Source organism: Methylobacterium mesophilicum (assembly GCF_022179445.1).
Lineage (GTDB): Bacteria > Pseudomonadota > Alphaproteobacteria > Rhizobiales > Beijerinckiaceae > Methylobacterium > Methylobacterium mesophilicum.
This window is the reverse complement of record NZ_BPQU01000004.1, coordinates 54,696-110,657: the sequence shown is the minus strand read 5'-3', so window position 1 is coordinate 110,657 and position 55,962 is coordinate 54,696. Positions and strand designations below refer to the sequence as shown.

Sequence of the window (55,962 nt, the reverse complement as noted above, 5' to 3'; positions counted from 1 at the left end):
CGAACAGGTTGCTGGCGGTCGGGTTGCCGGAAGGGCCCAGCATGCGCATCAGGCTCTTCGAGGTCGAGCCCGTCTCCTGCGCCAAGCGCTCGAACCCGACGGTGGCATTGACGCAGTCACGCAGAAGCGCCTTCCCTGTGTCCACCTCCCCCGCCAGGAAGAGTTCGACCGCCTCCGTCAGGAGTGCGGCACGGAAGGCGGGGTCGCGCTGGGCTCGGGCCTTCACCGTCTCCTTGAAGCTGCGCGTCAGGGCCATCATCCCTCCTTCTTGCGCCGTTTGTATACGGCCCAATGTGCACGGGCCTCGCTGATATCCTGTTGCTGCCGTTGCTTGCTTCCACCGCAGAGCAGGAGGATCAAGGCGCCTCCGTCCCGTCCGAAATAGAGTCGGTATCCCGGTCCCCAGTCGATCCTGTACTCTTCGACGCCGCCGCCCACCGACTTGGCGTTGGACAGGTTGCCCTGCTCCATCCGCAAGAGCGCAACCGTCACCTTGGCAGCCGCCTGATCGTCGAGAGCGTCGAACCATTGGGCGAAGGGACTCCGCCCACGATGATCGATGAACTCCCGGACCCTCATCCAAATAGTACCATATACGTGACCTTTTGCGCCAGCGGATCCCGATCCGACTCACGCGTGGTCACCACAAAAGTGCACCAACGAACCCTTGCAGGCGTGACAGTTCCAAGGCAGTGGCGAACGGATAGGCGACAACACTGGGTACGGGAGACGCGGGCGGATGGCGACGACACGGATCGCGCAGCCCGAGGGAAGCATCCTGGACCCCGGCGCCATCCTGGCCCGCCTCGACCGGTTGCCGCCGACGCGCACGGTCTGGCGCCTCGTGGCTTTGCTCGGCCTCGGCTTCTTCTTCGAACTCTACGACCTGCTGTTCACCGGCTACGTCGCCCCGGGCCTCGTGAAGGCCGGGATCCTGACGCCGACCACCCCCGGGCTGTTCGGCGCGAGCGGCGTCGCGAGCTTCGTGGCGGCCCTGTTCACCGGGCTGTTCATCGGCACCCTGGTCTGCGGCTGGCTGGCCGACCGGTTCGGCCGCCGGGCGATCTTTACGTGGTCGCTCCTGTCCTACACGGCCGCCAACGTGGTGATGGCCTGTCAGACCGAGGCGTTCGGGCTCAATCTCTGGCGGTTGATCGCCGGGATCGGCCTGGGCCTCGAGATGGTGACCATCGGCAGCTACCTCTCGGAGCTGGTGCCGAAGGGGATCCGCGGCCGCGCCTTCGCCCTGTGCCAGGGCATCGGCTTCACCGCCGTGCCGGTGGTGGCGTTCCTGTCCTACCTGCTGATCCCGACGGCGCCGCTGGGGATCGACGGCTGGCGCTGGGTGGTGCTGATCGGCGCCACCGCGGCGATCGGGGTCTGGTGGCTGCGCGCGGGCCTTCCGGAGAGCCCGCGCTGGCTGGTCGAGCGCGGGCGGCTCGCGGAGGCCGACGCGGTCCTGCGGCGCCTGGAAGGCCAGGTCGCCGCCGAGTATGGCCGCCCCCTGCCGCCGCCCGCTCCACCGGAGCCGATCCAGAGGCGGGGCGCGTTCGGCGATCTTTGGGTGCCGCCGTACCGGCGCCGGGCATTGATGATGGCCGGCTTCAACGTGTTCCAGACGGTGGGCTTCTACGGTTTCGCCAACTGGGTGCCGACGCTGCTGGTGGCGCAGGGCATCACCATCACGTCGAGCCTCGCCTACACGGCGCTGATCGCGCTGGCCGCCCCGGTCGGGCCGCTGATCGGGCTCGCCATCGCCGACCGGTTCGAGCGCAAGCACGTCATCGTGGCCGCCGCGCTGGTCTACATCGCCTGCGGGCTGACCTTCGCGCAGACCCGGGATGTCCCGACGATCGTCGCGCTCGGGATCGGCCTGACGCTGGCCTCCAACGTGATGTCCTACAGCTTCCACGCCTACCAGGCCGAGCTGTTCCCCACCGGCATCCGCGCCCGGGCCGTGGGCTTCGTCTATTCCTGGAGCCGCTTCTCGGCGATCTTTACGGGGTTCGTCATCGCCTTCGTGCTGCGCGAGGCCGGCACCCCGGGGGTTTTCCTGTTCATCTCCGCGGCGATGCTGGCGGCTGGGTCGCTGGTCGGGCTGCTGGGGCCGCGCACCCGCGACGTGGCGTTGGAGAAGATCGCGGGGTGAGGCTCGCCTCGGTGCGGTAGCGAATCGTGATACCTTAAAGCCATGATCGCGCAGCCGAAGCCCCGGATGAATGTCGACGAGTTCTTGGTCTGGGCCGAGGACCAGCCGGGACGCTACGAGCTGGTCGAAGGCCAGGTTGTCGCGATGTCGCCGGAGCGGGTTCGGCATGCGGAGGTCAAGGCCTCGGCTTATCTCGCCCTCCGATCCGCCCTGAACCGGACGCAGCTCCCCTGTCGCGCATTGCCGGACGGGATGAGCGTGCGCATCGACGACACGACGGTCTTCGAGCCCGACGCCCTCGTCTATTGCGGCGCGCGTGCGGACCCGGACGCGATCGAGATCCCCAATCCGATCCTCGTGGTCGAGGTGCTGTCGCCCAGCACGGTTACAGTCGATTCCGGCAGCAAGCTATCCGGCTATTACAGCATCGCCAGCGTCGCGCATTATCTGATGATCGACCCGGTCAAGCGCCTGGTCATCCACCATGCGCGCGGCGCCGAAGGGCTGATCGCGACCCGGATCGCCACCGAGGGCACCCTCGACCTGACCCCGCCCGGCCTGAGCCTGTCCGTCGCCGAGCTGTTCGCCGATCTCCCGCCCCCCGCAGAGCCCGCGGCTTGATCCGATCCGAGGTGGATGTCACAGCGGCGCAAACGCGAATCAGGACGCCCGGATGACCACACCCCTCGATCTCCTCGTGCTCGGCAACGCCATCGTCGACGTGATCGCCCGCACGGACGACGCCTTCCTGGACGCCCAGGGGGTGACCAAGGGCGCGATGCAGCTGATCGACGAGGAGCGCGCGGAGGCCCTGTTCGCCGCGATGGGCCCGGCCACGATCGTCTCGGGCGGCTCGGGGGCCAACACCGCGGTGGGCGCGGCCCTGCTCGGCGCCAAGACCGGCTTCGTCGGCAAAGTTCGGAACGATGAGCTCGGCGGCCTGTTCGGCCACGACCTCAAGGCCACGGGCGTCGGCTTCACGGTTCCGCCGGCGACCGAGGGGCCGGCCACGGCCCGCTGCTTCGTGCTGGTGACGCCCGACGGCGAGCGCACGATGAGCACCTATCTCGGCGCCTGCCAGGGGCTGAAGCCCGAGGACGTGGACCGGGCGCTCGTTGCCTCGGCCCGGGTGGTCTACCTCGAAGGCTACCTGTGGGACCCGCCCGCCGCCAAGGATGCGTTCCGCAAGGCGGTCCAGATCGCCCACCAGGCCGGCAACGCGGTGGCGCTGACCCTCTCGGACGCATTCTGCGTCGGCCGCTACCGGGACGAGTTCCTGGGCCTCGTGCGCGACGGCAGCATCGACATCCTGTTCGCCAATATCGGCGAACTCCAGAGCCTCTACCAGACCGACGATCCCGAGGCCGCCGTGGCCGCCCTGCGCGACGAGCGCAACGCCCGCGGCCGACACCTGCTCGGCCTGGTCACCCGCTCGTCGGACGGCGCCCTGGTGGTGCAGGGCGGCGAGGTCCGGTCCGTCGAGGCGAGCCCGGTCCGCGAGGTTCTGGACACGACCGGGGCCGGCGACCTGTTCGCGGCCGGGTTCCTGGCGGGCCATGCCCGCGGCCTCGACAACGTCGCCAGCGCCCGCCTCGGCACGCTGGCGGCCGCCGAGGTGATCCAGCATATCGGCGCGCGCCCCCAGGCCGACCTGATCGGCCTCGCCAAGGCGCGCGGCCTGCTCTGATCCGAATCTTCAGGCGGCCCGCACCGTCGCGAGGAAGCGTGTCACCTCGCTCCGGAGATGCTCGAACCGGAGCGACAGCTCGGACGCCGAGCTGAGCACCTGGTCCGCCGCCGTCCCGGTCTGGTTGGCGGCGTCCGCGACGCCGGAGATGCTGCTCGTCATCTCGCCGGCGCTCGACGCCGCTTCGGTGACGTTGCGGGCGATCTCCCGGGTCGCGGCCCCCTGCTCCTCTACCGCGGCCGCGATCAGGGTCGCGACGGCGCTGATCTCCTGGATCCGCCCGCCAATGCGGCCAATGGCCGAGACCGCGTCCTCGGTCGAAGCCTGGATCCGCCCGATATGACCGCTGATCTCGTCCGTGGCCCGGGCGGTCTGGCTCGCCAGCTCCTTCACCTCGGCAGCGACCACGGCGAAGCCGCGCCCGGCCTCGCCGGCGCGAGCCGCCTCGATGGTCGCGTTGAGCGCCAGCAGGTTGGTCTGTCCGGCGATGCTGGTGATCATCGTGACCACGTCGCCGATCCGGGCGGCGGCACCGCTCAGCTCCTGCACCAGATGAGCCGTTGACGCGGCGTCCTCGACGGCGGCCTGGGTCAAAGCCGCGGCGCTCGACACCTGACGGCCGATCTCCTGGACGGAGCTTTCGAGTTCCTCCGCCGCGGAGGCCGCGGTGTTGACGTTGGCGGCAGCCAGTTCGGCCGCGCTCGCCACCCGCAGGGATTGGCTGGCGGTGCCGGAGGCCGTGCTGGTCATGGTGGCGGCAGTGGCCTGCAGCGCCGCGGACGCCCCCGAAACCGTCCCGATGATACCGCCGACGGACCCCTCGAAGGCGTCGGCGATGTGGCGCATGCCCGTCTTGCGCTGCTCCTCGGCGTCCGCCCGGGCGCGCGCGGTTTCCGCCTCCAGCGCCTGGGCCCGGATCAGGCCATCCTTGAACACCTGCACGGAGGCCGCCATCGCGCCGATCTCGTCACGCCGCCCGGCATGGGGCACGGCGACGGACAGGTCCTGCGCCGCCAGCCGGGCCATGATCCCGGTCATCGACCGGATCGGGCGGGCGACGCCCAGCAGGATCAGCCAGAGGGCTCCAGCCGTGGCGACCAAGCCGGCGATCAGCAGGGCGGCCGTGACGGTCCAGGCGGTCGCGTAGGCCTCCTCGGCCCGCCGCGTCGCGGCCTGCGTGCCCGCGGCGTTGACCTTGGCGAGGTCCGCCAGCGCCCCGAAGGCGTTCACCAGGGGCGTGCGGGCCGGCGCGATGGCGTCGCGGGCCGCGTTGCGGTCGCCGCGCTTGAGCGCCGCCATGATCGCGTCTCGCGACGCGAGATAGGCCTGCCACCGCGCCTCGAACCTGTTCCACAAGGCGGTCTCATCGGACGCCCCGATATGCGACCGGTATTGCTTGAACATCTCCGGGATTGCCGCGTCCATCTCGATGAACTCAGCATCCAGGTCGCGGTTTTCGGCACTGTCGTCGGCGATCACCTTACGGATCGTCGTCGTGTGATACCGCAGCGCCAGGAACTGGAGATTGTCCAGCTCGTGGTTTTTCGCGTTCCAGATATCCCGCATCTCCCGGGCCGAGTCGTTGACGGCTTTGATACTCATGATACTGGAGAAGGAATTGACACTCAGAAGCACAAAACCGAGCAGTGATACTAAAATAAATCGAGTTGTGATACTTCTAGACCGCTGCATGCCGACCTCCATCCCGGACCAACGAACGGAACGATATCGCAGGAGCGTAACAAGAAGTGCTTAAAGATCGACACTCCATTGCGTCGGTCCACCGGATCGAGCCGGTTCACCGCATGAATGCTTTGTCACGGATCGCCTTTTAGCCGAAACCAGCCCAATCATCTATGAGTGGAAGTTGAGCACGCCGTGCGGCGCGGTCACGGCCGCAGCAGCACCTTGCCCACGGCTGCCCGGCGGGTCAGCAACCCGAAGGCCTCCGGAAACTCGTCCAAGGGGTAGGTGCCGTGAACCTGCGCGGTGAGCTTACCCTCGGCGACCCAGGCCAGCAGCCGGCGCTGGTCGGCCCGGTGCGCTTCCGGCTCGCGGTCGAGGAAGGCGCCCCAGTGCACGCCCTGCACATCGAGTTCCTTCAGGAGCATCAGGTTGAGCGGCAGCCGCGGGATGCCGCCGGCGGCGAAGCCGATGACGAGGTAGCGCCCGCGCCAGGCCAGGGCCCGCAGGGCCGGCTCGGCGTAGTCGCCGCCGACCGCATCGTAGACCACGTCGACCCCGCCGCCGCTGATGCGGCGCAACTCGTCCTTGAGGGTGGCGGGGTCGTAGACCAGCGTCGCCTCGGCGCCGTGGGCGCGGGCGACCGCGAGTTTTTCCTCCGAGGAGGCGCAAGCGATCACCCGGGCACCCATCAGCCGACCGAGTTCCACCGCGGCGAGGCCGACGCCCCCGGAGGCGCCGAGCACAGCGAGCCACTCGCCCGGCTGGATGCGCGCCCGGTTGGCCAGCGCGTGCAGCGAGGTGCCGTACGTGATGGTGAGCCCCGCGGCCTGCGCGTCCGGCACGGCCTCCGGCACCGGCGTGAGCTTGGCGGTGTCGATGGCGATCAGCTCCGCGCAGCAGCCGTGGCCGGCATGGACGATGACCCGGTCGCCGATCGCGACGCCCGCGGCCCCCTCCCCCAGCGCCTCGACCACGCCGACGCCCTCGCCCCCCGGCGAGAACGGCAGCGGCGGCTTCACCTGGTAGCGGCCGGCCACGATCAGCGTGTCGAAGAAGTTGAGGGCGGCGAGCCGGATCCGCACCAGGGCCTGCCCGGGGCCCGGCACCGGATCGGGGCGCTCCACGATCTCCAGCTGCTCCGGCCCGTCGAGCCTCGTGCACAGCAGAGCCCGCATCCTGTCCTCCCGGTTGGTGTCTTTCGCTCTGTGAAGGCCCGGACCGGCGGCGCGGTCAAGCCGTTCCGATCATCTCGCGAATGCGGGCGCCCAGAACTTCGACCCCGAACGGCTTGGTGATCACCTGCATGCCGGGGGCGAGCGGGCCGTTGCCCAGCACGGCGTGCTCGGCGTAGCCGGTGATGAACAGCACCTTGAGGCCCGGGCGCGTCACCCGGCCGGCCTCGGCCATCTGCCGCCCGTTCAGGCCGCCGGGCAGACCGACATCGCTGACCAGCAGGTCGATGCGCACGTCCGATTGCAGCACCTTCAGGCCGGCGACGCTGTCGGCCGCCTCGATCGCCGTGTAGCCGAGATCCTCCAGCACCTCGGTGACCAGCATGCGCACGGTCGGCTCGTCGTCGACCACCAGCACGGTCTCCCCCGGCGCCGCCCGGGCCGGCGCGCCGAATGCGGCGTGCGGATCCTCCTCCGCCACGGCGCCCCGGTGGCGGGGCAGGTAGAGGCAGACATCGGTGCCGCGGCCGACCTCCGAGACGATCCGCACCTCGCCACCCGATTGCTGGACGAAGCCGTAGATCATCGACAGGCCGAGGCCGGTGCCCTGGCCGATCGGTTTCGTGGTGAAGAACGGCTCGAACACCTTCGCGACGATCTCCGGCGGCATGCCGGTGCCGGTATCGGTCACGCGCAGCACGAGATACGGCCCCGGCGGCATGTCCAGGCGGCGGGCTTCGCGCGCGTGGAGGGTGGCATTGGCGGTCGCGATGGTGATCCGGCCGCCCTCCGGCATGGCGTCCCGGGCGTTGATGCACAGGTTGAGCAGCGCGTTCTCGAGCTGCGGCGGGTCGACCAGGGCCGGCCACAGGTCCGGGGCGGCCGTCACCGTCACGGCCACGGCGGGGCCGACCGTACGCCGGATCATCTCCTCCAGGCCGGCCACCAGACGGTTCACGTCGGTGGGCTTCGGGTCGAGGGTCTGCCGACGCGAGAAGGCGAGGAGGCGGTGCGTCAGGGCGGCGGCGCGCTTGGACGCGCCCTGGGCGGCGTTGATGTAGCGGTCCACATCCATGAGGCGCCCTTGGGCCAGCCGGGTCTGGATCAGCTCCAGCGAGCCGGAGATGCCGGCGAGCAGGTTGTTGAAGTCGTGGGCGATGCCGCCGGTGAGCTGGCCGACCGCCTCCATCTTCTGCGATTGCCGCAGGGCCTCCTCGGCGGCGGCGAGCGCGTCGGCGCGCTCGCGCTCCGCGGTGAAGTCGCGCCCGACCGCGTTGATCACCCCGTCGCCGGGCCGGGCCGCCCAGGTGATCCAGCGGTAGCTGCCGTCCCGGTGGCGGTAGCGGTTGTCGAAGCGGGCCTGGCTGCGCCCCTCGGCCAGCTGCTGTCCGCCCGCGGCGGTGCGGTCCAGGTCGTCCGGGTGGACGAAACCGATCAGGTTGGTGCCAACCAGTTCGTCGGCCCGCCAGCCCAGCACCTCCGTCCAGGCCGGGTTCACCGCGGTGATCGTCCCGTCGAACAGGCAGCGCAGCATCATGTCGGACGAGAGGGTCCACAGGGCGTTGCGGTCGGCGGTGCGTTCCTCGACTTGCAGGGCCAGGGAGGCGTTGAGGTCGCGCAGCTCCGCGAGCGCCGTCTCCAGCCGGCCCCGGCTCTCCGTGAGGGCGGCGTCGGCCAGCACCCGGCCGGTGGTCTCGTTGGTGAGGATGAACAGGCCCGCGACCTTGCCGTCCGCGTCGAGCACCCGCGAATACGAGAAGGTCCACCACGTGTCCTGCGCGCCCCGGTCGGTGTCGAGCCGCCACGGCAGGTCGATGAACCGCTCGGGCCGACCCTCCATGGCAGCCTCGATGATCGGCTTGGCCTGCGCCCAGCCATCGGCCCAGACCTCGTCGAACCGCGCCCCCATGGCCCAGGGCAGCCGCGGCCCGAGCAGGGGAAAATACGTGTCGTTGAAGAAGAAATGGAGATCCGGCCCCCAGGCCAGGATCATCGATTCCGGCGAGTTGAGCACCAGCGACAGGGCGGCGCGAAACTCCGCCGGCCAGGCTTTTGGGGGGCCGAGGGGATGGCCGGACCAGTCCCGCGCAAGAATCAGCCGCGCGGCCTCGCCGCCGCCGGAGAGGAAGGCCAGGGGGTCGGTCACGGGGCGGCGGTGATCTGCATCATGGGTGATGCCGCGTATGGCCGTCTTCGGCCATACTTCCAAGGCTGCCCGGCTCAATTCGATGATCGACCGAATGACCGACGTTCAGCGCTTCCGTCTGATCGAAGACGCCGACGCGGCCCGCGCAGTCGCGGAGCGGTTGTTCGCAGTCATCAGGCAGACCCTCGAACCGGTCCTGCCGCCCGCGACGGAGATCCTACATGTGGGCGCCACCGCCGTGCCCGGCTGCGTAACCAAAGGGGATCTCGACATCGCGGTGCGCGTCGAGAGGCAGGACTTCGCCGCCGTTGAACGCTGCCTCGCGGCACGCTTCACACGCAACGACGGTTCAATCCGAACCGATGACTTCGCGGCATTCGCAGATGCCGGCCAAACGCCACATCTCGGTATCCAGCTCACCGTCAAAGGCGGCCCGCTCGATGTCTTCCACCGTTTCGCCGCGGTCCTGCGCACCGATCCCGAACGGGTGGCCCGCTACAATGCGCTGAAGCGCGCCCACCACGATCACCCGATGACGCTGTACCGCGCCGCCAAGGACGCGTTCATCGCCGACGTCCTGCGATCCTGCCCGCCGCCTTCGTCGCACGACGTTGCTTAGACCGCCGGGATGGCGTGGGCCGACGATTCAATGCGCCTCCTGCCAGTTCCCCGCCGCGTTGGCCTCCACCACCAGCGGCACCCGCAGCGTCAGGGCCGGCGCCGGCGCCTCCTCCATCACGCCGCGGATGATCGGGATCGCGCGCTCGACCTCGTCCTCGGCGGCCTCGAAAACCAGTTCGTCGTGCACCTGCAGCAGCATGCTGACCTTGAGCTTTTGGGCGGTGAGCGCCCCCTCGATCCGGGTCATGGCCCGGCGGATGATGTCGGCGGCCGAGCCCTGGATCGGGGCGTTGATCGCCTGGCGCTCGACGCTGGCGCGCTCGGAGGGGTTGTTGGAGCGGATCTGTGGATAGTGGCAGACCCGGCCGAACAGCGTCGTGACGTAGCCCTTGTCCCGGCAGATCTTTTTGGTGGTGTCGATGTAGTCGCGGATGCCCGGGAACTGCTCGAAATACTGCTTGATGAACGCCGACGCCTCCTCCCGGCCGATGCCGAGCCGGTCGGCCAGCCCGAAGGCCGAGATGCCGTAGATGATGCCGAAATTGATGGTCTTGGCCCGGCGCCGCAGGTCCGGGGTCATGTCCTTAAGTGCCACGCCGAACATCGCCGAGGCGGTCGCCGCATGGATGTCGATACCGTCCGCGAACGCTTTGCGCAGCTCGGGGATGTCGGCCATGTGGGCCAGCAGCCGCAACTCGATCTGCGAGTAATCCGCCGAGATCAGCCGGTTGCCCGGCGCCGCCACGAAGGCGCGGCGGATGCGGCGGCCCTCCTCGGTGCGGATCGGGATGTTCTGGAGGTTCGGCTCGGAGGAGGACAGGCGGCCCGTCGTCGTCGCCGCCAGCGAGAACGAGGTGTGGACCCGCGCCGTCTCCCGATCGGCATGGGTCTGGAGCGAATCCGTATAGGTGGATTTCAGCTTCGAGAGCTGGCGCCACTCCAGGATCTTCTTCGGCAATTCATGCCCGGCCTGGGCCATTTCTTCGAGCAGGGTCGCGGGCGTCGCCCACTGGCCGGAGGGCGTCTTCTTCGCCCCCGGCAGGCCCATTTTCCCGAACAGGATGTCGCCGATCTGCTTGGGCGAGCCGACGGAAAATTTCTCGCCGGCATCCTCCTGGATCTCCTCCTCCAGGCGGACCAGGATCTGCGAGAAGTCGCCGGACAGCCGGCTCAGCATCTCGCGGTCGACCCGGATGCCCCGCTGCTCCATCCGGGCGATCACCGGCAGGAGCGGCCGCTCCAGGGTCTCGTAGACCGCCACGCGCCGCTCGGCGACGAGGCGCGGCTTCATCATCCGCCACAGGCGCAGGGTGACGTCCGCGTCCTCGGCCGCGTAGGCCGTGGCCTTGTCGATGGCGACCCGGTCGAAGCTGACCTTGTTCCGGCCCGTACCGGCCACATCGGAGAACGTGATCGGCTGGTGGCCGAGATGGCGGCGGGCCAGCTCGTCCATGCCGTGCCCGCCCTTGCCGGCGTCGAGCACGTAGGAGATCAGCATCGTGTCGTCGAACGGCGCGATCTCGATGCCGTAGCGGGCGAGTACGGCCCAATCGTATTTCAGGTTCTGGCCGACCTTCAGCACCCCGGGATTCTCGAGGAGCGGCTTCAGCCGGGCGATGGCCGCGTCGAGCGGAATCTGGCCGGGCACCGGCTCGGCCACGTCGGAGGCCGCGGCACCCTCGCCGAACAGGTCGGTGGCATCGGCCTGCACCTTGGCGGCCTGGACATGGGCCAGCGGGATGTAGCAGGCCCGGCCGGTGGCGGTGGCCAGGGAAACGCCGACGAGCCCGGCCTTGTGCGCGTCGAGCGCGTCGGTCTCGGTATCGACCGCGACCACCCCGGCCTCCTCGGCCTCGGCGATCCAGGCGTCGAGCTGCTCCAGGGACGCGACGGTCTCGTAGGCGGCGGTGTCGAACGGCGCCACCGCCTCGGCAGCGCGGGCGGCGACCACGTTGCCGGGCGTCGCCTCGATCGGCGCGCGGGGCTTCGCTGGTGCGTCAGGCAGGTCGAGATCGGCGAAGGGATCGACCTCGCCACCCTCGGGCGGGGCGGCGCCCGGCGGCCGGTCGGCGCCGGCCGCCGCAGTCTCCGGGTCCGGCGGGACGGAATCGCCGAAGAACGGCACCGCGTCGCTGCCGCCGGCGCCGTTGCCGGAACCGTGGGGCTTGGCGCCCGGCAGCAGCGCCGGATCGGGCTTCACCGCCTCGGGGTCGACATGCAGCATCTGGGCGATGCGGCGGGTGAGGGTGTTGAACTCCATCGCCTTGAGGAATCCGACGAGCTTTTGCGGGTCGGGCTCGGGGACGCGCAGATCGTCCAGGTCGACTGGGACCGCCACATCCTCCACCAGAGCCACCAGCTTGCGCGACAGCTTGGCCTGCTCGACATTTGCGAGCAGCGTTTCGCGGCGCTTGGGCTGCTTGATCTCGCCCGCCCGCTCCAAGAGCGCCTCGAGGCTGCCGAACTCCTTGATCAGGGCCGCGGCGGTCTTCAGGCCGATGCCGGGCACGCCGGGGACGTTGTCGGAGGTGTCGCCGATCAGTGCCAGCGCGTCGCCGATCTGGTTGGGCTGCAGCCCCTCCCACTTGGCGATGATCGCCTCGACGTCGAGGTTGCGCTCGGGCCGATAGCCGGCCTTGCCCTTGGCGCCGGATTCGAAATCGTAGAACCGGACCAGCGGCCCGACGAGCTGCATCAAATCCTTGTCGGACGAGACGATGATGACGCCCGCGCCCCGTGCCTCCGCCTGCCGCGTGTAGGTGGCGATCAGGTCGTCCGCCTCGTAGCGCACCAGTTCCACCGCGTGCAGGCCGAAGGCCCGCACGGCGTCGCGCATCAGCGGCATCTGACGCTTGAGGTCATCCGGCGCGTCGGGGCGGTGGCCCTTGTAGTCCGGGAACATCTCCTTGCGGAACGAGCCCTCGGACTTGTCGAAGATGATGCCGAGATGGGTCGGCATGATGCCGGCCGCGCCCTCCTGCAGGAACTGGGCGATCTTCGTGCAGAACAGCCGCACGGCGCCGGTGGGCAGCCCGTCCGAGGGACGCGAATTGTACTTCTGGTCCTGGTTGATCGACTGGAAATAGGCCCGGAAGATGAACGACGAGCCGTCGACCAGGATCACCTGATCGCCCGGGCCGACTTTTTTGGGACTTGCGGCGGCGGTCTCGACGGTCATGGGCGCAGGCGTCTCGGGGCGATCAGGGCTCGGGCACGCGGTCCAGCTCGGCACGGCAGGCCGCGACGAGAACGGGCCATTCGTCGTGGACGGTGAGCCGGACGATGTCCAGGGTCACGCTGTCGTAGCCGTGGCGGTCGACGTTGCCAGCCCCGGCGATCTGACGCCACGGCACGTGGGGATGCTGGTCAGGCGGCGCGGTCGCGCTCAGAAGGCGACAAGGGCATCGCGCTCGGCCCGCTCCCGGATCCGATCTTTCAGGCCGTCGCGGTTGGCGACATCGACGCGGATCGGAAACAGGTCGGCGATGAACCCGGTGACACCGACATAGTCGTACACGTCACGGACGACCTCGGTGTCGATATCGATCATCACATCGAGATCGCTTCCCGAATGCCCCTCCCCCCGGGCGATCGAGCCGAACAGGGCAGCATGTCGAACGCCGCGGCTTCGCAACGCGGCCTCGTTGGCGCGCAAGATCGCAATGGCGGCCTGACTGTCCATCCAGCAATGTTAATCCGGAACGCCCGCGCGCTGAAGGCCGAGCCAGCGCCAAAAAGAGAGGAGCGCAACTCTCAACAGGATGCCGATCACGCGGCCAATTCGCGCCCGATCTCCTCCACCCGGCGCAGGTCGTCCACGAACGCCGCGTAGGCTTCCGCCTTGGCCTCGTCGGGCAGGCGCAGCAGGTAGGACGGGTGGACCGTAATGAAGCCCTGGAAGCGGTTGTCGAAGCGGTCGAACCGGAACGGTCCGCGCGCCCGCGTGATCGGCACCGCCTTGCCGGTGAGCGCCAGCACCGCGGTGGCGCCGAGCGCGACCACGAGCTTCGGGGCCACGAAGTCGAGTTCCCGGTCGAGCCACCAGCGGTAATGGCTGACCTCCCCGGCCGTGGGCTTCTGGTGGATGCGGCGCTTGCCGCGCTCCTCGAACTTGAAGTGCTTGACCGCGTTCGTGAGGTAGCTCGCCCCCCGGTCGAGCCCGGCCTCCGCCATGGCCCGCGAGAGCAGCTGCCCCGCCGGCCCCACGAAGGGGCGGCCCTGCCGGTCCTCCTGGTCGCCCGGCTGCTCGCCCACGAAGGCGATGGTCGCGCCGACCGACCCTTCGCCGAGGACCGCCTGCGTGGCGCCCAGGACCAGCGGCTCGGTGCGCTTGATGATCGCGTTCAGTTCGTCGAGCGTCTTCGGGTCCTGGTCGGCCATGGCGGCGACGGCGCGGGCGGGTTCGCGGCGTGTGGGCACGGTCGGCTCCCTCTCGATCATGGCTTCGGTCCGGCCCGCCGCCGCCCGGACGAGAGCGGGGATCGCGGCGGTCTCGGGCATGTTGCGCCAGTACTTCTTGGGCATCTCCGCCCGCATCGCCTTCAGGTTGGTCCGGGCCGGGTTGAACGTGCTCTCGTAATAGGTCTGCCAGCCGGCCTCGAAGCCGTCGCCCTCGGGCAGCGCGGTCCGGTCCCCGGGTGGGCCGTAGGTCAAGGTGTCCGTATCCCAATGCGCCGAGCCGTCGGGCGTCAGGATCGACCAGCGCATGCCGCGAAAGCGCGCGACGAAGAACGGCGCGGCCGCCTCCAGGATGTGATGGTCGGGCTCGAACCACGCCACGAAATGCTCGCCGCCCGAATCCTCGGCGCGGCGGAAGCGCAGGAAGGCGTGCATCTTGTGCAGGTCACGCCCGATCGCCTTCGCCATCCGGTGCAGGCGGTGGACCAGGGGATCGCTGCCGACCTCCATCAGGTGCCGCTCGCCCTGGCAGACCCGCCAGATCAGGGCGTAGAGCAGGCCGTAGCGCTCGGGATCACGGTGCGGGATCACCTGGGGGATCAACCCGGCGACGGCCTTGGGCAGGGCGAGCGGCGCGCTTGCAGCCTGAACCGGCTCGGCGCCGAACAGGCCGGGCGAATCCGTCACCGACCACGTCACTGCCTCGGGCGGGACGCTCTGCGCGACGAGGCGGCGCGCGGCATCGCGAAAGCCGGTGAGATCGGCACCCGGACGCAGGAGGATGCTTTGCGACCGACGCGCATCCCCTCCCCCCTCTGCGGGGGAGGGTGGCCCCCGGAGGGGGGCGGGAGAGGGGAGCGTCGCATCCGGAGGAGTCGCGACGACCGCGCCATCCCGCATCGTCCCGCTGCCCCTCTCCCGACCCGGCCTGACGGCCGGCCCACCCTCCCCCGCAGAGGGGGGAGGGAAAGTCGCGCTTCCGGCCTTCATCAAAACAAGCTCAGCTGCCGGGCCGGCTCGACCAGCCTTTCGCGCAGGTCGAGCCGGTCGGTGAGCCCGACCGGGCGGTGGTCGGCGGCGATCAGGAACGGGCGCGCCCGCTTCAGCCCCGATGTCAGGCGGGCGACGTCGTCGAGGCGCAGGGTCGCGTGGCGGCGCGCCTTCACGATCTTGTCCACGGCCTTCGCGCCGAGGCCGGGCACGCGCAGCAGCCACTCCCGGTCGGCCTTGTTGACGTCCACGGGAAACTTTTCGCGGTGCTTGAGCGCCCAGGCCAGCTTGGGGTCGATGTCGAGGGCGAGCATGCCGCCCTCGGAGGCGTCCGCCACCTCGTCGGGGGTGAACTCGTAGTACCGCAGCAGCCAGTCGGCCTGGTACAGCCGGTGCTCGCGCTGAAGGGGCGGCGGCTTCGGCGGCAGGATCGCCGACCCGTCCGGGATCGGGCTGAACGCCGAGTAGTAGACCCGCTTCAGGCCGACGCTGCCGTAGAGATGCGCGCTCTTGCGGATCAGGGCCTCGTCGGTGGTGGCGTCCGCGCCGACGATCACCTGGGTCGAGTGCCCGGCCGGGGAGAAGCGCCGCTTCTCGGCCTTGGCCTCGACGATACGCTCGCCGATCTGCGCCATCGCGTTCTGGATCGCGGCGCCGTCCTTCTCGGGGGCCAGGCGCTGCAGGCTCGCTTCGGTGGGCAATTCCACGTTGATGGAGAGCCGGTCGGCGTAGAGGCCGGCCTCCTCGATCAGCCAGGGGCTCGCCTCCGGGATCGACTTGAGGTGGATGTAGCCGGCAAAGCCATGGTCGCGCCGGAGCGACTTCGCCACCCGGGTGAGCAGTTCCATCGTATGGTCGGGCGACTTGATGATGCCCGACGACAGGAACAGGCCCTCGATGTAGTTGCGCCGGTAGAAGTTCAGGGTGAGGCTCACGACCTCCTCCACGGTGAACTTCGCCCGCCTCACGTTCGAAGAGCGCCGGTTGATGCAGTACGCGCAGTCGAACAGGCACCAGTTGGTCAGCAGGATCTTCAGCAGCGAGACGCAGCGCCCGTCCGGCGTGTAGGCGTGGCAGATGCCGGCCCCGGTGGTGGAGCCGAGCCCATCCTTCCCGGCCGCGCGCTTCGGCGCCGCCGAGGAGGCGCAGGAGGCATCGTACTTGGCGGCATCGGCCAGGATGCGCAGTTTCTTGGCCAGGGTTTCGTCCATCGAACAGACAATGAACGAGAGGCCTTAAGAGGCAAGGCCGACCGGTGCCCGGCCCCCGTCCGCGATGCCGCACCCTGCGCACAGGCAATACCTCAGTGTGCGCTCCTGCCGAGGAGGCACTCATGTGCGACACACCGCACGCGCCGGATCATCCGGAACACCGCGCTGTCGGTCGGTGCCGACGGGAGCCAGTACTTTAGCGGTGGCGAGCAAATCTCTCCTAGCGCATCGTCTTTTTCCGAAAGCCGGAAACCACCTTTCAGGACGATGCTCTAGATCCGAGCCCTGATCCAGGCGGCCATCGCCGCTTCATCCATCTCGCCGGAGGCAAGCGCCAGCCAAGTGGCGACGATCTCAGCATTCATGGCGGTCAGCTGCCGGCCGTTCAGTTCGATGAACGTTTCGGTCACGACCATCGAGACCCGCTTGTTCCCGTCAATGAACGGATGGTTCTTCGCGAGGCCGAAGGCGTAGGCCGCCGCCAGATCGGCGAGATCGGGCGGAGGGTCGCCGTAGGCTTCCAGGTTCTCCGGCCGGCCGAGCGCGGAATCGAGCATCCCCTCGTCGCGGATGCCCGGCGAGCCGCCGTGCTCAGCCAGCTGCTCGTCGTGCAGAGCGCATACGACGTCCTTGCGGACCCAGACTCTCATGGCGGAGCCTTACTTCGCGAGTTCGCGAAGAGCCTCGCGACGACGCTTCATGACCGCCTGCGCGACGACCATCTGGCTCTCGAAGTCCGGGTTGTAGGGCGTGAGCCTGTAGCTCCCGTCCGGCGCTTCGGTCAGATGGACGACATCGCCCTTCTCGACCTTGAGCCGGGTGGAGGCCTCCTTCGGCAGTGTCAGGCTGAGGGAGTTGCCGTTCTGGGTCACCTTGAGCGAGATCATGCCTATCTCCGCGGCGTCATGACATTTGTCATAACGTAGACGCTCGTTTGCATCCCTGCAAGTGGGTTACAGGACGACGAACACCTTCTGCTCGGCACTCAACAGCCTCGCTTGGCGGCTGGGATGCGGTCTCCGACAATCCCAGGATGACCGACGCGGAACTGGCCGAACTGCAGCCGGCGAGCGCGGTGCCGGAGGTCTTCCGTCTGCTACCGAAGCGCGGACGGCCGAGCGCCGAAGCGGCCGAAGGCTCGGGCCTGATCGATCACTCCACCTCGTCCAGCTCGGCATCGACCACCCGGCGGGCGAGGTCATAGGAAAAGCCGGCCCGGGCCAGGGCGCCCAAGTCGCGGTCGCGGTGGAGCGCCCGCGTGTCGGGCCGGCGATGCGTGCCGAGGCGGCGCCGCTTGGCGTAGGCGCGGGCGGCCCGCAACTCGATATCGGCGGCCTCCGCCTCGGGGATCGCCTCGCGCTCGGCCCGCATCGTGGCCTCGACCACGTCGCGGGGCACCCCCTTGGCGGCGAGCTTCGCCGCGGCGCCCCGGCTCGACGTGCCGCGCCGGCGCAGCGTGGCAAGCCGGGTATCGGCGAAGCGGACATCGTCCACCAGGCCGGCCGAGACCGCCCGCGCCACGGTGGCGGCGATCATCTCGGCGAAGGCGGACGGGTCCTCGCCGCGCAGACGAGCGCGCTTGTCGACCCGCCGCGCCAGGGTCCGGCGCAGCATCTCGGTCGAGGCGCTGTAGCGCTCCAGGTAGTAGAGCGCGACGCGCTGCAGCCAGGCCGCGCTGACCGGGCCGGGCGGCCGACGCTCCGTAGTGCGGGTTCCTGGCCCGGATTCTGCAACGTTTGTTGGTTTCACCGGTTCTTCACGATCTCGACAGGTTTGCGTTCCATGACGTGGGGATGGAACGCGCGCAACGCGACAGGCTCGGCCATGGTCCGCAGCAAAGTCCTTCGCCCGATCTCACCCACGGCCCGTGGCGGCGACGCCTGCGCGCCGCGGCGACGATCCTGATGCGCCGCGAGTGGCTCCTCGTTCTGGTAGCCCTCGGGCTGGCCGCGGTCGCGGCCGGCATCGTCTATCTGTCCCGTCCGACCACGCTGACGGTGGCGGTCGGCCCCCAGGACGGGGCCGAGGCCGCGCTGATCGAGGCCTACGCGAACGCCCTCGACCGGAGCCGCGAGGACGTGCGCCTCAAGGTCGTCCGCTTCTCGGACGTGCGCGACAGCGCCCTGGCGCTCCAGCGCAACCGGGCCGACCTCGCGGTGGTTCGGCCGGACGTGTTCCTGCCCGAGAACGGCCTGACCCTGGCGATCCTGCACGACGAGGCCCTGGTGATCGCCGCGCCCGAGGGGGCCGAGATCGAGGACGTTCCGGCGCTGGCGCGCAAGCGTCTCGGGATCGTCGTGCGCCACAGTGCCGACCTGCCGTTCCTGACCAACCTGCTCTCCTTCTACGACCTCCTGCCCGACAGCCCCGGGGCGGATGCGCCGGAGGCCGAGCCCGCGGCCGAGATCGCATCCGGCCACGTTCAGGTGGTGCCGCTGAAGCTCGGCGAGGTCGCGACGGCACTCTCCGAGAAGCGCGTCGACGCGGTGGCGGTGATCGCGAGCCCCGCCTCGAAGATCGCGGGCGCGGTGATGCGGGCCATCGAGATGGGGTCCCCCGACCGGAAGATCGGGTTCGTGTCGATCCCGGACGGAGACGCGATCCTGCAGCGCTTCCCCGAATTGCAGTCCCTGACGATCCCGGCCGGGACCTTCGGCGGACGTCCCAAGCGCCCGGACGAGGAGGTCCGCACCGTCGGCGCCTCCTATCGCCTGATGGCGCGGGGCTCGGTCAGCCGGGTCGCGATCGCCTCGGCGACGCAGCACCTGTTCGAGTGGCGCTCGCGGCTCGCCGCGGCGGCCCCGGCCGCCAAGCTGATGAAGGCGCCGGATTTCGACACGACGGTCGCGGCGACTTCGGCGCGCCTGCCGAACCATCCCGGCGCCGTCGACTATTTCGAGCGCGAGCAGCAGACCTTCCTCGATCGCTACGAGGACTACATCTACCTGCTGGCCTTCTTCGGCGGCACGATCGGCTCGGGCATCGCCTGGATCGGGCAGCGGCTGGCCCGCAAGCGCCGCGAGCGCATCGACATCGTGCTCGACCGCCTGCTCGACATCATGCGTGAGGTCCGGGCCGCCACCAGTGCAGCCGAGCTGGATGAGATCGCCATCGAGACCGACGGGCTCGTGGCCGACGTCGTCTGCTACGCCCGCGAACGCAGCATCGACGCCCGGACCGTGAGCGCCCTGATCCTGGCGGTGGACGGCGTCCACGCGGCGATCTCCGATGCGCGGCGGCGGGCCGACGATTCGGCGCCGGGGGCGACGGCCAAGCGACGCACCGCGCGGCTGCTGGCCCTCAACCTGCCGGCCGCGGAATAACCGTGACCGTCCGCGCCGGCGCCCTCGTTGACGCGGGATGGCATGCGGGTCGGGAGGGACCGCTGTGTCCCGTGCATCACCGCCCGGCTGGCGGCGTAGGCATATCATGCTAACGGGGGGCATGTTCGATCCCGCCGCCGCCCTCGAAACGGTCCTCGCCAACCTCGACCGCGAAGCCCGCGAGCCGACCAAGCTGCGCGCCGCGCTCGTGCCCGAGCTGCGCCGGGTCATCGAGGACGGCCACCGCGCCGCGGAGGCGCAGCTTCTGCAGGACCGCAACGGCCTCGGCTGCGCGCAGGCCCTGTCGGACCTGACCGACGCCGTGGTGCGGACGATCCACGACGCGGTGGTCCGGCAGCTCTACCCCAACGACAACCCCTCCACCGGCGAGCAGCTCGCCGTGGTCGCCACCGGCGGCTACGGCCGGGGCACGATGGCGCCGGGCTCCGACATCGATCTGCTGTTCCTGCTGCCCTACAAGCAGACCGCGTGGTCCGAGAGCGTCGTCGAGGCGATGCTCTACGTCCTGTGGGACCTCAAGCTGAAGGTCGGCCACGCCACCCGCTCCGTGGAGGAATGCCTCCGCGAGGCGAAGGCCGACATGACCATCCGCACCGCGCTCCTCGAGGCGCGCTACCTGTTCGGCACGCGGGTCCTGTTCGAGGAGCTGGTGACGCGCTTCGACGCCGAGCTGGTGATCGGCTCGGCCGCCGAATTCGTGGACGCCAAGCTGCGCGAGCGCGATGCCCGGGTCTCGAAGGCCGGCACCTCGCGCTACCTGGTCGAGCCCAACGTCAAGGACGGCAAGGGCGGCCTGCGCGACCTGAACACCCTGTTCTGGATCGCCAAGTACACCTACCGGGTGCGCGACCAGATCGAGCTCGTCGGCGCCGGCCTGTTCACCCAGGAGGAATACGCGCTGTTCGAGCGCTGCGACGAGTTCCTGTGGCGGGTCCGCTGCCACATGCACTTCGTCACCAAGCGGGCGGAGGAGCGGCTGTCCTTCGGGCTGCAGCCGCGGATCGCCGAGCGCTTCGGCTACGAGGCCCGGGGCGGCCTGTCCGGGGTCGAGCGCTTCATGAAGGCGTATTTCCGCGTCGCCAAGGATGTCGGCGACCTCACCGCCATCGTCTGCGCCGAGCTGGAGGCCCGCCACGCCAAGCGCACGCCGGTGCTCGACCGCTGGATCGGCCGGTTCCGCGACCGCTTCCGCGCCACCGCGATCGAAGCCGAGGATTTCTGGATCGACCACGGCCGGGTGAACCTGCGCGCCGAGGACGCGTTCGAGCGCGACCCGGTCAACCTGATCCGCCTGTTCTGGCTGGCCGACCGCCACAACCTCGCGATCCACCCGGACGCCAAGCGGCTGGCGAACCGGTCGCGCCGGCTCATCACCCCGACCCTGCGGGCGGACCCGGAAGCCAACCGGCTGTTCCTCGACATCCTGACCTCGCGCAACGCCCCCGAGGAGGCCCTGCGCGAGATGAACGAGGCCGGCGTGCTCGGCCGGTTCATCCCGGATTTCGGCCGCATCGTCGCGATGATGCAGTTCAACATGTACCACCACTTCACGGTGGACGAGCACCTGCTGCGCACCGTCGGCATCCTGGCTGCCATCGAGTCGGGCCGCGCCGAGGAGGCCTACCCACTGGTCTCGCGCCTGATCCACACGATCCACAACCGCACCGCGCTCTACGCCGCGATCCTGCTGCACGACATCGCCAAGGGCCGACCCGAGGACCACTCGATCGCCGGGGCGGCCATCGCCGCGCGGCTCTGCCCGCGCTTCGGGCTGACCGAGGCCGAGACCGAGACCGTGGCCTGGCTGGTCGAGCATCACCTGCTGATGTCGATGACCGCGCAGAGCCGCGACCTGTCGGACGGCAAGACGATCGAGCGATTCGCCTCGGTGGTGCAGAGCCTGGAGCGGCTGAAGCTCCTGACCATCCTGACGGTGGCCGACATCAGCGCGGTCGGCCCCGGCGTCTGGACCGCCTGGAAGGGCACCCTCGTCCGCACCCTCTACGACGAGACCGAGGTGTTCCTCTCGGGCGGCCATTCCGAGATCGCCCGCACCGACCGGGTGCGCCTCGTCCAGATGAGCCTGCGCGAGCAGCTGCCCGGCTGGGCCTCGGATGAGTTCGACGCCTACGCGGCGCGTCACGGCCAAGCCTACTGGCTGAAGGTCGACAGCCCGCGCCAGATCAAGAACGCGGTCTTCCTCCGCGACGTGCTGAGCGAGGGCCGCACCAGCGCCACCGACGTGGCCCTCGACCCGGTGCGGGGCGTGACGGAGGTCACGATCTACTCCCCGGACCACCCGCGCCTGCTCGCGATCGTCACGGGGGCCTGCGCGGCGGCCGGCAGCAACATCGTCGATGCGCAGATCTTCACCACCACCGACGGCTTCGCCCTCGACACGATCTTCATCTCCCGGGCCTTCGAGCGCGACGAGGACGAGTTGCGCCGGAGCAAGCGCATCACGGCCGCGATCGAGCGGTCCCTGAAAGGCGAGATCCGCATCGCCGACCTGGTGGCCGACAAGCACCCGCCGACCAGTGCCCAGGCCAAGACCTTCCTGGTGCCGCCGGATGTCGGGATCGACAACGCTCTGTCGAGCCGCGAGACCGTGGTGGAGGTGACCGGCCTCGACCGGCCGGGCCTGCTCTACGAGCTGACCACGGCGTTCGGCCGGCTGTCGCTGAACATCACCTCGGCGCACGTGGCCACCTTCGGCGAGCGCGCGGTGGACGTCTTCTACGTCACCGACCTCACCGGCACGCGGGTGACGCAGCCCGACCGGCAGGCGGCGATCCGCAAGGCGATGCTGGAGGTGTTCGCGGGCGACGTCGCAGTCCTCAGGGCCGAGGGCCTGGAGGCCCTCGTCGCCGCGCCGCCGCCACGCGAGGCGTGAGCGGGCGGGTTGATTTCGGCCGCCCCGGGTCAGATATCAGCGCCGCATTCGATTCTCCTCACCCATTCCCGCCGACGACTGAAACGCGATGACGAGCAACGACATGTCCCAGGACGACCAGCGCCAGACCACGGTCGAGGCCGGTGCCAGCGCGGCCCAGGAGACCGCGTCGCCGGGCACGGGCGCCGCCGGGGCGTCCGTCGATCCGGTGGCCGAGGCCCTGGCCCTCCTCACCGCCGAGCGCGACGAGCTGAAGGACCGGATGCTGCGCACGCTGGCCGAGATGGAGAACCTGCGCCGCCGGACCGAGCGGGAGATCGCGGACGCGCGCGCCTACGCGGTCACCAATTTCGCCCGCGACGTGCTCAACGTGGCCGACAACATCCACCGGGCCCTCGACAGCGTCCCGGCCGACGCGAAGGCCGCCGCGGACGGCGCCTTCAAGGGTCTGATCGACGGCATCGAGCTGACCGAGCGCGACCTGGCCAAGACCCTCGAGCGCCACGGGGTGAAGCCCGTCGAGCCGGAGGGCCAGAAGTTCGACCCGAACCGGCACCAGGCCATGTTCGAGGTACCGAACCCCGATGTCCCGGCCGGCACCGTCGTGCAGGTCGTGCAGACCGGCTACGTGATCGGCGAGCGGGTGCTCCGCCCGGCGCTGGTCGGCGTCGCCAAGGGCGGTCCCAAGCCTGCCGCGAACCCCGCCGACGCCGCCTGATCAGCGCATCTGCGCCGACGCGTCCGCGCAAGGCAGCGCGGTCGCGAAGTCCGCGATGAACCGCGCCGTCTGCCGCGTCTCGACCGGCGCCCGCGGGTCGCGCGCCACCACGCCGGCCTCGACGCCGAGGCGTCGATTGCAGGAGCAGGCCGGCAGCAGCCCCAGGGATGGGTCCGGCCAGCAGGAATCGTGATGCGCGCAGGCGAGGTCGAGCGCGTCGATCGGCGCGTAGCCGGGGCCGCGGTTCCCTGGCCCGCAGAAATTGCCGTAGATCAGGAGGGCGCCCCGGTTTGATGGCCCGGGCGGCACGATCTCCTGCGCGGTCGCAGTGCCGACGGCGAGACCGAGGGTCAGCAGGGCCGTCGCGATGGTGGTCAGGCTGGGAGCGTTCACGGCCGATCCTGCATCGGTGATGCCTCCTGACGCCGCGCGGCGGTACCGGCGCGGCATTCGACATCCGTGTCACCGGGCTGGCGCGGACGATCCCGGCCGGCCGATGGATTCGCGGAGCCGAACGCCGTGCATTGCGGCCGAGCGCAACGATATCGTCAAGATCGATCGCCACGAATGTTGACTAAAATCGGTACTTCACACCGGCGCGCGTCAACGCGGTTCCCGAATCCTGTTTGCCGGCACCGCAATACGCCGGATCGCTGGCGTTGTAGTATCTCGCTCGGGTGAGCCGGTGGTCGGATCGGAGAGGTCCAGCCCCTCCACCCTGGCGGAGCATCCTTCCATAGCTGTGTGTGCCAAATCGCGTCTTCGAGGCCCCTGCCCGGCGCAACAGCCGAGCGCGTGCCGCGCCAGGGCGGCGGTCGCGCGAGGCTTCAGAGGGCGAGCAGCAGCAGCCCGACGACGGTCACGGAGAGGATGAGGCAGAGCGCGAGATCGAGGATCGGTGCCCCGCCGCAGTTCGGCGCCTGCCGGTCGCGGTCGGTCATGATCCTGGACACGGCGATCACGAACGGGAACCCGCGCGCGGGCGGCCTAGCGTGGCATCTCTTTGCAGGTGCGGGTGCCCATAGGCATCGGGAGCTGCGTCCTGTGACGCCTTCGTCGCGTCGGCACGATGAGCCGTGTCCGCGACGGCGGTGCCGAAGGCCGGCAGTGCGAGCGCGGTCAGCAGGCAGGCGATCCGCCTGAGCCGCGGCATGGGATCGGATTGGCGGGATCGAGAGGGCGCCTTCGCGGGTAGCGTGAGCGGCGGCAGCGCCTCGGCGACCAGTCTACGCGTCTTTGCACTCATCGTCCCGGCCCCATCAATGACGTGGGAAATTTGACCACGCTTTCCGACTACGTGTGTAAAATTCCCACGTCAACGGAAAATCGCCGGTCGAGCGTGTGGACGCGCACGCCGTGGGATTGTCTCCCACGACACATCGTCTAACCATGCGACCATGTCCGAGACCGCAGACACGAAACCGGAGGGCGCCAGCCTGCACGCGCCGCTGGCCCGGCTCCTGCGCCCGCTGGTCCGCCTGCTCGTGGCCCGGGGAATCACGTTCCCGGCGCTCACAGACCTGTTGCGCGAGCTCTACGTGAACGTCGCCGAGTACGACTTCGCCCTGCCCGGCAAGGAGCAGACCGACAGCCGGGTCTCCCTGTTGACCGGCATCCATCGCAAGGAGGTGCGGCGCCTGCGCGGGGCCGGGGCGCCGGTGAGCGCGGTTCCGGCCGTGGTCTCGCGCACGAGCCGGATCATCGCCCGCTGGATCGCCGACCCGGCCTTCACCGATCCGCAGGGCCAGCCGCTGCCGCTGCCGCGGACCGCGGATGCGGGCGCGCCGTCCTTCGAGGCTCTGGTCTCCGGCATCACCCGCGACCTGCGTCCCCGCGCGGTGCTCGACGAATGGCTCGACCGCGGGCTCGCCTTCCTGGACCCGCAGGACCGGATCGTTCTGGCTGAGGCGGCCTACGTGCCGCGCGGGGACGGCGCGGCCGAGCCGCAGCTCTACTATTTCGGCCGCAACCTGCACGACCATATCGCGGCGAGCGTCGCCAACATCGTCGGCGACAAACCGCGCTTCCTCGAGCGGGCCGTGCATTACGACGGGCTGTCCGAAGCGCTTGCGGCCAAGCTCGAGGCGCGGGCGCGCGAGATCGCCATGGAGGCCCTGCAGCAGGCCAACCGGGAGGCGCATGCCGCCTGCCAGACCGATTCCGGCGGCGATCACCGCTGGAATTTCGGCCTCTACGTCTACGCCGAGGCCGCGCCGCCGGCCCGGTCCACGGACGGGCGCTGAGAGGCCGGCCGGTGCGCTCCTCGCCAAACCGCCGGTTCGTCCTGCGCCTGCTCGCGGGCACCGCAACGCTGCTGCCGGGCGCCGCCCGGCCCCAGGAGAACCCGCGCGACCAGGGCATCGGCGGCACCGGCATGAAGATGACCGACGAGCCGAAGGACGGTGCCCTCGGCGAGGGCGATCGCGGCATCGGCGGCACGGGGGTGATCGGCACGATCCGCCGCTTCGGCTCGATCGTCGTCAACGACCTGCGCATCGCCTACCCGCCCGAGGTCGCGGTGGAGATCGACGGGGAGCCCGCCAAGGCGGCCGACCTGAAGATCGGCCATGTCGTGCACGTGGTCGCCCGGCCGGAGCACGGCGGCCTCGGCACAAGCCGCATCGACGTGGCCAGCGAGGTGGTCGGGCCGGTGGAATCGCTCGCGCCCGGGCGGATGATCGTGCTCGGCCAGCGGGTCTCCACCGGGAACCTCACGGGGGACTGGAAGCCCGGCACCCGCGTCGCCGTGAGCGGCCTGCGCCGGCCGGACGGCGTGATCGTGGCGAGCCTGATCGAGCCGCGCAGCTTCGGGCCCGACCGCGTCGCCGGGCCGGTGCGCCGCGACGCGGGCGGCGGCCTTTCCATCGGAGGCCTCCGCCTGAAGGGCGCCGACGCCCTGCTCCCGGGCCAGCGCGCCCTGGTGACCGGCGCCACCGAGGCCGGCGCCTTCGCCGTGACCAACGCCGCCCAGGTCGGGCTGCCGTTCCCGCCCGGCCTGAGGACGCTGTCGGTCGAAGCCTATATCGGCCGCGCCGGCGGGGGACTGGACCTCGGCTCGGGCCTCGCCGTGTCGGGACGCGCGGGGTTGCGGGTGCCGCGCCAGGGCAGCGTCCGCGGCGTGCTCACCGCCGACATCGCCCCGGATGGCAGGCTCACCATGGAGCGGCTCCGGATCGACGACCGGATCGCGCCCGATCGCCTGCAGTCGCCGGACGCGCCGCGGTTCGAGCGGGAGCGCGACCGCCTCGACCTGCAGAAGCTGCCCGACCTGCCCGAATTGCCCCGCGACGTCCCCGGACGCCTCGGCGCCGAGCCCGGCAACCGGCAGAGCCCGTTCGGGGGGCTCGGCGGCTCCCCGGGCCCGACGATCGACACCCGGCCCGGGGCCGGCCGCATCCCCGGCGCGGACGGCCCCGGCGGATTCGGACCGCCGCGCGGCGGCTTCGGCGGCGCACCGGGCGGTAGTCCCGGCGCGGTCCCGGGAGCCCCCGGCGGAGGATTCGGTGGCCCGGGCGGCGGACCGGGCGGTTTCGGCGGCCCACCCGGCGGCGGCCGGCGCTGAGGCTTGTATCTGCCCGACCTCGCGCGATGGCCAGCTGACGACGTCGTCATGATCGCCGCGTCATTGCGGGACACGCAGCAGAGCGGGTCAGCCGGGCACCGCCTCAGCCCGCCGCCTCGCGCGCGAGCAGGTCGCGCTTGCGGTCCACGCCCCAGCGGTAGCCCGACAGGGATCCGTCCGAGCGGACCACCCGGTGGCACGGGATCGCCACCGCCAGGTGGTTCGCCCCGCAGGCCTGGGCGACGGCCCGCATGGACGTGGGCGCCCCGATGGCGCGGGCGATGTCCGCGTAGGTGGCGGTCGATCCGACCGGGATCGCCCGCAGGGCCGCCCAGACGCGCTGCTGGAACGCGGTGCCGCGGATGTCGAGGGGCAGGTCGAGGCCGGTGCCCGGCGCCTCCACGAGCCCGATGACCCGCGCCATCCAGGCCTCGAACGCGGGGTCGCCCCCCTCGATCTCGGCCCCCGGAAACCGGTCCTGCAGGTCGCGGACGAGAAGTTCGGGGTCGTCGCCGAGCAGGATCGCGCAGAGGCCGGCCTCCGTGGCGGCGACCAGGATCGCCCCCAGGCTGCAGGCGCCGACACCGAAGCGCATGCGGATGCCGAGCCCGCCCTTGCGATAGGCCGCAGGCGCCATGCCGAGACGCTCGGCGGCGCCGGCGTAGAACCGGCTCGCGGTCGCGTAGCCGGCGTCATAGAGCGCCGCCGTGACGGTGGTGGCCTTCGGCAGCGCGGCGGCCAGGGCCCCGGCTCGTCGGGCTTCCGCGTAGGCCTTGGGGGTCACCCCGGTGGCGGCCTTGAACACCCGGTGGAAATGGTAGGCGCTCAGACCCGCGGCGCGGGCGAGTTCGGAGAGCGGCGGCATCGTCTCGGCGGACTCGATCAGCCGGCAGGCCCGGGCCACCGCCTCGGCCCGGCGCGCGGCGGGGCCGGGCTCGTCCGGCCTGCAGCGCCGGCACGGCCGGAAGCCCGCTTCCTCCGCCTCCGCGCAGGTGCGGTGGAAGGTGACGTTCTCGGGCCGGGCCGCCCGCGACGGGCAACTCGGGCGGCAATACACCCCGGTGGTGCGGACCGCGTACACGAAGGTGCCGTCCGCCCGCCCGTCGCGGGCGGCGAGCGCCGCCCGGCGCGCGGCCTCCTCGGGATCGGCTGTCGGGGGAACGCTCATGGCGGGACTATGCGGCGGCGCAGGCGCGTTGGGGAGGGGCAGGCGGGGACGAGGCAAGCGGGGAACGGACATGACGGCACCTGCCGGACGGGTATATCGAACGCCCGTCACCCTGCCGTCCCGCGGCCCCGCCCGCATCCCGCCCCTTGCTGCCGAATTCCCGATCCCACCCCCCGAGTGCGTCATGGCGTCGAGCAATACCGATCACATCCATGTCGGGCGGGACAGCTGGCTGTTCCTGAAGACCGGGACCAACGACATCCTGGGGCAGTTGGAGCGGCCGGAGGCGATGGCCGAGCTGATCTGGGCGTGGCGCAGCCTCGTGTCCAACCGGGAGCGGCGGCTGCGGGCGCTCGGCATCCGGTATCGCCACGTGGTCGCGCCGGACAAGCTGGTGATCTACGACAACCACCTGGACGGGATCACCATCGCGCCGGCGGCCTCGCCGGCCAACCGGCTGCTCCACGCGGAGCCGGACCTGGGTCCCGCGTGGCGGCGGGGGCCGCGGGCCCTCTACGCGGATTGGCGGCGCCGGAAGCGCTGGCGGCAGACCTGCATTGACCTGGTGGCGCCGATGCGGGCCGCCCGGGACACCGTCGACCTCTATTGCCGGACCGACACCCATTGGAGCTTCGACGGCTGCTACCTGGCCTATGCCGAGATCTGCCGGGCCTTCGGGACGGAGCCGCGGGCGGACCTGCGGGACCGGCCGTTCACGCCGGTCGATCATGACGGCGACCTCGGCAGCGCCTTCGACCCGCCGCGCCGGGCGCCGTCACGGGCCTACCGGATCCAGCGGGATTCCCTGCGGACCTATGCCAGCCCGATCGTCGAAGCGCGCGAGAAGGCCGGCCTGCTGCACACGCTGCACGGCGGCGCCAACGTGGCCTACCGCAACGAGACGGCGGCCGATCCGCGCCGGCTGGCGCTGTTCGGCGACTCATTCTCGCACGTCATGCCGTACATGCTGACGATCCTGCTGGCCGAGACCTTCCGCGAGGTGCACTTCGTCTGGAGCACGTCGCTCGACTGGTCCTACATCGCGCGGACGAAGCCAGATTTGGTCCTCACCGAGGTGGCCGAGCGGTTCATGGCCCAGCTGCCCGACGACAGCTTCTCGCTGGACGCCTACGTGCAGGAGCGGTTCGGCGCCGAACTGGCGGCCCAGGCAGGCGAGCCCTAGAGCATCGTTCCGAAAGGTGGCGGCCGGCTTTCGGAAAAAGACGAGGCGGATCAAGAAGCTAGCGCATCGTGCCGGTTCCGATATTCGGCACGATGCGCTAGCCCTCGAGCTTGGCCATCAGCGCATCGGACAGCGCGAAGTTGACGTAGACGTGCTGCACGTCGTCCTGGTCCTCGATCACCTCGACCAGGCGGATCAGCTTCTCGCCGGTCTCGTCATCGACGTCGATCGTGTTCTGCGCCTTCCAGACCAGGCCGGTGCGGCTCGGCTCACCGAACCGGGCCTCCAGGGCCTTGGCGACCTCGCCGTAGGATTCCTGCGCGCAGACGACCTCGTGGCCGTCCTCGCTGGAGCTGACGTCGTCGGCCCCCGCCTCGATCGCCGCCTCCAGCATCGTGTCGGCGTCGGCGACGTTCGCCGGGAAGCCGATCACGCCGACCCGGTCGAACATGAACGCCACGGCGCCGGTCTCGGCGAGGCTGCCGCCGGACTTGGTGAAGGCCGAGCGCACGTCCGAGGCGGTGCGGTTGCGGTTGTCGGTCTGCGCCTCGACGATCAGCGCGGCGCCGCCCGGGCCGTAGCCCTCGTAGCGGATGTCCTCGTAGGTCTCGCCATCCGCCCCGGCCGCCTTCTTGATGGCGCGCTCGATGTTGTCCTTGGGCACATTCTCGGCGCGGGCCGCGATGATCGCCGCGCGCAGGCGTGCGTTCATGGCCGGGTCCGGCGTGCCGAGCTTGGCCGCCACAGTGATCTCGCGGGCGAGCTTGCCGAACACCTTCGAGCGGACCGCGTCCACCCGGCCCTTCCGGTGCATGATGTTCTTGAACTGCGAATGGCCTGCCATGGCGTGTGAGACTTTGTTCGTTGGCGAGGGCGGGAATCCGGGACCCCGCCGTCGCGGCTGTGAGGTCGCCGCGTTATAGGCCGCCGGCTTCCGACGAAGCAACGCGCCACCCGATCGTCACGACCGGGGAAAGATCGCCCGCGCCGGGCGTTGGCGCCGGACATGTCAGCTGGAAACCCGATGCCGCGCCGGACCGAACACAGCAGGACGGCGACGACGCCCCCGGCCGCCGACCGCCGCTGGCTCAAGCTCGGGATCGCCACGCTGCTCGGCGTGGCCGCTGGCACGATGCTGTTCGCCACGGAGGCGCAGGGGCGGCAAGCGGCAAGACGCGTGAGCCGCCCACGAGCCGGCTCGTAAGCGGTCCCCGCCTCACGCTGCCCGGACGGTGGCCAGGAAGCGCCCGACTTCGACCGTGAGCTGCTCCGACTGACGCGACAGCTCCGAGGCCGAGGTCAGAACCTCGCCCGCCGCCGCGCCGGTCTTCTCCGCCGCCCCGGCCACGCCCGTGATGGTGCGGGTCACCGCGCCGGTGCCGGAGGCCGCCTGACCGACGTTGCGGACGATCTCCTGGGTCGCCGCATCCTGCTGCTCCACCGCCGCCGCGATCGAGGCGGACACGGTGCTGATCTCCCGGATGCGGCCGGCGATCTGCCCGATCGCCCTGGTGGCCTCGCCCGTAACACCCTGGACCTCACCGATCTGCTGGCCGATCTCGCCGGTGGCCTTGGCGGTTTGGTCGGCCAGCGCCTTGACCTCCGCGGCCACCACCGCGAACCCCCTGCCGGCCTCGCCGGCGCGGGCCGCCTCGATGGTGGCGTTGAGCGCCAGCAGGTTGGTTTGGGCGGCGATGCCCGAGATCAGCCCGACCACTTCACCGATCTTGGCCACGCTCGCGGTCAGGGCGCTCACGAGCGCAGCGGTCTGGTCCGCTTCGCCCACCGCGGTCCGGGCCAGATCCGCCGAGCCGGCGACCTGCCGGCCGATCTCCTGCACCGAAGCGCCCAGTTCCTCGGCGGCGGCCGCCACGGTGCCGACATTGGACGCGGCCTGCTCAGAGGCGGCCGCGACCGTGGTCGACCGTTCCGCCGTCTCGGCCGCCGTCGTCGCCAGGGTCTGCGCCGTGGCCTGCAAGGCGCCGGCCGACGCCGAGACCGTGCCCACGATCCCGCCGGTCGCCCGCTCGAACGCGTCGGCCATCTGGTGCATCGCCGCCCGGCGCTGTTCCTCGGCGAGGCGCCGGGCCTCGGAGGATTCCGCCTCCAGCGCCGCGGTCCGGATCAGGTTGTCCTTGAACACCTGCACGGCCCCGGCCATCGCGCCGAGTTCGTCCCGATTCTGCGTGCCCGGCACGGGCGTCTCGACCGCGCCCCCGGCCAGGCGCCGCATGGCTTCGGCGAGCCCGAGGATCCGTCGTACGATACGGACCTGCACGATCAGGATCGCCGCCACCGCGAGGCCGGCCGCGAGCAGGATCGCCGCGATGGCGAGCATGAGATCCTGGCGGGCCTCGGCGGCGGCGGTCCGCGTCTGATCGACCGCGGCGGAGATGACTGCGATCGCCGCATCCGACACGGCCTTCTGGCCGGTGACGACCCCGGCATCCCACTCCACGTTCGGGACCGAGATCCTGCGCCCATCCGAGATGGCGGCGGCGATGGCCTGGCGGTGCTCGGCCATGCGCCCGCCGAAGTAGGTGGCGTTGGCCCGGGCATACATGTCGCGCACGGCGGCATCCATACCGCCGATCTCGATGGTGCGCTTGGCGACCTGCCAGGCCGTCAAAGCCTGTGTGTCGGCAATGCTCAGCTGTGTCCCTTCCGCGGGCGTGGCGGGACGGCCGCTCGCCAGGAGCCCGCTGATGATGGCCGCGGCACGGCCGCTGCTCGTGCGCGTGAGCCAGATCGCCGCCCGGGCGTCGAGGAAGCTGCCGAAGGCGGGGGCGAGGGCCTGGATATGCGCCTCGGTCGCGTCGGAGGCCGCTTCCAGCGCGATCAGGAACCGGTTGCCGACCTCGTCCAGTTGCTTGCGCAGGGACGGGTCCCGGCCGGCAAGGGGCTGATCGAGGGCCGGGTCCACGGCCGGACGCAGCCGCCGCCACGTATCGACGAAGGATTGCAGTTCGACGCCCCTGGCTTTCAGGGCGGCATCAGTCACCCCTCTCAGATCGGCGAGGGCGCCGTCGATAGCGGTGTCGAAGGCCTGGCGGCCATCCAGGGCGGTCTGCCGGTGGACGCGGTTGGCGTCGAGCTCCTCCAGGAGGGCCGTCATGTTCCACCCCCGCTCGATACGAAGCTGCGTCAGGCTCGTGAACAGGTTGCGGTCGATCGCCATGTAGGCGGCGACCTGATCGGCCAGATCCGAGCGCGCCTTGCTGCGGACCAGTTGCAACGCGGCCAAGCCGATCGCGACGGCACTGACGAGGGCGACGATCGCAACAATTGTAAAGCGAATTGAAAGCTTAGGCACAGCCAACCACCGACAAATCAAGATATCAGATCTTAAATTCGGATCGGGGACAAAGCTATGGATTTTTTATTCATTTTGACTTGGATTATTGAGCAAAAGCAATGACTATTCAGAACGTTTATATTTTTCATATTTGAAAGATCGCGGATTTTGTCATTATATAACTTCCAAGTATTCCGTTTGGCTGCTCATTCATGTCGCAACGAATGTGTGACCCCGGTTGGGAGGCAGCGGCTCAAAACAGCCTTCCGCGGCAGGCCCGATGCCCGCCGCGCACATGCCCCGCTTAAGCCTTGCGTGATCGAGAAGGATGGCGCGCGTGTTCGGGAGGCGTCGCGACTGCAGGCAGCTCAGAGCATGCCGGCGCTCGTCAGCGTCGAGATTGGCCGTCTCGGGCTTTCGTAGAACCAGCCGGCATCGATGCCGGTCGCGGGGGCGAGGCAGCCGGTTCAGCGAAGTCCCGCATGCCAAGCCCGCAAAGCGGCCAGCGTCACCACGTCGCCCGGCCATTCAAGTCCGGCGAGGTGTCGGTGCGGGTGGCCCGGCTCGCCGAGATCGGAGACCGCCGAGAAGGCGCCGTCGAGGCGGTGGCTGTCGGTGTAGCGGCTGCGGGTCGCCAGGACCGGCAGGCCGGCGGCGCGGGCCGACGCGATGCCGGGGGCGGAATCCTCGAACGCCACGGCCTGCACGGCCGGGACGTCGAGGCGGTCCAGGGCCAGCTGGAACACGTCCGGTGCGGGCTTCTTGCGCGCGGCCTCGTCGCCGGCCGCGATCACGTCGAAGGGCGTGTCGTCCGGTCCGAAATTCGCCGCGAGGAGCCGGTCGACGTTGGGCCGGCTGGTGGTGGTGGCGATGGCCAGGCGCAGGCCGGCGTTCCGGGCCTCGCCGATCAGCCGGGCGATCCCCGGGCGCAGGGGCAGGCCGTCCCCGGTCACGAGGCCGCCATACGCGATCGTCTTGCGGGCGTGGATCTCGGGCGCCCGGGCGTGGAGCGACGCCGCCTCGCCCGGATGGTGCGTGTCGATGTAGTGGGTGAGCCGTTCCTTGCCGCCCATCACGGTGAGCAGGTCGGCATAGAGCGCCGGGTCCCAGCGCCAGGGCAGGTCCAGGTCCGCGAAGGCGCGGTTGAACGCCTGCCGGTGCAGGTCCTCGGTCTCGGCGAGCGTGCCGTCGACGTCGAAGATCAGCGCCCTCAGCACGAGAGGTCGCGACCGGAGGCGCCCTCCGCGCCGGCCCGGATCGCCGCGATGCGCTCCGCGTAGGCGTCGAGACCGCCGCCGAAGACCGCGTTGCCGGCCACGAACGTGTCGGCGCCGGCGCGGCTTGCCGCCTTCACGGTCTCGGCGTCGATGCCGCCGTCGACCTGGATGCGGATGTCGCGGCCGGCCACCATGGCCCGCACCCGCGCCACCGCCTCCATGCTGCTCTTGAGGAATTTTTGGCCGCCGAAGCCCGGATTGACGGTCATCACCAGCACGAGATCCACGATGTCGAGCACCGGCTCGACCAGCGCGGCGGGGGTGCCGGGGTTGATCGCCACGCCGGCGCGCTTGCCGAGGTCGCGGATGGTCTGGAGCGAGCGGTGGATGTGCGGCCCGGCCTCGGCATGGACCGTGATCCCGTCGGCGCCGGCCTCTGCGAAGGCCGCGAGATACGGGTCGGCCGGCGCGATCATCAGGTGCACGTCGAAGAATTTTTGCGTGTGCGGGCGCAGCGCCTTCACCACCGGAGGGCCGAAGGTGATGTTGGGCACGAAATGCCCGTCCATCACGTCGAGATGGATCCAGTCGGCCCCGGCCGCGTCCACGGCGCGGGTCTCCTCGGCGAGGCGGGCGAAGTCGGCCGAGAGGATCGACGGGGCGATGACGGGAGGCAGCATGCGGTATCCGGGATCGGGCGGGCCGGGGCGAGCGCTGAAGGCCGATGTGGTTGGATCCATTTACGTCGGCTCGCCGGCTCTTCCTACCCCTGCGTGTCAGCCTGTCGGATGAGTGCGATGGCGGTCTTCGCCGCCAGCGTCAGGGGCTGCGGCGGCGCCTCCAGGTCGAACCAGTCCAGACCGTCATGCTTCTCGGGCTCGACGAGCCGCGGCGCCCGGGAATAGGCATCCACCCGATAGACCGGCGCGACCCAGTGGATACCCGCATCGGCATCGATGTGATCCACGACGCAGAGCAGCGTGACCGGCTCGATCCCGATACCGAGCTCCTCGGCGACCTCGCGCTTCACCGCATCGGCCACGGGCTCGAACAGGTCGACCTTGCCGCCCGCCAGCCCCCAATGCCCGGCCTCCGGCTCGGTCCTCCGGCGCAACAGCAGGATGCGCCCGTCGACGACGATGGCGGCCCCGCACCCGACCCGTGGCTCCACCTGCACGATCCGGCATCCCGTTTGTTATGGAATTTGCTGGTGCCACGGTGGCGACCGAGTCGCCAGTGCGGGTGGGAAAGGCGCGCAGCGATCAAAACCGCTCAGTTCTATGCTTCCATCAGCGATGTGCCGGTTCAAGGAGCGATAACGGCGGCTGGATGAACCACCTTGTCATCCCGGGGCCGCGAAGCGGAGCCCGGGATCCATAACCGCAGACGGATGAAGGTCTTGCACAGTCGGCGGCTCTGGATTCCGGGCTCGCCTGCGGCGCCCCGGAATGACAGGGTGGATGCAGGGCATTCATGCCCCCAAACTCCTGGCGCGATTGCCCGCGCGGAATCCTGCGAGCGGGAACGCCCAACCCCAAAAAAATCACGCCAGGCGGCGGCGGCGTTCCACGAGCTGCATGATCATCGGTGTCAGGATCAGCTGCATGGCGAGGTCGAGCTTGCCGCCCGGGATCACGATGGAATTGGCCCGGCTCATGAAGCTGTCGTGGATCATCGACACGAGATACGAGAAGTCGATCCCCTTCGGGTCCTTGAACCGGATCACCACCAGCGACTCGTCGGCGGTGGGGATCCAGCGGGCGATGAACGGGTTCGAGGTGTCGACGGTCGGCACCCGCTGGAAGTTGATGTCCGTGAACGAGAATTGTGGGCAGATGGTCTGCACGTAGTCGGGCATCCGCCGCAGGATCACGTCGGTGACGGCATCCGTGGAATAGCCGCGGAACGAGCGGTCCCGGTGCAGCTTCTGGATCCATTCGAGGTTGATCACCGGCACCACGCCGATCTTCAGGTCGGCGTAGCGGGCGATGTCCACGTCCGGGTCGGCCACGCAGCCGTGCAGGCCCTCGTAGAACAGCAGGTCGGAATCCGGCGGGAACGCCTCCCAATCCGAGAAGCTGCCCTCCGGGATGCCGTAGGCCCGGGCGTCGTGCTGGTCGTGGGCGTAGTGCCGGGTCTGGCCGGTGCCGTTCTCGGCGTAGCTGCGGAACACCGCCTCCAGCTCCGGCAGCAGGTTCGCCCGGGGCGCGAAATGCGACAGCGTCGGCTCGCGCGCCATCATGGCCCGCATGGTGTCGCGGTCGTACGCGTGGAACCCGTCGCCCTCGATGAACACCGCGCGCACGTCTTCCCGGCGGAAGATCTGCTCGAAGGTGTTGCGCACCGAGGTCGTGCCGGCCCCGGAGGAGCCGGTCACCGAGATGATGGGGTGCCGCGCCGACATGATCTTGAACTTCGCGTTGCGATTACGACCGCATCAGGCCGCGCTGGCCGAACAGCGGCGAGCGACCGGCATCGGGCTTGCCGCCGGCATAATAGGCGGCCACGCACGCGACCTCCTCGGTGGAGCCGCAGACCAGGGGCGCACGCTCGTGGATCCCGGTGGCGACCAGGTCGAGGATGCGGGTCTGGCCGTCGGTCGCGGCGCCCCCGGCCTGCTCGACCAGCATCGCCACCGGGGCGACCTCGTAGAGCAGCCGCAGGCGGCCGCGGGCGTAGTTCTTGCGCGCGTCGCCCGGATACAGGAACACGCCGCCGCGGGTCAGCACGCGCTGGATGTCGGCGACCAGGGAGGCAAGCCAGCGCATGTTGTAATCCTTGTCGCGCGGGCCCTCGGTGCCGCGCTGGCAATCCTCGATATAGGCCTTCACGGGGGCGTCCCAGTGCCGGACGTTGGAGGCGTTGATGGCGAATTCCTTGGCCGAGGCCGGAACCGACATGGCTAAGCTAGTCAGGCGGAACGCGCCCTCCTCCCGGTCGAGCACGTAGGATTGGGTGCCGTCGCCGAGCGTCAGGATCAGCGCGGTGGCCGGGCCGTAGGTCACGAAGCCGGCGGCGATCTGGGCGGTGCCCGGGGTGGTGAACGAGGCCAGCGGGTTGGCCGGGTCCTTGATCGACGGGCGGATGCCGAAGATCATCCCCACCGCCATGTTGACGCCGATGTTGGACGAGCCGTCGAGCGGGTCGATCGCCACGGCCAGCGGCGCGTCCGGGTTCAACCGCATCACCGCCTCGGCCTCCTCGGAGGCGACCTCGGCGACGGGGGCGCCCTGCAGGGCGGCGGTCACGCTTTCGTGCGCGATCACGTCCAGCGCCTTCTGCACGTCGCCGTCGCTGTTGTTCTCGCCCGCCGCCGCGAGGTCGCCGCCGAGTGCGCCGCGCCCGATCAGCGCGCTGATCTCCACCGCCGAGCCCGCGATCGCCCGGATCACCGCGGCGGCATCCTTCAGGGCCGGGTTGGCCTCGACCGCCTGCGCCAGGCAGGTTTCGAGAGGCGTCCCGATCGCTGCTGAAATTGCCATCGGCCTGTCTCTCCTGCTCAAATCCCGCCTGCCGGGATCGCGCGTTCCGCGCCGGTCTGTAGCGACCCCTCTACCACCATGATAGCGGGCGGCGCGCCCCGATCGACAAGAACCGGGGACGCCACGCTCAAGATTTCTGGGGGATCTTGTGTCATAGGACAAAAAAAACGAGACCTCCGCCATGCGCAACCTCTCTCTCAAGCAGCTCCAGGCGGTGGCGGCGGTGGCCCGCCTGGGGACGATGACCCGGGCCGCCCAGGAGCTGAACGTCACCTCGGCCGCCCTCTACGCGCGCATCCGCCAGCTGGAGGAAGAGGCCGGGCTGCTGCTGTTCGACCGGACGCCGGGGGGCCTCAAGCCCACCGATGCCGGGCGCGAGATGCTCTGGGCGATCGACAGCATCAACACCGTCCTGGAGACCTGCACCGACCGGCTGCGGACCCTGCGCGGCGCCGAGGGCGGGCGCGTCGCGCTGGGCGTCGTCTCGACGGCCAAATATTTCGCGCCCCAGGTGATCGCGGGCTTCGTCAAGAAGCACCCCGGGGTCGAGATCAGCCTCTCGGTGCGCAACCGCGGCCAGACCGTCGAGGCCCTGCGCGGCTACGAGATCGACTTCGCCGTGATGGGCCGGCCGCCCCGGGACTTCCCGATCGAGGCGGCGACGTTCGGTCCGCACCCGCTGGTGCTGGTGGCGCCCCCCAGCCACCCGCTCGCCGGCCGGACCGGGCTGTCGCGCGAAGACCTGGCCGACCAGCCGTTCTTTTTCCGCGAAGAGGGCTCCGGCACGCGCACGGTCTTCGAGGAGTTCATGAGCGGTATCCTGGTCAAGCGGGCGCTGCTCGACATCGACACCGGCTCCAACGAGACCATCAAGCAATCCGTGATGGCGGGGCTCGGGATCGCGCTCCTGTCGGTCCATTCCGTGGCGGCCGAGGTCGAGAGCGGCCGCCTCGCGCTGCTCGACGTGAAGGGCCTGCCGATCCGGCGCGACTGGTACGCGGTGCGCCGGGCCGACAAGGTGCTGGGCCCGGCGGCCTCGGCGGTCTGGTCCTACCTGATGAGCGACGGCGCGCGCATGCTGCCGGGCGTGACGCTGCCCGAAGTGACCGGGGCCAAGGCGTGAGCGCGGCCGGCATCGTCGTCGCCGGCTCCGGCCAGGCCGGATTCCAGCTGGCCGCCTCGTTGCGCGAGGGCGGGTTTCGGGATCCGATCACCCTGGTGGGCGACGAGACCGCCCTGCCCTACCAGAGGCCGCCCCTGTCCAAGGCCTATCTCGCCGGCAAGACCGACGCCGAGGGTCTGTTCCTGCGCCAGCCCGGCTTCTTCGCCGAGCATGCCATCGCCCACCGCCCCGGCCTCCGCGCTGTCGCGATCGACCGGGCCGGACGGCGCCTTCAGCTCTCGGACGGCCAGAGCCTCGCCTACGACCACCTCGTGCTGGCCACCGGCGCCCGCAACCGGCCGCTGCCGGTGCCGGGGGCCGACTTCCCGAACGTCCGCCAGCTGCGCGGCCTCGACGACGCCGACGCGCTCCGGGCATCGCTCGATGCCGCCCGGTCGATCGTCGTGATCGGCGCCGGCTTCATCGGCCTGGAATTCGCCGCCGTGGCCGCCGCCCGGGGCCTGTCGGTGACCGTGGTCGAGGCGGCCGACCGGCCGATGGCCCGGGCGGTCTCGCCGGAGATCGGGCAATTTTTCCGCACCGCGCACGAGGAGTGGGGCGTGCGCTTCGCGTTCGGGGCCGGCGTGACCGCGATCACCGGGCGAGAGGGCCGCGCCACCGGCATCGTGCTGGCGGACGGGCGGGAGCTTCCCGCCGACGTCATCCTGATCGGCATCGGCGTGCTGCCGAACCGGGAGCTGGCGGCGGAGGCCGGCCTTCCGGCCGAGGACGGCGTGCGGGTCGACGCGTTCCTGGCGACGCCCGATCCCGCGATCTCGGCGATCGGCGACTGCGCCCGCTTCCCGAGCCCGTTCGCGCGCGGGCTCAGCCCGGACGGCACGGTGCGGATCGAGTCGGTGCAGAACGCGATCGACCAGGGCCGCTGCCTCGCCGCGCGGCTCAACGGCAAGCCGGCCGCCTACGGGGCGCTGCCGTGGTTCTGGAGCGACCAGGGTCCGCACAAGCTGCAGATCGCCGGCCTGTCCGGGCCCGGCGATCCCAGCGTGGTTCGGGGCTCCGGCGCGGCCTTCTCGGTGTTCCGCTTCCGGGACGGTTCGCTGAGCGCGGTCGAATCGGTCGACCGGGCGGCCGACCACATGATCGCCCGGCGCATGCTGGCGGCGGGGACGCCGCTCACCCCGGAGCAGGCGGCCGATCCCGTCTTCGACCTCAAGGCGCTGGCGATGGCCCGTCCCTGACCGGACCGGTCAATCCGAGAAGGCGATCTTCGGCCCCGGCCGCTGCAGGGCCACCGCCGTGGCGATCCCGAGCCCCAGGATCGTGACCGCGCAGGCCGCGAGCGCCCCGAACTGCCCGAGCTGCATCAGCGCCTGACCCAGCACCGCGACGCCGAGCGCCTGCCCGCAGAAGAACGAGAACGCGTGCAGGGCCACCGCGGAGGCGCGGGCCGTGGGCGCCACCTCGGTCACCTGCGTCTGGAAGGTGTTGTGCAGCATGTAGAAGCCGAGACCCATGGCGGTCAGGGCGGCGCAGTCCACCTGCCAGCTTCCGGCCAGCCCGACCACGGTGAGCGAGGCGCCGCAGATCAGGCCGCCGCCGATCAGCATCCGGGGCATGCCCAGCAGCCGCACCAGCAACCCGACCAGGGCCGAGTAGAGCAGGCCGCCGATGGCGAAGCCCGCGAGCACCAGGCCGGCCTCCCGCGGGCCGCCCTCGCCGCGGGCCTCGATCAGCGGGGCGAGATGCGGGAACACGCCGAAGATCGCGATCGCCTCGACGAACACCGCCGAGAACAGGATCCGGGCTCGCGGATTGGCCAGGATGGTGCGGTAGCGCCGCACCGCCTGCCCGAAGGCGGGGCGGCGGGCCGGGAGGCTGCCGGTGCGGTCGAAGCCGAACACCGTCGCGGCGCACGCGATGGCGGCGACCAGAGCCGTGATGGCGAACACGCCGCGCCAGCCGATCACCGCCTCGATCAGACCCGCGAAGGTCGAGCCGGAGAGCTGCCCGAGGATCACCGCCACGAGGAAGCGCCCGATCGCCACCTGGCGCCGGTCCATGGGCACCCGGTCGCCGAGCAGCGCGAGCGACAGGGGGATGCAGCCCCCGGCGGCGGCCCCCGCCAGCATCCGCAGGCCGAACAGGCTGCCGATATCGGGGGCGAGGCTGCACAGGACGAGGGCGCCCGCGAGCACCGCCAGGCAGACGCTCATCACCCGCTCCTTGCCGAGCGCGTCGCCCACCGGGCCCAGAACCGGCTGGATGAAGGCGTAGGGCAGCGCGAAGGCGGTGGAGAGCAGCGCCACCGTGTGGGTGTCGCTGCCGAGATCCCGGGCCAGCACGCCGACCAGGGGCTCGACCGAGCGCAGCGCGAAGGTGCTGCCGAACCCCGCGCAGGCCAGGACGACGATCAGGCGCGGGATCGAGCCGGCACCCGGCTCCGGCGCGCGGGTCGCGGACGGCGTGAGGGCCGGCTCTTGGCGGTCGAGCATGGGGGGCTTCGCGGGGCGGGCGGACCTGACCGCGGCATCGCATCTCCGCGGCCGCAGCGAAACCCACCCGGATCAGTGCGCGTAGAAGGCCGGATCCGAATTGTCGCTCGGATGCTCGAACGCCCAGCGCAGAGCCGACGACAGCGGCACGTTGTAGTTCAGGCCCCGCGGCGGCACCGGCTTGAGGAACCACGTCTCGTAGATCGTCATGATCTCGGGGCTGCGGTAGAGGTCTGCGGTGGCCTTATCGATCAGCGCCTTGAAGGCCGGATCGTCCCGGCGCAGCATGATGCCGTAGGGTTCCGGATCGGACAGGGTCTCCTGGCTGATCGCGTAGGCGGACGGATCCTTCGACTGGGCCGCCACCACGCTGAGCTGCACGTCGTCCATCACGAAGGCCGCCGCCCGGCCGGTCTCGACCATCAGGAAGGCCTCCGGCACATCCTTGGCGGCGATCACCGTGATGCCGAGCTTGCGCTCGTTGTTGGCCTTGATCAGCATCAGGATGTTGGTCGAGCCGGCCACCGACGAGACCACCTTACCGCGCAGATCCTCCAGGCTGGCGATCTTCTGGTCCTTCCGCGAGACGAACCGGGTCGCCGTGAGGAAGTGGGTGTTGGTGAAGGCGACCTGCTTCTTGCGTTCGGAATTGTTGGTGGTGGTGCCGCATTCGAGATCGGTGGTGTTGTTGGTCATCAGCGGGATGCGGGACGAGGAGTTCACGAACTCCATCGCGACCTCGAGCCCCGGCATCTTCAATTCGCGCTTCACGGCGTCGGCGATCTTGAGGCAGATATCGACCGCGAAGCCGACCACCTTCTGGTTCTGGTCCAGGTAGCTGAACGGCGGCGAGCTATCGCGCACGCCGAGCACGATCCGGTTGTTGTCCTTGATCTTCTTGAGGGTGCCGGTCAGCGGTTCGGCCCGGGCCGCCGGGGGGAGGACCGCGAGCAGCACGGCGAGGAGCGGAGTGAGCAGACGCATGGGCTGGCCGGTTCCCTGGTCGCGCAACGGAACGCCGGCCGGACCGACCCGGCGGCGGGAGCCCGACTGCACGCGGATCGGGCTTCCGCACATCCCTCAGCAAGAGTCCGGCCGTGGCTACGGCCAGCAGCGGCAGGAAAACCAGTCCACGACCCAATCCGGTGACGGAAGACCGATCATGTTCCGGTTTTCATGAATTGGAGGACCGGCAATGTCCTCAAGGATTCCGCGGCGTAGTCGAGGAAGGCGTTCACCCGGGCGGGCCGGAGGCCCTGGCTCGGGGTCACGAGGTGCACCGGCACCGGTGCCGGCTCGTAAGCCGCGAGCAGGCGCACGAGCCGGCCGTCCGCGATCTCTTCGGCGGCCTGGTAGGACAGCACCCGCGCGATGCCGCGTCCGGCCCGGGCCGCGATCAGCGCCGCCTCGACCTCGTTGACGATGAGCCGCGGGGCGAGGCGCACCCGGTTGGCACCGAAGCGCCATTCGCGAACGCCCGCATGGATCGGGCCCACGATGGTGTCGTGCGCGCTCAGGTCGGCAGGCGTCCGGGGCGTGCCCCGGGCGGCGAGATAGGCCGGGCTGGCGACGACGACCTGGCTCACCTGCCCGAGCCGGCGCGCGACGAGGCGCGATTCCACGAGCGGCCCGATCCGGAGCGCGACGTCGATCCCGTCCTCCACGAGGTCGAGGTTGCGGTCGGCGAGGACCAGCTCGACCTGCGCCTCCGGGTAGGCGTCCAGGAAGCCCGACACGACCGGCGCCACGTGCTTGCGCCCGAACAGGACCGGCGCCGTGACCCGCACGAGACCCCGCACCGCATCGCCGGCCGCCCCCGAGACGGCAGCCTCGTAACCCGCCAGCAGGCCGCGCGCCCGCTCGGCCAGTTCGAGGCCCGCCGGGGTGGGCGCGAGGCGGCGGGTGGTGCGCTCCACCAGGCGGGCGCCGGCCCGGGCCTCCAGGCTCGCGAGCGCCCGGGTCGCGGCGGCCGCCGAACGGCGCGACCGCCGGGCCGCCCCGGCGAGGCTGCCGGCATCGATGATCGCGACGAAGAGGGCGAGTTCGTCCAACCGGTCCATCGATTGTTGCAGTCCGTGAAATTCTGAGTGTCAGACATTCCGGATTTTCGGCGTGCGCTGCAAGGGCGATAGTCGGGTCGTTGCTGGAGACCCCGACGATGTCCGAACCCGACCTCACCCTCTACGGCCTGCGCCTCTCGGGCCATTCGCACCGCGCGGAACTGTTCCTGTCGCTGCTGGGGCTGCCCTATCGGTTCGTCGAGGTGGCGAGCGCCGAGCAGCGCACTGCAGCCGAGTTCCGCCGCCTCAACCCGCTGGGCCAGATCCCGGTCCTGACCGACGGCGCGACCGCGATCCCGGACAGCAACGCGATCCTGGTCTACCTCGCGGCGCGCTACGCAGCCGGCGGCGGCTGGATGCCGGCCGATCCGCTCGGCGCGGCCGAGGTCCAGCGCTGGCTCTCGATCGCCTCCGGGGAGGTGCGCACCGGGCCGGCTTTGGCCCGGCTGATGGTGGTGTTCGGTGCCCGGGCCGACCGCGCGGCCGTGCACGCGACCGCCGCGCGGATCCTCGGTTTCATGGACGGACACTTGGCCGAGCGCCGGTACCTCGCCGCCGACCGGGCGACGCTCGCCGACATCGCCTGCTACTCCTACGTGGCCCACGCCCCCGAGGGCGGCGTCTCGCTCGCGCCCTATCCGGCCGTGCGGGCCTGGATCGCCCGGGTCGAGGCCCTGCCGGGCTTCATCCCGATGCCCGCCTCTCCCATCCCCGAACAGGCGTGAGGCGTGCCATGGCCACCTTCCATGCGGACGAGGCGACTGCCCAGGCGCGGGCCGGCCACATCCTCGGCGAGACCCCGGCGATCCGGTCGTTCATGCCGGATCAGCACCGCGGCTTCTTTGCGGGCCTGCCGTATCTCCTGGTCGGGACCGCGGATGCCAGCGGCGCGCCGGTCGCGACCCTGCTGACGGGAGAGACCGGCTTCGTGCACAGCCAGGACGCGACCCATCTCGCCATCTCGGCGGCGCTCGACCCGGCCGACCCTGCGTCCCGGTTCCTGATACCGGGCGCGGAGACCGGGATCCTGGGCATCGATCTGGCGACCCGGCGGCGCAACCGTGCCAACGGCCGCATCGTGCGCCGCGACCGGGACGGCCTGACCGTGGCGATCGACCAGAGCTTCGGCAATTGCCCGCAATACATCCAGCGACGCGACGTCGAGCCGATGCCGCGCCAGCCGGGGCCGACCGAGATCCTGTCGGCCCTGGATGCGGAAGCCGGCGCGTTGATCGACGCCGCGGACACGCTGTTCGTGGCGACCCGGTCGCGGGACGGGCTCCGGGACGGCGGCGCCGACATCTCGCATCGGGGCGGGCGGCCGGGCTTCGTCCGGCGCCGCGGCGACGTGCTGACGGTCCCGGATTTCTCCGGAAACCGCTACTTCAACACGCTGGGCAACCTGGTCGGCGAGCCGCGTGCGGCGCTGCTGTTCCTCGACTTCACCAGCGGCGACCTTCTTGTCCTCCAGGGCCGCACCACCATCGACTGGGCCGGCGCCGACGCCGCAGGGCTCCTGGGTGCGCAGCGATCCTGGGCGTTCACGATGACAGCGGGCTGGCGGCGCCGGGCGGCGGTTCCCCTCCGCTGGAGCGCCCCCGAGCCGGCAGCGCAACTCGCGCGCACCGGCATCTGGGACGCAAGCGAGGACGCCTGATCGTGGCTCAGGCCGCGCCCGGCGCGGCCGCCTCGTGCTCCTGCGCGAGCCGCGCATCCGCGGCGGCCACGGTCCGGAAGGCCGGGCGGGCCCGAATCCGGTCGACATAGGCCGACAGCGCCGGATCGGGCGCGACCAGGCCGAAGCCCGTCGTCCAGCCGAGCGCGCTGCCCCAGAGGACGTCGGCGGCGCTGAAGCGGTCGCCGAGCAGGTACGGCCCCGGATTCAGCGCTTCGGTGACGCGCGCGATCACGCTGTCGTAGTCGGCATAGGCCGACATGGCCCGCGGCCCGGCTTCGCGCTTGAGATGGCGGTCGATCACCGCGGGCTCGAAGCAGGAGCCGTAGAACACCATCCAGCGCAGATACGTCCCCCGGGCGGGATCGGTGAGCGCCGGGGCCAGGCCGGCCGCGGGAAACAGGTCGGCGAGATACATGTAGACCGCCGCCTGCTCGGTGACGAGCGCGTCGCCGTGGCGGATCGCCGGCACCTTGGCCATCGGGTTGATGGCGCGATAGGCGTCCCCGAGATGTTCGCCGGCCCGCATGTTGAGCACGTGCAGCCGATGCGGGGCGCCGAGTTCCTCCAGCAGCACGCGCACGCCGGTCGAGCGGGTATTGGGGGCGTGATAGAACTCGATGTCCGGCGTATCGGCCATGTCGCACCCTCCCGGGATCCGTAATTTGCGCGGCGATACGCTTCGTCCTGCCTGAGGTCCGGGTCAATCGTGCAGCGCGGCGACGGCTGCGGTTGTGGCATCACCCCGGGCCCGGGACAGGCGGCCCCGATGAGACATCCGGATCCGAGCTGCACCCCTCCGCGCCAGGCGCCCACTTCCGCAGGGACCGGAATCGCGGCAGGGACGTTGGGCGTTTGTGCGTTGCCGCGCGTTGGGGTGCCAGCCGGCGCGACGCGACCCGGGGATTCGAGTTCTGATGGCGAAGATACTGTTGGTCGAGGACCATGAAGAGATCTGGGACTTCCTGTCCCGCCGCCTCAAGCGCCGCGGCTACGAGGTGATCCTGGCCCATGACGGCGAGGCCGGCGTGCAGCAGGCCCGGTCGGGTCAGCCCGACGTGATCCTGCTCGACATGAACCTGCCGGTCCTCGACGGCTGGTCGGCGGCGCGCGCCCTCAAATCCGGATCCGACACGCGGGCGATCCCGATCATCGCGCTCACGGCCCACGCCATGTCCGGGGACCGGGACAAGGCGATCCAGGCGGGCTGCGACGACTACCATCCCAAGCCGGTCGATTTCTCCAAACTGCTCAGCCAGATCAGCGCCGCTTTGGGCGAGACCGCACAGGCCGGCTGACGGCCGCCCGACGCGGCAGGCGCCCCGATCCGAACCGCTCCGCCGTCGCGGGGCGGCCTCGTCCCCCAGTCCGATCAGAGTGGAGCGTCTTTGTGAGCGAGGATCCCGTCACCGCCCAGCGCCTCAAGCAGGGCCTGCCGGTCATCGTCGCGCTGGCCTCCACCCTCCTCGTCGTGTCGATCATGGCGGCCCTGTATCTCGGGCGCGAGATCCTGGTGCCGGTGACGCTGGCGATCCTGCTGAGCTTCGTCCTGGTGCCGGCGGTCCGCATCCTCCGGCGGCTCCGCGTGCCGCGGGCGGCGGCGGTGCTCCTGGTGGTGGTGATCGTGTTCGGCGGCCTGTTCGGGATCGGCAGCCTCATCGCCAGCGAGGCGTCACAGCTGGCATCCGACCTGCCGCGCTACACGCTGGTGATGCGCGACAAGATCAAGGACCTGCGCGGCGCGACCGCCGGGGCCGGGACCTTGTCGCGCATGGTCGACATGGTCCAGGACCTGAGCGCCACGCTGCAGCCGCCCGGCGCCATCGAGGTCAAGGGCGAGCCGGGAACCCGGACGCACCCGCTCACCGTGGAGATCAGCCCCGCCCGGGCGAGCGTCGTCGAGACGTTCCAGACCTTCGCGGGCCCGATCCTGCACCCGCTGGCCACCACCGGCCTGATCCTGATCTTCACGATCTTCATCCTGCTCCAGCGCGAGGACCTGCGGAACCGGGCGATCCGGCTGGCGGGCGGCTCCGGGGACCTGCGCCGGGTGACGGCGGCGATCGACGACGCGACCAGCCGGCTCAGCCGGTTCTTCCTGGCGCAGCTCGCCCTCAACATCGCCTTCGGGGTGGTGATCGGGGTCGGCCTGTGGCTGATCGGCGTGCCGAGCCCGACCCTGTTCGGCGTGCTCGCCGCGATCCTGCGGTTCGTGCCGTATATCGGCGCCGCGATCAGCGCCCTGCTGCCGCTGATCCTCGCCGCGGCGGTCGATCCCGGCTGGACCATGGTGATCGCCACCGCAGCCCTGTTCCTGGTGGTGGAGCCGATCGCCGGACACGTGATCGAGCCGCTGCTCTACGGACACTCCACCGGCCTGTCGCCGATCGCCGTGATCCTGGCGGCCACGATCTGGACCTTCCTGTGGGGACCGATCGGCCTGGTGCTGGCCACCCCGCTCACCGTCTGCCTGGTGGTGCTCGGCCGCCACGTGGAGCGCCTCTGGTATCTCGACGTGCTGCTCGGCGACCGGCCGGCGCTCGCGCCGCCGGAGATCTTCTACCAGCGCATGCTGGCGGGCGACCCGGTCGAGGCGATCGACCAGGGCTGGCAGTTCCTCAAGGAGCGGGCGCTCGTCACCTATTACGACGAGGTCGCTCTGGCCGGCCTGCTGCTCGCGCAGGAGGACCTTTCCCGCGGCACCCTGGACCGCGCCCGCCAGGACGAGGTCGGCGCCGCGATCCGCACCGTGGTGGCACGGCTCGGGACCGCCCCGGTGGCGCGACGCACCCGGCGGGGCACCCCGCGCGCCTCCGACACCGAGACCGCGGCGGCGCTGGCCGCCGCGGGGCCGGACCGTCAGATCGCCGGCATCGTGCTGGCCCGCGAGGATCTCGTGCCGGCCTGGCGCAGCGAGACGCCGGTCCTCTGCGTGTCGAGCCGCGGCCCGTTCGACGAGGCGGCCACCCTCATGCTCAGCCAGATCCTGGCCCGGCACGGGCTCGCCTCGCAGACCCTGTCGATGGCCGCGATCCGCGCCGGCGAGCGCCCCGACAACCCGGGCGGCCTCGCGCTGATCTGCTTTTCCTATCTCGAGCCGGTCAGCCTGTCGCAGATCCGGTTCACGGTGCGGCAGGCCCGCGCCGCGGTGCCGGGCGTGCGTATCCTGGTGGGTTTCTGGCGCGAGCGCGATCCGGCGACGCTGGACCGCCTGCGCCGGGCGACCTCGGCGGACTTCCTCGTCACCTCGTTGAACGAGGCGCTCTCGGCGGTCACGAGTGCCTGCCGTGAGCCGGCGCCCGCGCAGGTCGCGTCCGCACCCACCCGGGCCCTCCCCGGTCCGGCCCGGCCGGTGGCGGCCTGACCCCCGCCACGCGCGACGACGCCGACGTGGCGTGACCGGTCGACGCCGTCGCGCGCCTTCCTAGAGTCGCAGCCCGATGCCGGCACCGGACCGCCATCCCCATCTGTCCACGACTGGAACAAACAAGACTGCACGCCATGGCCGATTCCCCTGAAAAACCTCCGATCGGACCGAGCGCGGTCGTCAGGGACGGCGCGGCGAGCGATGTCGCCGACCCCAAGAGCGACATCTTCTTCGCCGCGGTGGAAACCACCCGCATGCCGATGATCGTCACCGATCCGCGCCAGCCGGACAATCCGATCATCTTCGCCAACCGCGCCTTCCTGGCGATGACCGGCTACACGCCGGAAGAGCTGGTCGGGCGCAATTGCCGGTTCCTGCAGGGCTCGGAGACCGACCGCGAGACCGTCGACCAGATCCGCTCGGCGATCGCCGAGAAGCGCGAATTCGCCACCGAGATCCTGAACTACCGCAAGAACGGCTCGAGCTTCTGGAACGCCCTGTTCGTCTCGCCGGTGTACAATTCGGCCGGGGAGCTCGTGTATTTCTTCGGCTCGCAGCTCGACGTCTCGCGCCGGCGCGACGCCGAGGAGGCGTTGGGCCAGGCGCAGAAGATGGAGGCGTTGGGCCAGCTCACCGGCGGCATCGCGCACGACTTCAACAACCTGCTGCAGGTTATCGTCGGCTACGTCGACATCCTGGCCTCCGGGCTCGAAAAGCCCGATGCGGACCGCGCCCGGCTCGGGCGCGCCACCGACAACATCCGGCAGGCGGCCGAGCGCGCGACGACGCTGACGCAGCAGTTGCTGGCCTTCGCCCGCAAGCAGCGGCTGGACGGGCGCGCCGTCAACCTCAACACGCTGGTCGAGGGGATGCGCGACATGGTCGCCCGCTCCGTGGGCGAGGCGGTGACGATCGAGCTGGATCTCGCCCAGGATCTCTGGAACTGCCGCGTGGACCCGACGCAGGCCGAGGTCGCGATCCTCAACGTGCTGATCAACGCCCGGGACGCCATGCCGGAGGGCGGCACCGTCCGGATCACCACGGAGAACAACGCGGTCGCGGCCAGGGGCGAGATCGGGCCGCTGCGCGCGGGCCGCTACGTCAGCATCGCCATCCGCGACAGCGGCACCGGCATCCCGCCCGCGGTGCTGGCCCGGGTGATGGATCCGTTCTTCACCACCAAGGAGGAGGGCAAGGGCACCGGGCTCGGCCTTTCGATGGTCTACGGCTTCGCCAAGCAATCCGGCGGCGCCGCCCAGATCGAGTCCGTGGTCGGCGCCGGCACGACGGTGCGCCTGTCCTTCCCGGCGACCGACGGCGACGCGCATGCCCCATCCAAGGTCTCGCACCGGGCGGTGGACCGGCAGGGCACCGAGACGATCCTGATCGTCGACGACCGCGAGGACGTGGCCGAACTCGCCCGCACCATCCTGCGGGACTTCGGCTACACGACGCTGATGGCCAGCAATGCCCGCGAGGCCCTGGAGATCCTGGAATCCAGCGAGCGGATCGACCTGCTGTTCACCGACCTGATCATGCCAGGCGGCATGAACGGCGTGCTGCTCGCCCGCGAGGCGCGCCGCCGCCAGCCCAAGCTCAAGGTCCTGCTGGCCACGGGCTACGCGGAGGCGAGCCTGGAGCGAACCGATATCGGCGGTTCGGAGTTTGACCTTCTCAACAAGCCTTACCGGCGCACGGAACTGGTCCGCCGCGTGCGGGCCATCCTCGACGGTCCCACCGGCGTAGGCTGAGCTTGAGGAGACGCGCGATGGCGCAGGGAGACAAGGCGAAATACACCGACAAGCAGAAGCGCAAGGCCGAGCACATCGCCGACTCCTACGAGGCGCGCGGCGTGCCGGAGGAGGAAGCGGAATCCCGCGCCTGGGCCACGGTCAACAAGGACGACGGCGGCGGCGAGAAGCCGGGCGGCTCCGGCCGCGGCAAGGCCACCGGCCATCCGGCGGCCCACAAGGGCGGGGCGACAGGGGGCAAGGCTTCGGCCGGGCGGACGCCGGAACAGCGCTCGGCCTCGGCCAAGAAGGCGGCGGCGACGCGCAAGGCGAATGCGTAAGCTGATCGACGAGACTGGATGCTTTCAGCGTGCCGACGGGCTTGGATCGATAGCGATCAGTAGTTTGCCACCATCTAGAAGTTGGTCATTCGACTTCGCGCTCATTTTAATTGCTCATCCAAACAGCCGGGATGATCGCAAGTGAAACGAAAGTGTCGGTGACCCGATATCGCCAAAATGCTAGTGATGCCTGTTGGTAGGCGACCTTGGCAGGCGGCAATGGGCGATGAGATCGACGATGAATTTGTGCTGCCGTTTCCGATTGAGTTCATGATCCAAGAGACTCCTCGTTCGCACCAATCCAAAAACGTGAAAGCGAAAGAGGAATGGAAACTGATGGTGCGGCGGGCGGCAAAGGATTGCATCGACGCGCATCGCGAATTTACTTTGCTTGACGATCGGCCGATCGCCGTGAAGATATTGTATTTTTCACCTAGTACTATGGAAGGGGATATCGACAACATCGTCAAGCTCATACTCGACGGCATGCTGGAAGTCGTTTATCTGGACGATCGAGTGATCGAGCGCGTCATAGCTCAAAAAATTGAGCCGGGAATAATCGTCGAGTTCGCTTCTATTACTGAAAAATTGGAGGAAGCGGCCAGGGCTGGGCCGCCAGTCGTATATATCAGAATTGACGACGATCTGAGTTGGAGGGAAGCAGCATGACGTATCAGCCTTCCGAGGCAAAGGCATTTGCCACCCAGATCGACGGTCTCTTGGGACGATTGCAGAAGGATGCAGAAAAGCGGGGCTGGAAATTCTACATCCAACCGTCGCCACAAGTAATTCCCGAGTTTCTCAAAGGCTACCGTCCCGATGCGCTGGGCATTGGTCCGGATGGCGGGGTCGTAATCGAAATCAAGGCACGTCGGCACGACGCACAAGGAGAGAGCCTGGCTAAAATAGCAAACCTCGTCGAAGCCCAGAAGGGCTGGGAGTTCCGAGTTTTCTATGTGGCACCGCCCGTCGAAGTCAGGACGGACTTGTCCGCACCAACGGCAAGTGAGCTAGCGTCCGGCATCGCGGAGGCTCGGACGTTGCTGGAAAGCGGGCACGAGCGAGCGGCACTGGTGATTGCATGGTCGCTTCTCGAAGCGATTGCTCGGTTGGTCACGCCCCAGGGGGAGACGACCAGGGCGCGACCTTTGTCTCCAGTTCAGGCTGTTCAGACGCTTGCAGAGATGGGATATCTGAAAGAGGTTGATGCTCGTAGGCTTCGGGAGTTGACCAGCCTGAGAAACGCCGTTGTTCACGGCGGCCTCAAAACGGTTGTACCGGCCAATGATGTCGCTCAGCTCATCCGTGACCTGGAAACGATTACGCATGATCTTGCCGAGGCTGCGTGAGCCAGGAGCGACAGGTCTGCTCTCGTGATCAAGTCTCTCGAAAGCCACATATCCGCTTTGGGTCAGGCTTGTTCATTTGAAACTGGCTACCCTGTCAGCTACTAGACCGTCCGATAGCTTGAGAAGGGTGGGACGCGGACGGGACAACCCGCGAAATATCACCTCCCTCAACCAACTTGACCAGCGTGTGCAGCATCCGGTTGGCCGGCGTCGGAATGCCCAGGGCCGCGCCTCTCCGCATCACGTATCCGTTGAGGTGGTCGATCTCGCTCGGCCGGCCCCGGGCGAGGTCCTGGGCCGTGGAGGAGCGCTGGTCGGCCATGCTGGTGCTGAGGGCGAGCACCGTGTCGAGGATGTCGTCGGGTACCGTCACGCCCGAGGCGTTCGCCACCGCGACGCATTCCTGCACCACGTCGGTCATCGCCGCGACGACGCCCTCGCCCTGTACAAGGCGGCCGTAGGGCAACTGGGTCAGGGCCGACAGGGCGTTGTAGGCGCAGTTCAGGATCAGCTTGCCCCAGAGCGCGTCCAAGGCCCGTTCCGAGACGGTGGTCGGGATCCCGGCGGCGATGAGCGCGGCGGCGATGGTTTCGCTCGTTGCCGAGGCGCCGAGCACGAGGTCGCCCCGGCCGTTGTGCCGGCCCCGCCCCGGCCCGACCATCTCGGTGGCGACGTAGACCGCCACCGGCACCACCGGCCGCCCGAGCACGGCGCCCAGGCGCTCGGCGTTGTCGACGCCGTTCTGCAGGCTGAGGATCGTCGCCGAGGGGCTGAGATGCGGGGCGATGGTCGCCCCGGCGGCTTCCGTGTCGCCCGACTTGACGCAGACCAGCACCAGATCGGACCCGGCGACGCCGTCGCCCGTCGTGGTCGCCCGGACGGCGAGGGTCTCGCGCCCGGCCGCACTCTCCAACACCAGCCCGTCGGCCTCGACGGCCGCGACCAGGGCCGGGCGGCCGATCAGCGTGACCGCGTGGCCGGCCCGGGCCAGCAGGAACCCGTAATAGCAGCCGACCGCCCCGGCCCCGAGGATCGCGACCTTCATCGCGCCGCCGCCGCGGCGTGCTCGGGATGGAACGGGGCGGCGCCGACGGCGCTCGTCCGCACATGGTCGAGGAGGGCCTGGACCGGGTGGCGGAGCCGCGCGCCGTCGATCAGCTTGGCCTGGGACCGGCAGGAATAGCCGTCCGCCAGCAGGGTACCGCCGGGGGACTCGGCGACGTGGCGCGCCCAGCTCAAGCCGTAGATCGCTTCCGAGGTGGCGCGGTTGCGCGTCTCGTGGCCATAGGTCCCGGCCATGCCGCAGCAGCCCGCTGCCGGCACGTCGAGCCGCAGCCCGAGATGGGTGAACACCGCTTGCCAGTCGCGGACCGCGCCGGGGGCGTTGGTGCGCTCGGTGCAATGGGGCAGCAGCCGCAGGGTCGCGTTGCCCGGCCGGGGCGCGATCCGGTCGAGTTGCGTGGCGAGCCATTCCTGCAGGATCTGGACCTTGGGCAGGTCATCGGCGCCGAGCGCCTGGGCGTATTCGGACCGGTAGGTCAGCGTCATCGAGGGGTCGAGGCCGACGAGCGGCACGCCCGAGCGAGCCAGCGCCCGCAGCATCGCGGCGTTGGACCGCGCCACCGCGGCGAACCGGGCCAGGAAGCCGTGCACGTGCAGCGGCTTGCCGTTCGGCCGGTAGGGCACGAGCCACGGCTGGAAGCCGAGGGCGATCAGGAGCGCGCAGGCATCCACCACCAGGGCCGCCTCGAAATGGCTGGTGAACGCATCCTGCACCAGGAGCACCGCGCGCTCACGCTCGGCCGGGGCGAGGCGGGCCAGCGCCTCCGGGGTCGCGGTGGCGACGCCGAGTTCGGCGAGCCGCGCCCTCAGGTCGATGGGCGACAGGGCCGGGATCCCGACCAGGCCGGCCTTGGCCAGCAGCGCCCGGGCGAGCGGGTTGGCCAGGGCCGCGTTGCTCAGGCGCGGCAGCCGGGCCGCCAGCGGCAGAAGCGGCTCCAGCGCGGCCACGAGGTGGTCCTTCAAGGGCCTGGCGTAGCGGGCGTGGTAGAGCGCCAGGAACTTCGCCCGGAAGGTCGGCACGTCCACCTTGATCGGGCAGGCGCCCGTGCAGGACTTGCAGGCGAGGCAGCCGTCCATCGCCTCCTTCACGGCGTGGGAGAAATCGCCGTCGTCGGGCGCGCGCCGGACAGCACTCCGCAAAGTCGCAAAAAAATCGGCCCGCCAGCCGGCGCGCTGGCGCTTCAGCTCGGCGGCGGGGTCGATCCCCGCCTGTGACGCCAGGCGCAGCCACTCGCGCATCAGCGAGGCGCGGCCCTTGGGCGAGTGCCGGCGCTCCCGCGTCGCCTTCCAGGACGGGCACATCGCGTCGTCCGGATCGTAGTTGAAGCAGGCGGCGTTGCCGTTGCAGTGCAGGGCCTCGTCGAAATCCTGCCGGACCGGCGACGGGATCGTCCGATCCTGCTCGCCCCTGCGGGGCACGCCGTCGATCCGGGTGAGCGCGCCGCCCCGGGCCGAGGCGATCTTGCCCGGGTTCATCCGGTCGCCCGGGTCGAAGGCGCGCTTCACCGCCTCCAGCGCCGGCATCAGCGGCCCGAAGGTCGCGGGCACGAACTCGGAGCGGAAGCCCTTGCCGTGCTCGCCCCAGAGCAGCCCGCCATACTTGGCGGTGAGCGCGACCACCCCCTCGGTGACCTCGCGGATCAGGGCGTTCTGGTTCGGATCCTTCAGGTCGATCGCCGGGCGGACGTGGAGCACGCCGGCATCGACATGGCCGAACATGCCGTAGCGCAGCCCCTTGGCGTCGAGCAGCGCCCGGAACTCGGCGATGAAGTCGGCGAGCCGCTCCGGCGGCACGGCGGTATCCTCGACGAACGGGATCGGGCGCGCATCGCCCTTTGCGGCGCCGAGCAGGCCCACCGCCTTCTTGCGCATGGTCCAGAGTGTCTCGATGGCACCGCCGCGGGCGATGGTGAAGCCGAGGCGCTTGGTGTCGGTGCCGCGCTCGGCCTCCAGCACCGTGGTGAGCCGGGCCAGGGCAGCATCCACGGCATCCGCGTCGTCGCCGACGAACTCCACCAGGTTGATGCCGTGGACCGGCCGGCCGGCGGGATCGTCCGGGAAGAAGGCGCGGACCTCGGCCCAGATCGGGTCCTGGCGGGCGAGACCGAGCACGGTGGAATCGATGGTCTCCACGGAAGCCGCGCCGAACGGCAGCAGCGCCTGGGCGTCCCGCAGGGCGGCGTCGAAATCCACGTAGGAGAGCGCCACCAGCACGGAGGCCTTCGGGATCGGCAGCACGTTGAGCCGCGCTTCGGCGATCAGCGCCAGGGTGCCCTCGGAGCCGCAGATCACGCTCTTGAGGTCGAACCGGCCGTCCGCGTCGCGCAGGTGGGCGAGGTCGTAGCCGGTGAGGCAGCGGTTGAGCTTGGGGAAGCGCTCGGCGATCAGCGCCGCGTTCTCGGTGACGATTGTATCGACGGTGCGGTGGATCTCTCCGACCCGGTCGTTGCGCGCCTTCACGGTAGCGAGCCCGGCCTCGTCCATCGGCTCGGCTTCCCAGACCGTGCCGTCGGCGAGCACGCAGGTCAGCGCCAGCACGTGGTCGCGGGTCTTGCCGTAGAGGCAGGAGCCCTGCCCACAGGCATCGGTGGAGATCATGCCGCCGATGGTCGCGCGGTTCGAGGTCGAGAGTTCGGGCGCGAAAAATAGGCCGTGCTCGGCCAGCGCCCGGTTGAGCTGGTCCTTCACCACCCCGGGCTCGACCCGGACGATGCGGCGGGCGACGTCGATCTCCAGGATGCGGTTCATGTGCCGCGAGGTGTCGACCACGAGGCCGTGGCCGAGCGACTGGCCGTTGGTGCCGGTGGCCCCGCCGCGGGGGCGGATCACGATCTCGGTGAAGCGCGGGTCGTCCAGCAGCTTGGCGATGCGCACGAGGTCGTCGCGCGAGCGCGGGAAGGCCACGGCCCCCGGCTCGACCTGATAGATCGAGTTGTCGGTGGAAAAGACCGTGCGGTCGGCGGCCGATACGGTCAGGTCGCCCGCGAAGCCGCGCAGGCGCAGTTCGGCGACCACCGCCTCATAGAGCGGCACGGCCTCGGTGTGGCGGGTCAGGACCGGGATCATCAACGCGTTCTACACCCGGCCATTCGCGAGGGAAGATCGGCGTTTATGTCACGTCGCCGCGAACCGGGCTGGCACCCCGCTTGCCAAGGTGGTGACGGTGCGGAGCGGATGCCCATGAACGCGAGCGTCGAACGGGTCAGGGATGCCCTGGCCGAACTGATCAAGGCGGCCCTCATCTCCGACGACGGCAAGAGCCTCGCCTGCCGCAAGGCCGGCCGGACCAGGCTCGCCGCCCTAAGCACCGACCCGCCGCAGGCCGGGAGCCTGCGCATGGACGGCGCCTGGACGCTGGCGATCCAGCAGGCGGAGACGCCGGAGCTTGCGCCCGAAGAAGGCCAGGTGAACCTGACCCTGCCCCGCGCCTGCCCGTTCGGCCTCGACGAGATCCTGGACCCGGCCTTCGACGTCGATCGCGCGGTCGAGCACATCCGCAAATCGGCGTCCACCGGCTGATCGCGCCTGTTGAGGACGCGACGGCCACCGTTGCCGCGGACCGGCCGGAACCCCATCTTGCGGTGACGAGACCGAATCAGCGGTCCGGCGCCCGATCGCGGGCGCACGCCTTTTTCGAGAACCGTCCGGCACCACCTTTTGGCACCACGCATCAGCGCAGAGGCGGCCGAACCCGCCGCTCCCCCGCCCTTCCCCACCCGCGAGCAGATCCTCGCCTTCGTGGCGGAGGCGACCGAACCCGTCGGCAAGCGGGAGATCGCCAAGGCGTTCGGCATCAAGGGTGCGGCCAAGATCGACCTGAAGCGCATCCTCAAGGAGATCG

Annotated in this window: 51 protein-coding genes (2 of these 51 running past the window's edge); 23 read left to right on the top strand and 28 right to left on the bottom strand. The window is 70.2% G+C overall.

What is annotated here, in order from left to right; translation table 11 throughout:
- Nucleotides 1-256, bottom strand: partial view of a helix-turn-helix domain-containing transcriptional regulator gene (locus tag MFF40_RS06520; protein WP_147898794.1) — the 5' portion only. Its footprint begins 62 nt before the window's first position; 256 of the gene's 318 nt are visible here — the first part of the coding sequence; it begins with the start codon at nt 254-256; its stop codon lies off the left edge, out of view.
- A complete protein-coding gene (locus MFF40_RS06515; RefSeq protein WP_147856106.1) occupies nt 256-579 on the bottom strand; it encodes a type II toxin-antitoxin system RelE/ParE family toxin in 324 nt (107 codons plus the stop codon). The genes MFF40_RS06520 and MFF40_RS06515 overlap by 1 nt, the downstream gene beginning before the upstream one ends.
- A gap of 160 nt (nt 580-739) precedes the next feature.
- On the opposite strand from MFF40_RS06515, the gene MFF40_RS06510 reads away from it, so the two are divergent.
- The 3 genes from MFF40_RS06510 to MFF40_RS06500 are packed head-to-tail and all read left to right on the top strand — an operon-like array spanning nt 740 to nt 3,836.
- Entirely contained in the window at nt 740-2,149 is a 1,410-nt protein-coding gene (locus tag MFF40_RS06510) for an MFS transporter (RefSeq protein WP_147898795.1), read from the top strand.
- 42 nt (nt 2,150-2,191) lie between these two features.
- Complete coding sequence (locus tag MFF40_RS06505) at nt 2,192-2,770, top strand: Uma2 family endonuclease (protein ID WP_238259984.1); 579 nt, start codon at nt 2,192-2,194, stop codon at nt 2,768-2,770.
- 52 nt (nt 2,771-2,822) lie between these two features.
- The gene (locus tag MFF40_RS06500) at nt 2,823-3,836 is read left to right on the top strand and encodes an adenosine kinase (RefSeq protein ID WP_147898796.1); all 1,014 of its coding nucleotides are present in this window, start codon (nt 2,823-2,825) and stop codon (nt 3,834-3,836) included.
- Nucleotides 3,837-3,845: 9 nt separating this feature from the next.
- On the opposite strand, the gene MFF40_RS06495 is transcribed toward MFF40_RS06500, so the two are convergent.
- From MFF40_RS06495 to MFF40_RS06485, 3 genes are all read right to left on the bottom strand, one after another.
- Entirely contained in the window at nt 3,846-5,528 is a 1,683-nt protein-coding gene (locus tag MFF40_RS06495) for a methyl-accepting chemotaxis protein (protein ID WP_147898797.1), read from the bottom strand.
- 197 nt (nt 5,529-5,725) lie between these two features.
- On the bottom strand, nt 5,726-6,697 hold the full coding sequence (locus MFF40_RS06490) for an NADPH:quinone oxidoreductase family protein (RefSeq protein ID WP_147855841.1): 972 nt from the start codon (nt 6,695-6,697) through the stop codon (nt 5,726-5,728).
- Between the two features lie 55 nt (nt 6,698-6,752).
- Complete coding sequence (locus tag MFF40_RS06485; protein ID WP_147855842.1) at nt 6,753-8,840, bottom strand: hybrid sensor histidine kinase/response regulator; 2,088 nt, start codon at nt 8,838-8,840, stop codon at nt 6,753-6,755.
- 37 nt (nt 8,841-8,877) lie between these two features.
- Here MFF40_RS06485 and MFF40_RS06480 point away from each other — a divergent pair, with 37 nt between their 5' ends.
- Nucleotides 8,878-9,459, top strand: a complete 582-nt coding sequence (locus MFF40_RS06480; RefSeq protein ID WP_238259983.1) for a GrpB family protein — start codon at nt 8,878-8,880, stop codon at nt 9,457-9,459.
- Between the two features lie 27 nt (nt 9,460-9,486).
- Here MFF40_RS06480 and polA read toward each other — a convergent pair whose 3' ends face one another.
- The 8 genes from polA to MFF40_RS06440 all read right to left on the bottom strand — a co-directional run bounded on the left by polA (nt 9,487) and on the right by MFF40_RS06440 (nt 17,809).
- Nucleotides 9,487-12,639, bottom strand: a complete 3,153-nt coding sequence (polA, locus tag MFF40_RS06475; protein ID WP_147898798.1) for a DNA polymerase I — start codon at nt 12,637-12,639, stop codon at nt 9,487-9,489.
- A 22-nt stretch (nt 12,640-12,661) separates the two neighbouring features.
- The gene (locus MFF40_RS06470; protein ID WP_238259982.1) at nt 12,662-12,814 is read right to left on the bottom strand and encodes a HepT-like ribonuclease domain-containing protein; all 153 of its coding nucleotides are present in this window, start codon (nt 12,812-12,814) and stop codon (nt 12,662-12,664) included.
- Nucleotides 12,815-12,846: 32 nt separating this feature from the next.
- Nucleotides 12,847-13,143 carry a nucleotidyltransferase family protein gene (locus MFF40_RS06465; RefSeq protein WP_147898800.1) on the bottom strand — a complete coding sequence of 99 codons (297 nt, stop codon included), beginning with the start codon at nt 13,141-13,143 and terminating at the stop codon, nt 12,847-12,849.
- Between the two features lie 86 nt (nt 13,144-13,229).
- Nucleotides 13,230-14,759: a UdgX family uracil-DNA binding protein gene (locus MFF40_RS06460; protein ID WP_238259981.1), complete on the bottom strand. Its 1,530-nt coding sequence runs from the start codon at nt 14,757-14,759 to the stop codon at nt 13,230-13,232.
- Between the two features lie 89 nt (nt 14,760-14,848).
- Nucleotides 14,849-16,060, bottom strand: a complete 1,212-nt coding sequence (locus MFF40_RS06455) for a putative DNA modification/repair radical SAM protein (protein WP_238259980.1) — start codon at nt 16,058-16,060, stop codon at nt 14,849-14,851.
- Nucleotides 16,061-16,332: 272 nt separating this feature from the next.
- Nucleotides 16,333-16,710, bottom strand: coding sequence for a type II toxin-antitoxin system death-on-curing family toxin (locus MFF40_RS06450; protein WP_147856330.1), 378 nt, complete (start codon nt 16,708-16,710; stop codon nt 16,333-16,335).
- Between the two features lie 9 nt (nt 16,711-16,719).
- Nucleotides 16,720-16,947: an AbrB/MazE/SpoVT family DNA-binding domain-containing protein gene (locus MFF40_RS06445; RefSeq protein WP_147899124.1), complete on the bottom strand. Its 228-nt coding sequence runs from the start codon at nt 16,945-16,947 to the stop codon at nt 16,720-16,722.
- A gap of 265 nt (nt 16,948-17,212) precedes the next feature.
- Nucleotides 17,213-17,809 (bottom strand): RecX family transcriptional regulator, encoded by a 597-nt coding sequence (locus MFF40_RS06440; protein WP_238259979.1) that lies wholly within the window; start codon nt 17,807-17,809, stop codon nt 17,213-17,215.
- A gap of 155 nt (nt 17,810-17,964) precedes the next feature.
- On the opposite strand from MFF40_RS06440, the gene MFF40_RS06435 reads away from it, so the two are divergent.
- The 3 genes from MFF40_RS06435 to grpE all read left to right on the top strand — a co-directional run bounded on the left by MFF40_RS06435 (nt 17,965) and on the right by grpE (nt 23,015).
- Nucleotides 17,965-19,383 carry a TAXI family TRAP transporter solute-binding subunit gene (locus tag MFF40_RS06435; RefSeq protein ID WP_238260052.1) on the top strand — a complete coding sequence of 473 codons (1,419 nt, stop codon included), beginning with the start codon at nt 17,965-17,967 and terminating at the stop codon, nt 19,381-19,383.
- A 121-nt stretch (nt 19,384-19,504) separates the two neighbouring features.
- A complete protein-coding gene (locus MFF40_RS06430; protein ID WP_147856252.1) occupies nt 19,505-22,297 on the top strand; it encodes a [protein-PII] uridylyltransferase in 2,793 nt (930 codons plus the stop codon).
- An 88-nt stretch (nt 22,298-22,385) separates the two neighbouring features.
- Nucleotides 22,386-23,015, top strand: coding sequence for a nucleotide exchange factor GrpE (gene grpE, locus MFF40_RS06425; protein ID WP_415623915.1), 630 nt, complete (start codon nt 22,386-22,388; stop codon nt 23,013-23,015).
- Here the strand turns inward: grpE and MFF40_RS06420 are convergent, their stop codons facing one another.
- On the bottom strand, nt 23,016-23,408 hold the full coding sequence (locus MFF40_RS06420; protein WP_147856874.1) for a phospholipase A2 family protein: 393 nt from the start codon (nt 23,406-23,408) through the stop codon (nt 23,016-23,018). It abuts the gene before it with no gap.
- 1,004 nt (nt 23,409-24,412) lie between these two features.
- Between MFF40_RS06420 and MFF40_RS06415 the strand changes: the two genes are divergently transcribed.
- Together MFF40_RS06415 and MFF40_RS06410 are read left to right on the top strand one after the other, a co-directional pair.
- Complete coding sequence (locus MFF40_RS06415; protein WP_147856875.1) at nt 24,413-25,258, top strand: DUF6502 family protein; 846 nt, start codon at nt 24,413-24,415, stop codon at nt 25,256-25,258.
- 11 nt (nt 25,259-25,269) lie between these two features.
- The gene (locus tag MFF40_RS06410) at nt 25,270-26,577 is read left to right on the top strand and encodes a DUF5666 domain-containing protein (RefSeq protein ID WP_238259978.1); all 1,308 of its coding nucleotides are present in this window, start codon (nt 25,270-25,272) and stop codon (nt 26,575-26,577) included.
- A gap of 103 nt (nt 26,578-26,680) precedes the next feature.
- On the opposite strand, the gene ada is transcribed toward MFF40_RS06410, so the two are convergent.
- Nucleotides 26,681-27,745 carry a bifunctional DNA-binding transcriptional regulator/O6-methylguanine-DNA methyltransferase Ada gene (gene ada, locus MFF40_RS06405; RefSeq protein WP_147899122.1) on the bottom strand — a complete coding sequence of 355 codons (1,065 nt, stop codon included), beginning with the start codon at nt 27,743-27,745 and terminating at the stop codon, nt 26,681-26,683.
- Between the two features lie 184 nt (nt 27,746-27,929).
- On the opposite strand from ada, the gene MFF40_RS06400 reads away from it, so the two are divergent.
- Entirely contained in the window at nt 27,930-28,928 is a 999-nt protein-coding gene (locus tag MFF40_RS06400) for an alginate O-acetyltransferase AlgX-related protein (protein WP_147854420.1), read from the top strand.
- A gap of 97 nt (nt 28,929-29,025) precedes the next feature.
- Here the strand turns inward: MFF40_RS06400 and MFF40_RS06395 are convergent, their stop codons facing one another.
- Nucleotides 29,026-29,772: a YebC/PmpR family DNA-binding transcriptional regulator gene (locus tag MFF40_RS06395; protein WP_147854419.1), complete on the bottom strand. Its 747-nt coding sequence runs from the start codon at nt 29,770-29,772 to the stop codon at nt 29,026-29,028.
- Between the two features lie 162 nt (nt 29,773-29,934).
- Between MFF40_RS06395 and MFF40_RS06390 the strand changes: the two genes are divergently transcribed.
- A complete protein-coding gene (locus MFF40_RS06390; RefSeq protein WP_187278137.1) occupies nt 29,935-30,132 on the top strand; it encodes a hypothetical protein in 198 nt (65 codons plus the stop codon).
- A gap of 12 nt (nt 30,133-30,144) precedes the next feature.
- Here the strand turns inward: MFF40_RS06390 and MFF40_RS06385 are convergent, their stop codons facing one another.
- From MFF40_RS06385 to MFF40_RS06360, 6 genes are all read right to left on the bottom strand, one after another.
- Nucleotides 30,145-32,241 carry a methyl-accepting chemotaxis protein gene (locus MFF40_RS06385; protein ID WP_238259976.1) on the bottom strand — a complete coding sequence of 699 codons (2,097 nt, stop codon included), beginning with the start codon at nt 32,239-32,241 and terminating at the stop codon, nt 30,145-30,147.
- 449 nt (nt 32,242-32,690) lie between these two features.
- Entirely contained in the window at nt 32,691-33,440 is a 750-nt protein-coding gene (locus MFF40_RS06380) for an HAD-IA family hydrolase (RefSeq protein WP_147854417.1), read from the bottom strand.
- The gene (rpe, locus tag MFF40_RS06375; RefSeq protein WP_147898218.1) at nt 33,434-34,120 is read right to left on the bottom strand and encodes a ribulose-phosphate 3-epimerase; all 687 of its coding nucleotides are present in this window, start codon (nt 34,118-34,120) and stop codon (nt 33,434-33,436) included. The genes MFF40_RS06380 and rpe overlap by 7 nt, the downstream gene beginning before the upstream one ends.
- 83 nt (nt 34,121-34,203) lie before the next feature.
- On the bottom strand, nt 34,204-34,617 hold the full coding sequence (locus MFF40_RS06370) for an NUDIX domain-containing protein (RefSeq protein ID WP_147854415.1): 414 nt from the start codon (nt 34,615-34,617) through the stop codon (nt 34,204-34,206).
- A 366-nt stretch (nt 34,618-34,983) separates the two neighbouring features.
- Nucleotides 34,984-35,844: a phosphoribulokinase gene (locus MFF40_RS06365; protein WP_147854414.1), complete on the bottom strand. Its 861-nt coding sequence runs from the start codon at nt 35,842-35,844 to the stop codon at nt 34,984-34,986.
- Between the two features lie 22 nt (nt 35,845-35,866).
- Complete coding sequence (locus MFF40_RS06360; protein ID WP_238259973.1) at nt 35,867-36,922, bottom strand: class 1 fructose-bisphosphatase; 1,056 nt, start codon at nt 36,920-36,922, stop codon at nt 35,867-35,869.
- Between the two features lie 181 nt (nt 36,923-37,103).
- Between MFF40_RS06360 and MFF40_RS06355 the strand changes: the two genes are divergently transcribed.
- Nucleotides 37,104-38,045 carry a LysR family transcriptional regulator gene (locus MFF40_RS06355; RefSeq protein ID WP_147854412.1) on the top strand — a complete coding sequence of 314 codons (942 nt, stop codon included), beginning with the start codon at nt 37,104-37,106 and terminating at the stop codon, nt 38,043-38,045.
- Nucleotides 38,042-39,283, top strand: coding sequence for an NAD(P)/FAD-dependent oxidoreductase (locus MFF40_RS06350; protein ID WP_238259971.1), 1,242 nt, complete (start codon nt 38,042-38,044; stop codon nt 39,281-39,283). Before MFF40_RS06355 ends, MFF40_RS06350 begins: the two co-directional genes overlap by 4 nt.
- Before the next feature lie 9 nt (nt 39,284-39,292).
- Here the strand turns inward: MFF40_RS06350 and MFF40_RS06345 are convergent, their stop codons facing one another.
- The 3 genes from MFF40_RS06345 to MFF40_RS06335 all read right to left on the bottom strand — a co-directional run bounded on the left by MFF40_RS06345 (nt 39,293) and on the right by MFF40_RS06335 (nt 42,597).
- Nucleotides 39,293-40,537: an MFS transporter gene (locus MFF40_RS06345; RefSeq protein WP_238259969.1), complete on the bottom strand. Its 1,245-nt coding sequence runs from the start codon at nt 40,535-40,537 to the stop codon at nt 39,293-39,295.
- Between the two features lie 72 nt (nt 40,538-40,609).
- Entirely contained in the window at nt 40,610-41,521 is a 912-nt protein-coding gene (locus tag MFF40_RS06340) for an amino acid ABC transporter substrate-binding protein (protein ID WP_147857292.1), read from the bottom strand.
- A 176-nt stretch (nt 41,522-41,697) separates the two neighbouring features.
- On the bottom strand, nt 41,698-42,597 hold the full coding sequence (locus MFF40_RS06335; RefSeq protein ID WP_147898220.1) for a LysR substrate-binding domain-containing protein: 900 nt from the start codon (nt 42,595-42,597) through the stop codon (nt 41,698-41,700).
- 98 nt (nt 42,598-42,695) lie between these two features.
- Between MFF40_RS06335 and MFF40_RS06330 the strand changes: the two genes are divergently transcribed.
- Together MFF40_RS06330 and MFF40_RS06325 are read left to right on the top strand one after the other, a co-directional pair.
- Nucleotides 42,696-43,322: a glutathione S-transferase family protein gene (locus tag MFF40_RS06330; RefSeq protein ID WP_147857614.1), complete on the top strand. Its 627-nt coding sequence runs from the start codon at nt 42,696-42,698 to the stop codon at nt 43,320-43,322.
- An 8-nt stretch (nt 43,323-43,330) separates the two neighbouring features.
- Entirely contained in the window at nt 43,331-44,254 is a 924-nt protein-coding gene (locus MFF40_RS06325) for a pyridoxamine 5'-phosphate oxidase family protein (protein WP_147898221.1), read from the top strand.
- Between the two features lie 7 nt (nt 44,255-44,261).
- On the opposite strand, the gene MFF40_RS06320 is transcribed toward MFF40_RS06325, so the two are convergent.
- Nucleotides 44,262-44,912: a glutathione S-transferase family protein gene (locus MFF40_RS06320; RefSeq protein WP_147857109.1), complete on the bottom strand. Its 651-nt coding sequence runs from the start codon at nt 44,910-44,912 to the stop codon at nt 44,262-44,264.
- A 277-nt stretch (nt 44,913-45,189) separates the two neighbouring features.
- Between MFF40_RS06320 and MFF40_RS06315 the strand changes: the two genes are divergently transcribed.
- The 6 genes from MFF40_RS06315 (at nt 45,190) to MFF40_RS06290 (ending at nt 51,059) form a co-directional block, all read left to right on the top strand.
- Entirely contained in the window at nt 45,190-45,570 is a 381-nt protein-coding gene (locus MFF40_RS06315; protein WP_058192055.1) for a response regulator, read from the top strand.
- A gap of 92 nt (nt 45,571-45,662) precedes the next feature.
- Nucleotides 45,663-47,636: an AI-2E family transporter gene (locus tag MFF40_RS06310; protein WP_147898222.1), complete on the top strand. Its 1,974-nt coding sequence runs from the start codon at nt 45,663-45,665 to the stop codon at nt 47,634-47,636.
- Nucleotides 47,637-47,773: 137 nt separating this feature from the next.
- Nucleotides 47,774-49,390 (top strand): hybrid sensor histidine kinase/response regulator, encoded by a 1,617-nt coding sequence (locus MFF40_RS06305; RefSeq protein ID WP_238259967.1) that lies wholly within the window; start codon nt 47,774-47,776, stop codon nt 49,388-49,390.
- Between the two features lie 17 nt (nt 49,391-49,407).
- The gene (locus MFF40_RS06300) at nt 49,408-49,710 is read left to right on the top strand and encodes a plasmid stabilization protein (protein ID WP_238259965.1); all 303 of its coding nucleotides are present in this window, start codon (nt 49,408-49,410) and stop codon (nt 49,708-49,710) included.
- A 219-nt stretch (nt 49,711-49,929) separates the two neighbouring features.
- Nucleotides 49,930-50,379, top strand: coding sequence for a RusA family crossover junction endodeoxyribonuclease (locus MFF40_RS06295; protein WP_187277822.1), 450 nt, complete (start codon nt 49,930-49,932; stop codon nt 50,377-50,379).
- Nucleotides 50,376-51,059: a hypothetical protein gene (locus tag MFF40_RS06290; RefSeq protein WP_147856122.1), complete on the top strand. Its 684-nt coding sequence runs from the start codon at nt 50,376-50,378 to the stop codon at nt 51,057-51,059. The genes MFF40_RS06295 and MFF40_RS06290 overlap by 4 nt, the downstream gene beginning before the upstream one ends.
- Before the next feature lie 94 nt (nt 51,060-51,153).
- On the opposite strand, the gene MFF40_RS06285 is transcribed toward MFF40_RS06290, so the two are convergent.
- Together MFF40_RS06285 and ydiJ are read right to left on the bottom strand one after the other, a co-directional pair.
- Complete coding sequence (locus MFF40_RS06285; protein ID WP_238259963.1) at nt 51,154-52,104, bottom strand: ketopantoate reductase family protein; 951 nt, start codon at nt 52,102-52,104, stop codon at nt 51,154-51,156.
- A complete protein-coding gene (gene ydiJ, locus MFF40_RS06280) occupies nt 52,101-55,187 on the bottom strand; it encodes a D-2-hydroxyglutarate dehydrogenase YdiJ (protein ID WP_238259962.1) in 3,087 nt (1,028 codons plus the stop codon). Before ydiJ ends, MFF40_RS06285 begins: the two co-directional genes overlap by 4 nt.
- Before the next feature lie 114 nt (nt 55,188-55,301).
- Here ydiJ and MFF40_RS06275 point away from each other — a divergent pair, with 114 nt between their 5' ends.
- Together MFF40_RS06275 and rnr are read left to right on the top strand one after the other, a co-directional pair.
- The gene (locus MFF40_RS06275; protein WP_238259960.1) at nt 55,302-55,640 is read left to right on the top strand and encodes a hypothetical protein; all 339 of its coding nucleotides are present in this window, start codon (nt 55,302-55,304) and stop codon (nt 55,638-55,640) included.
- A 138-nt stretch (nt 55,641-55,778) separates the two neighbouring features.
- Nucleotides 55,779-55,962 carry the start of a ribonuclease R gene (gene rnr, locus MFF40_RS06270; RefSeq protein ID WP_238259958.1) on the top strand. It continues 2,144 nt past the right edge of the window, so 184 of the gene's 2,328 nt are visible here — the first part of the coding sequence; the start codon lies at nt 55,779-55,781; the stop codon falls past the right edge of the window.

Excerpts from the sequence above, each read along its gene's own strand:
- MFF40_RS06515 (WP_147856106.1), bottom strand. The coding sequence starts at position 579 with ATGAGGGTCCGGGAGTTCATCGATCATCGTGGGCGGAGTCCCTTCGCC.
- MFF40_RS06510 (WP_147898795.1), top strand. The coding sequence starts at position 740 with ATGGCGACGACACGGATCGCGCAGCCCGAGGGAAGCATCCTGGACCCC.
- MFF40_RS06505 (WP_238259984.1), top strand. The coding sequence starts at position 2,192 with ATGATCGCGCAGCCGAAGCCCCGGATGAATGTCGACGAGTTCTTGGTC.
- MFF40_RS06500 (WP_147898796.1), top strand. The coding sequence starts at position 2,823 with ATGACCACACCCCTCGATCTCCTCGTGCTCGGCAACGCCATCGTCGAC.
- MFF40_RS06495 (WP_147898797.1), bottom strand. The coding sequence starts at position 5,528 with ATGCAGCGGTCTAGAAGTATCACAACTCGATTTATTTTAGTATCACTG.
- MFF40_RS06490 (WP_147855841.1), bottom strand. The coding sequence starts at position 6,697 with ATGCGGGCTCTGCTGTGCACGAGGCTCGACGGGCCGGAGCAGCTGGAG.
- MFF40_RS06480 (WP_238259983.1), top strand. The coding sequence starts at position 8,878 with ATGGCCGTCTTCGGCCATACTTCCAAGGCTGCCCGGCTCAATTCGATG.
- polA (WP_147898798.1), bottom strand. The coding sequence starts at position 12,639 with ATGACCGTCGAGACCGCCGCCGCAAGTCCCAAAAAAGTCGGCCCGGGC.
- MFF40_RS06465 (WP_147898800.1), bottom strand. The coding sequence starts at position 13,143 with ATGGACAGTCAGGCCGCCATTGCGATCTTGCGCGCCAACGAGGCCGCG.
- MFF40_RS06460 (WP_238259981.1), bottom strand. The coding sequence starts at position 14,759 with ATGCGGGATGGCGCGGTCGTCGCGACTCCTCCGGATGCGACGCTCCCC.
- MFF40_RS06455 (WP_238259980.1), bottom strand. The coding sequence starts at position 16,060 with ATGGACGAAACCCTGGCCAAGAAACTGCGCATCCTGGCCGATGCCGCC.
- MFF40_RS06450 (WP_147856330.1), bottom strand. The coding sequence starts at position 16,710 with ATGAGAGTCTGGGTCCGCAAGGACGTCGTATGCGCTCTGCACGACGAG.
- MFF40_RS06445 (WP_147899124.1), bottom strand. The coding sequence starts at position 16,947 with ATGATCTCGCTCAAGGTGACCCAGAACGGCAACTCCCTCAGCCTGACA.
- MFF40_RS06435 (WP_238260052.1), top strand. The coding sequence starts at position 17,965 with ATGCGCCGCGAGTGGCTCCTCGTTCTGGTAGCCCTCGGGCTGGCCGCG.
- MFF40_RS06430 (WP_147856252.1), top strand. The coding sequence starts at position 19,505 with ATGTTCGATCCCGCCGCCGCCCTCGAAACGGTCCTCGCCAACCTCGAC.
- grpE (WP_415623915.1), top strand. The coding sequence starts at position 22,386 with ATGACGAGCAACGACATGTCCCAGGACGACCAGCGCCAGACCACGGTC.
- MFF40_RS06415 (WP_147856875.1), top strand. The coding sequence starts at position 24,413 with ATGTCCGAGACCGCAGACACGAAACCGGAGGGCGCCAGCCTGCACGCG.
- ada (WP_147899122.1), bottom strand. The coding sequence starts at position 27,745 with ATGAGCGTTCCCCCGACAGCCGATCCCGAGGAGGCCGCGCGCCGGGCG.
- MFF40_RS06400 (WP_147854420.1), top strand. The coding sequence starts at position 27,930 with ATGGCGTCGAGCAATACCGATCACATCCATGTCGGGCGGGACAGCTGG.
- MFF40_RS06395 (WP_147854419.1), bottom strand. The coding sequence starts at position 29,772 with ATGGCAGGCCATTCGCAGTTCAAGAACATCATGCACCGGAAGGGCCGG.
- MFF40_RS06390 (WP_187278137.1), top strand. The coding sequence starts at position 29,935 with ATGTCAGCTGGAAACCCGATGCCGCGCCGGACCGAACACAGCAGGACG.
- rpe (WP_147898218.1), bottom strand. The coding sequence starts at position 34,120 with ATGCTGCCTCCCGTCATCGCCCCGTCGATCCTCTCGGCCGACTTCGCC.
- MFF40_RS06365 (WP_147854414.1), bottom strand. The coding sequence starts at position 35,844 with ATGTCGGCGCGGCACCCCATCATCTCGGTGACCGGCTCCTCCGGGGCC.
- MFF40_RS06360 (WP_238259973.1), bottom strand. The coding sequence starts at position 36,922 with ATGGCAATTTCAGCAGCGATCGGGACGCCTCTCGAAACCTGCCTGGCG.
- MFF40_RS06355 (WP_147854412.1), top strand. The coding sequence starts at position 37,104 with ATGCGCAACCTCTCTCTCAAGCAGCTCCAGGCGGTGGCGGCGGTGGCC.
- MFF40_RS06345 (WP_238259969.1), bottom strand. The coding sequence starts at position 40,537 with ATGCTCGACCGCCAAGAGCCGGCCCTCACGCCGTCCGCGACCCGCGCG.
- MFF40_RS06340 (WP_147857292.1), bottom strand. The coding sequence starts at position 41,521 with ATGCGTCTGCTCACTCCGCTCCTCGCCGTGCTGCTCGCGGTCCTCCCC.
- MFF40_RS06335 (WP_147898220.1), bottom strand. The coding sequence starts at position 42,597 with ATGGACCGGTTGGACGAACTCGCCCTCTTCGTCGCGATCATCGATGCC.
- MFF40_RS06330 (WP_147857614.1), top strand. The coding sequence starts at position 42,696 with ATGTCCGAACCCGACCTCACCCTCTACGGCCTGCGCCTCTCGGGCCAT.
- MFF40_RS06325 (WP_147898221.1), top strand. The coding sequence starts at position 43,331 with ATGGCCACCTTCCATGCGGACGAGGCGACTGCCCAGGCGCGGGCCGGC.
- MFF40_RS06320 (WP_147857109.1), bottom strand. The coding sequence starts at position 44,912 with ATGGCCGATACGCCGGACATCGAGTTCTATCACGCCCCCAATACCCGC.
- MFF40_RS06315 (WP_058192055.1), top strand. The coding sequence starts at position 45,190 with ATGGCGAAGATACTGTTGGTCGAGGACCATGAAGAGATCTGGGACTTC.
- MFF40_RS06305 (WP_238259967.1), top strand. The coding sequence starts at position 47,774 with ATGGCCGATTCCCCTGAAAAACCTCCGATCGGACCGAGCGCGGTCGTC.
- MFF40_RS06300 (WP_238259965.1), top strand. The coding sequence starts at position 49,408 with ATGGCGCAGGGAGACAAGGCGAAATACACCGACAAGCAGAAGCGCAAG.
- MFF40_RS06295 (WP_187277822.1), top strand. The coding sequence starts at position 49,930 with ATGGGCGATGAGATCGACGATGAATTTGTGCTGCCGTTTCCGATTGAG.
- MFF40_RS06290 (WP_147856122.1), top strand. The coding sequence starts at position 50,376 with ATGACGTATCAGCCTTCCGAGGCAAAGGCATTTGCCACCCAGATCGAC.
- MFF40_RS06285 (WP_238259963.1), bottom strand. The coding sequence starts at position 52,104 with ATGAAGGTCGCGATCCTCGGGGCCGGGGCGGTCGGCTGCTATTACGGG.
- ydiJ (WP_238259962.1), bottom strand. The coding sequence starts at position 55,187 with ATGATCCCGGTCCTGACCCGCCACACCGAGGCCGTGCCGCTCTATGAG.
- MFF40_RS06275 (WP_238259960.1), top strand. The coding sequence starts at position 55,302 with ATGAACGCGAGCGTCGAACGGGTCAGGGATGCCCTGGCCGAACTGATC.